Here is a 56,877-nt window from a genome sequence, read left to right on the forward strand (position 1 = left end):
GTCTGCGGCGTCCTGGAGCACGCTGGTGAGGGTGGTGCCGTCGATGGAGGCGACGATCAGGGCCTTGGCGCCCTTGGTGATCATGTTCTCGATCTGCGAAACCTGCATGGGGATGTCGTCCTCTGCGTACTGCAGGTCGACGGTGAAGCCCTCGGCTTCGAGCTGTTCCTTGACGGCGTTACCGTCGTTGATCCAGCGCTCGGAGGACTTCGTGGGCATTGCGACGCCGACGAGTCCGCCGTCGCCCTCGCCGGAGTCTCCTCCGCTGGAGCAGGCTGCCAGGGAAACGAGCATGGCTCCGGCTGCCAGTGTCGCGAGAAAAGCTTTCTTCTTCACTGTGGTTCCTTTCATATTTTCAATCGACTTTGATGTCAAATGGGTCAAGTGAGTGGTGCGTGTGTGATTTACAAGCCTTGCGCCAGACGGTAGTACGCCTGGTTCCAACGCACCTCGCGGGAGAAGTCCCGCAGGGTGGTGGTCTCATCGATCACGAGAAGCTCGGTGTGAGCGATCTCGGCGAAATCCTGGAACACCTCGATGCCGACGGCTGTCGACATGACGGTGTGGTGGGCGGCGCCGGCGGTGAGCCAGGCGGCGGCTGAGGTGGCGAAGTCCGGTGCGGGCTTCCAGACGGCACGGCCGACGGGCAGCTTGGGCAGGGCCTCGGTGGGTTCGACGACCTCGACGACGTTCGCGGTGAGGCGGAACCTGTCGCGCATGTCGCTCATCGCGACGACGACGGCGGGGCCGGGGGCGGCGTTGAAGACCAGGCGCACCGGGTCCTCCTTGCCGCCGATGCCCAGCGGGTGGATCTCCAGGGTCGGCTTCTCGGTGGCCAGGGACGGGCTGACCTCGAGCATGTGGGCGCCGAGGATGAGTTCGGCGCCGGGGGTGAGGTCGTAGGTGTAGTCCTCCATCAGGCTGGCGCCGCCGGGCAGGCCGGAGCCCATCACGTTGGCCACCCGGACCAGGATCGCGGTCTTCCAGTCGCCTTCGGCGCCGAAGCCGTAGCCCTGGGCCATCAGGCGTTGCACGGCCAGGCCGGGCAGCTGCTTGAGGGTGCCGAGGTCTTCGAAGTTGGTGGTGAAGGCGCTGAAGCCGCCGGCTTCGAGGAAGGACTTCAGGCCGATTTCGATCGCGGCGCCGTAGCGGAGCGACTCGTGCCGGTCGCCACCCACGCGCAGTTCGGGGGCGACGTCGTAGAGGGTCTCGTATTCGGCCACGAGCGCGTCGATGTCGGCATCCGTGGCGGCGTGCACGACGTCGGCGAGTTCGTTGACCGACCAGGTGTTCACCTGCACGCCGAAACGCAGTTCGGCTTCGGTCTTGTCACCCTCGGTGACGGCGACGTAGCGCATGTTGTCGCCGAACCGGGCCAGTTTCATGCTGTTGGACGCGGCCCAGCCGGCGGCGGCGCGGGTCCAGGTGCCGATGGAGGCGCTGACGACGGGGTTGGAGACGTGGCCGACGACGGTCTTGCGGGACACCCCGAGGCGGGTCTGGATGTAGCCGAACTCGCGGTCGCCGTGGGCGGCCTGGTTCAGGTTCATGAAGTCGAAGTCGATCTCGGCCCAGGGCAGTTCGACGTTGGCCTGGGTGTGCAGGTGCAGCAGCGGCTTGGTCAGCGCGTTCAGGCCGCCGATCCACATCTTCGCCGGCGAGAACGTGTGCATCCAGGCGATCAGGCCGATCACCGTGTCGTCACTGTTCGCGTCGAGGGCGGCGCGACGGATGGACTCGGCGTCCTTGAGCACCGGCTTCCAGACGACCTTCACCGGAACATCGCTGGAGGCGTTGAGGGCGTCGGCGATCGTCTGGGACTGCTCGGCGACCTGGCGCAGGGTCTCTTCGCCGTAGAGGTTCTGGCTGCCGGTGAGGAACCAGACTTCGTAGGAGTCGAGGGAGCTGGAGAGAACTGGCATTACTTGAGTGCTCCTTGCGGTGCTTGTCCGTAGACGTTCTGGTAGCGGTTGAAGAGGGAATCGATCGCTTCTTGCGGAATCGGGATGAGGGGGCCGCCCTGGCGGGCCAGGTGCACGGTGCGGGCGACGTCTTCGACCATCACGGCGGCCTTGACCGCGTCGCGGGCATCCTTACCGATCGTGAACGGGCCGTGGTTCTGCATCAGCACCGCCCGGGAGCGGTGCCCGGCCAGAGCCTCGACGATGCCCTGACCGATGGTGTCATCGCCGATGATCGCGAACCGGCCCACCGGAATCGGCCCACCGAACTCATCCGCCATCGCCGTGATCACGCAGGGGATCTCTTCGCCACGTGCGGCCCAGGCGGTGGCATAGGTCGAGTGCGTGTGCACCACACCGCCGACCTCGGGCATGTTCCGGTACACATAGGCGTGCGCGGCCGTGTCACTGGACGGCGACCGGTCCGAGCCGGGCGTCTCCGGGACGACGGCGCCGTCCAGATCGCAGAGAATCATGTTCTCCGGCGCCAGATCGGCGTAATCCACACCGCTCGGCTTGATCACGAACAGGTCAGCGCCGGGCACCCGACCCGACACGTTGCCGCCGGTCCACACCACCAGGCCGTTGCTGGTCAGCTCACCGTGCAGACGAGCGATGTCCGCGCGGACACGGGCGATGGCCACCTCGATCTGCGGGCCGAAGGTGCTCACGCCGGCACCGCTGCGATCTCGACAGCGGCCCGGTAGTCGATTCCGATGACGTAGGCGGGAGCGGCCTGTGCGGCGCGCTGCGCGGTGGACATGCTCACAGAATCGACTCCCTTGTCTGAGGTGGTGCGGGTGATGCTCCAGATGTGAACGGTCACATTGTTGACCTCATGTTAGCCGCATCTGGGAATCCTGTGTCAAGTTCGGTTTGTCACTATTGGGTAACAGCAGTGATCGGGGCCCGACCGGACTCCCGACGGACGCAGGTCAGAACGCGGGCGGGCCCGTGGATGCGCGCACGACGAGCTCGGGAATGATGGCTTCGCGGTGCTCTCCGGGTCCGGGGCTGATGTCATCGAGCAGCAGCGCCATGCAGCGGCGGCCGAGTTCGGGGAAGTCCTGCCGCACCGTCGTGAGTGGTGGCCAGAAATGTGCCGCTTCCGGAATATCATCGAAGCCGACCACACTGACGTCGCCGGGGATGCTCAGTCCGGCGTCCCTGATGGCGTGCATCAGGCCCAGCGCCATCTGGTCGTTCGACGAGAAGATGGCGGTGAAGTCACGCACCCGTAACAGCTCGCGGCCGGCGTGGTAGCCGAAGTCGGCGGTCCAGTCGCCCAGGATGGGCGCGGTTGTCGGCACATCCATCGCCCCCATCTCGTCGAGGAAGCCGCGCATGCGCGCCTCGGCCTCGATCCAGTCCTGCGGGCCGGCCAGATGGTAGATGTTGCGATGACCCAGGTCGATGAGGTGCCGCGTCGCCGCCCGGGCGCCGGAGATCTGGTCGAAGGACAGGCCGTGTTCGTTCAGGCTCCCGGTGGACTGCAGGGTCACATAGGGCACGGCGATGGAGAGCTGTTCGAGAACGTCGAAGACCCGCATCTGCGGGGCGATCACGACGATGCCCTCCACGGACTGCAGCATCAGGTGGTCGAGAGCCGCCTCAATGGTTTCGGGGTCGACGGAGGTGAGATTGGCGGTGTTGACGTAGTAGCCGGCTTCGCGGGCGGCATCCTGGATGGCGGCGATGCTGCTGGCCGGACCGTACTGGGAGCTAGACGCCGAAAGCACCCCGATGGTGCGGGAGGTGCCGCGGGACAGCGCGCGGGCGGCCCGGTTGGGGCGGTACTGCAGGTCGTCCATGACCTGCTGCACGCGGGCCTTGGTCGAATCGCGGATGCTCGGATGGTTGTTGAGCACCCGGGAGACCGTCTGGTGCGATACCCCGGCAAGGCGCGCGACATCCCGGATGCTGGGTGCGCGACTCTTGGGCAGATCAGCTGGCACGGGAGGAGGCCTCGTTCGAATGTGCACGGTCACAATTGTGGACGCATCCCAATTATGCATGCGACGCACCCCGAGGGAATGCACGATGTGACCGTCACATGCCCCGATTCGGGCGTATGTGACAGTCACAACGGCCGGCCGACGCGGGAGAGCCCGGGCTCAGGCGCTGTGGCGCACCACCAGATCGGTGGGCAGCACAATGGCGGCGGGCCGTTCACCGTCGATGACGCGCAGCAGCAGGCGCACCATTTCCTCGCTGATCCTCTCGAACGGCTGGTGCATCGTGGTCAGACCCGGTGTGGTCAGTGTCGCCACCGGGGCATCGTCGAACCCGCCGACGGCGACGTCTTCAGGCACCCGGCGACCGGAGGCCAGCAACACGTCGACGGCGCCCGCGGCCATCATGTCGTTCGCCGCGAACACGGCGTCGAGGTCGGGCTGGCGTTCCAGGAGCGCCGTCATCGCCTGCGACCCGCTGATCCTGCTGTAGTCGCCGCGGGCCACGTAGCTCGTGTCGAAGTCCGTGCCGAGCTCGTCGGCATATGCCTCGAACCGACGCATGCCTCCAGAGGTATCTTCCGGTCCGGCGATGGTCGCGATGCGGGAGCGACCGAGTCCGCGCAGGTACCGGACCATCTCCCTGGCCCCCTCGTAGTCGTCCGCGGCGACGTAGCCCATCTTCTTTTCAAAGCCCAGCGGCACGCCACAGGCGATGGCCGGCACGTTCGCGGCGATGATCTCGGAGATCAGGCCGCGCCGGCCGCTGTGCGAGGAGACGAGCAGCACGCCGTCGACGTGACCGGCGGTGATGAACTCGGTCGCCCGGCGCTGTTCGTCCTCGTTGCCCGCCATGATCAGCACCAGGGAGATGTCGTGCTCGGAGAGCGCCTTCGACGCCCCGCGCATCAGAACGGCGAAGTTCGGGTCCTCGAAGAGGCGGTCGTGTGATTCGGTGAGCAGGAACGCCACCGAGTTCGCCCGGCTCGTGGCGAGGCTCCGAGCGTGCGGGTTGACCCTGTAGCCGGTCTTCTTGATTGCGCCGTTGACCAGCGCCAGGGAATCCGGGCTCACCCAGTGGCCGCCGTTGAGCACTCGGGACACCGTGCCCCTGGACACGCCGGCAGCAGCGGCCACATCATCGATGGTCGGCCGGCGCTTCGCGGGGGGCGGGGTCACGAGTGAAGCCTAGCGACCGTCAGGCCTTGACCGCACCAGCGGCGAGGTCGACCTTCCAGTAGCGCTGTAGAACGAGGAACAGGATGATCAGCGGGATGATCGACAGCAGCGCGCCGGTGATCACGAGGGTGTACATCGACGGTGCGGATGCACCCTGGTTGAGCAGACCGCTCAGGCCGACGGTGACCGGGAAGAGCTGGTCGTCGCCGAGCATGATGTACGGCAGCATGAAGTTGTTCCAGACCGCGACGAACTGGAACAGGAAGATCGTCACCAGTCCAGGGCCCATCATCGGCAGGGCGATGCGGTTGAAGATGTACAGCTCGCCGGCGCCCTCGGTGCGGGAGGCTTCGATGACCTCGGTGGGCACGGAGGCCGCGGCGTAGATGCGGGCCAGGTAGATGCCGTACGGGCTGATGATCTGGGGCAGCAGCACCGACCACATGGTGTTGGTCAGGCCCACCTCGGCCAGCAGGAAGTACTGCGGGATGGCGAGGATGACGCCGGGTACCAGCACGCCCATCAGCAGGATCGAGAAGACGACCTTCTTGCCGGGGAACTCGAACTTGGCCAGGACGTAACCCGAGATCGCTGAGATCCAGGTGGAGGCCAGGGCGCCGACGCCCGCGTAGATCGCGGTGTTGAGCACCCAGCGCCAGAACAGGCCGTCGCGGTACTGGCTGAGCTGGACGATGTTGTCCCACAGGTGGGTGCTGGGCATCAGCGTGAAGGTGGAGAACAGCTCTGAGCTGTCCTTGCTCGACGCCATCAGGACCCAGAAGACCGGGAACAGGCAGTAGATCGCACCGATGATGAGGATGCCGGTGGACACCGGGCTGGCCTTCTGCCGGAACGCGCGGGCCGAGGCTCGCTCGGTCTTGCGCAGGTCGCGGTCGGGCCGGGTGCGGGTGAGTGTGGTGGTCATGGGTCAGTCCTCCTGGCCGAAGGCGCGTTTCTGCACAACGCGCAGGAACAGGAATGAGAAGGCGAAGGTCACCAGGGCGATGACGATCGAGGTGGCGGCAGCGGAGTAGATGTCGTCGCGGGTGAAGGCATCCCGGTAGACCAGCATCAGCGGCGACCAGCTGGTGGACAGCGAGTTGGTGAGCGGGCGGAGCGTGGTGGGCTCGGCGAACACCTGCAGGGTGGCGACCATCGAGAACAGCGCGGTCATCACGATCGCCGGGGCGATGATGGGGATCTTGATGCGCAGCGCGATCTGGATCTCGCTGGCGCCGTCCAGCTTGGCGGCCTCATAGATGTCGGAGGGCACCGACTTGAGGGAGGTGTACATCACGATCATGTTGAAGCCCACGCCACCCCAGAGGGCGATGTTGGCGATCGCGAAGGTGACTCCGCCGGAGGAGAGCAGCGACGGCACGTCCCATCCGAGCTTGTCGAAGACGAAGTAGAACGGGCTCACGGCGGGGAGGTACAGGAAACCCCAGAGCAGCGAGCTGATCACGGCGGGCACGGCGTACGGCAAGAAGATGGCCGTGCGGGAGAAGCCTGCGGCGCGGGTGCGGCGGGAGTCCAGCAGCAGGGCGAAGAGCAACGCGAGGCCCAGCATCAGCGGAATCAGGATGAAGCCGTAGACCAGCACTCGTCCCACACTGGCGCCGAACTCCGTGTTCGTGAGGGTCGTGACGTAATTGTCGATGCCGGCGAAGACCGTGCTGCGGGCACCGGACCCGAGGCCGAGGCCGGAGACCTTGGTCTTCTGGAAGCTCAGGAAGAGCGTGTAGAAGATGGGCGCGGCCATGAAGGCCACGAACAGGATGATGCCGGGTGCCAGCATGGCGTAGGGCACGAGCACCCTCGAACGGAAGGTGCCGCGTCCCCGGCGTACCGATGGGGTGCTGCTCCGGGTGGCCACGGGGGCCTCTGTCACTGTCACGAGTTGTCCTCAATCGACGCGATCTGGGTGGTGATGGATGGTGCGGGGAGGCCGCCGGCCGGTCGGCCGGCGGACTCCCCAGGGTGGCGCAGACGACGCGCCGGTTACCCGACCGTGTCTATTCGGCCGTGTCTATTCGGCCGTGCCTATTCGACCGTGAAGCCGCTCTTCTTCATGTCGGCGGTGGTGATCTTCTGCATTGCAGCGACGGCATCGAGGAAGGCGCTCTGGGTCTTGGCGTCGGCCGCCTTCGCGAACTCGTCGTTGTAGGCGCTGTATGCCACGTTCACGTTCGGGCCGTAGGTGAACGGGCTCACGGTGTCGGCCACCTCGGCGGCGACGTCGTAGAAGTCCGGCTGGTTGCTGAAGAACTCCGGCGGCGCGGTCAGCGCGGCCTTGGCCTGGGCGGCGTCGGCGGGGTAGATCCCGGCCGTGGTGACCAGGGCCTGGACGGCTTCGGCGTCGGTGTTCAGCCAGGTGGCGAACTTGGTGGCCGCCTCCGGGTGCTCAGACTGCGTGGTCACGGCCGTGGACGATCCGCCCCAGTTGCCGGTCGCGGGTGCGTCGACATCCCACTGCGGCATGGGAGCGGCCTTCCAGAGGCCGGCGGTGTCTGCGGCGTTGCCGCCGAGCACACCGGGAGCCCAGACGGCGCTCAGCCAGCCCACCTGTTCGCCGTTGTTCAGGCCGGCGTTCCACTCGGGCGTGTACATGGGCTTGTTGTCGATGACGCCCTCTTCGACGAGGCCGCCCCAGTAGCCGGCAACGGTCTCGGTGGGGGTTTCGGCGATGTCGACGCTCCAGGCGTCACCGTCGATGCCCCACCAGGAGGCACCGGCCTGCTGAGCCATGCCGGTGAACCAGCCGGCGTCGTTGGACGAGAAGGTGCCCAGGTACTTGGCCGGGTCGGAGGCGTGCACGGCGCGGGCGACCTCGGCGTATTCGTCCCAGGTGGTGGGCACGGCCAGGCCGAGCTGCTCGAGGATGTCGGCCCGGTAGAAGAACATCATGGGTCCGCTGTCCTGAGGGACCGCGTAGATTGCGTCGGAGCCGAGGGTGACGGAGTCCCAGACGCCGTCGGCGAAGGAATCTTCGATGTCGCCGGCGCCGTATTCGGTCAGGTCGGCCAACGCGTCGGACGAGACCAGGGTGGGGATCTTCTGGTACTCGGCCTGGATCAGGTCGGGCGCACCGCTGCCGGCCTTGATGGCCGTGAGCAGCTTGGTGATCGCGGGGTCGCCGCCGTCCTGCTTCTGCACGGTGACCTGGATGTCGGGGTTCTCCGCGTTCCAGATGTCGACGACCTCTTCGAGGTTCGGGGCCCAGGCCCAGTAGTTCAGTTCGACCGGGCCGTCACTACCTCCGCCCGTGTTTGCTGAACAACCTGACATGAGCAGTGTGGCGGCCGTGGCCATGGCCACTGCCCCTACCCGAATTGACGTGCGCATTCGTCCTCCTTGATGAAAGCTGGGTGCTGTGTGGTGGCGCCCCGCTGCCGTATCGAGAAAACTCGGTGCTGACTGGGAGCGGTACTAGTAATCCATAGATTTACAGCGTTGTCAACATGCGGAATTGACATGGACTCTGGCGATTGGCTGTGCTAGAACTGGGAGCGCACACAGTTGAAGGAGCCCTAGACCAATGTCGATCCACACCCCATTCCCCGCCAGAGAGCCCACGACAGACCGGTGGGTGAAGGGCACGACCGGGCTTCGCTACGGTGGCGATTACAACCCGGAGCAGTGGCCACGCGAGACCTGGCTGGAAGACATCGAGCTGATGAAACAGGCCGGTATCAACCTGGTCAGCATCGCGATCTTCGCCTGGGGCATCCTGGAGCCGCGCGAGGGCGAATACGACTTCAGCAAGCTCGATGACATCTTCGGCCTGCTGCACGAGGCCGGCATCGACATCGACCTGGCCACGCCCACCGCGGCGCCGCCGGCCTGGTTCTGGAAGAAGTACCCGGACTCCCGGCCGGTCACCCGCGACGGCATCACCCTGGGCAACGGTTCCCGCGGCATGGTCAGCCCGTCGAGCCCCGACTACCGCCGGGCCGCCGCCGCGATCACCGAGCAGCTCGCCCGCCGGTACGCGAACCACCCGGCCCTCGTGCTCTGGCACGTGCACAACGAGTACGGCGCGCCGATCAGCGACTCCTACGACGACTACTCGGTCGCCGCCTTCAGGATCTGGCTGCAGAAGCGTTACGGCACCCTCGACACCCTCAACGAGAAGTGGGGCACCACCTTCTGGGGCCAGGTCTACGGCGAGTGGGACGAGATCGACGCACCCCGCCAGTCGGCCTCGGTGACCAACCAGGCGCAGCGCCTGGACTTCCACCGGTTCACCTCCGACGCTCTGCTCGAGTGCTACATCAACGAGCGTGACGTCATCCGCCGGTTCACCCCGGACATCCCCGTGACCACCAACTTCATGGCCACCAACTGCCTCTCCCCGGACTACTGGAAGTGGGCCAGGGAAGTGGACATCGTCGCCAACGACCACTATCTGGTGGCCGAACGCGCCGACAACCACGTGCTGCTGGCGATGGATGCCGACCTCTCCAGGTCACTGGCCGGCGGGGCCCCGTGGATCCTGATGGAGCACTCCACCGGCGCCGTCAACTGGCAGCCGCGCAACATCGCCAAGCGTGCCGGCGAGATGGCCCGTAATTCGCTTTCCCACCTGGCCCGCGGCGCCGACGGCATCCTGTTCTTCCAGTTCCGGGCCTCCAGGTTCGGCGTCGAGAAGTTCCACTCCGCGATGCTGCCGCATGCCGGAGCCGAGACCCGGGTCTGGCGCGAGGTCGTTGCACTGGGCGAAAGCCTCGGGTCACTCGAGGCCGTGCGTGGATCCCGCGTGCAGGCTCGCGTGGCGCTGCTCTGGGACACCGAGTCGTTCTGGGCCCAGGACTTCGAATGGCGTCCGAGTGCCGAACTGGGCCACCGTGAACGCCTCGAGGCCTTCTACACGGCACTCTGGAACCGCAACGTCTCGGTGGACTTCGCACATCCCACTGCCGACCTCACCGGCTACGACCTCGTCATCGCACCCAGCCTCTACCTCGCCGGACCGGCGGCGTCGGCGAACCTCACCGGCTACGTGCGGGACGGCGGCCACCTGGTGGTCTCCTACTTCTCTGGAATCGTCGATGAAAACGACACCGTCTACCCCGGAGCCGCGCCCGGCGCGCTGCGCGAGGTGCTCGGCCTGACCATCCCCGAGTTCCTCCCCCTGCACGAGAGCGAGACCGTCACCCTCAGCGATTCCCGCACCGGAACCGCCTGGACCGACGACATCGAGGTCTCCACCGCCGAGGTGCTGGCCCGGTACGTGGACGGCCCCGCCGCCGGCGGACCGGCCCTCACCCGCAACGCCTTCGGTGCGGGGTCCGCCTGGTACATCTCGACCAAGCTCACCGGCACCGACCTGGACTCCCTGCTGCTCGACGTGCTCAACACGGCCGGCATCGAGGCGGCCCGCGGCATCGATGGTGTCGAGACCATCATCCGGTCCACCGACACCGACGAGTTCCTGTTCCTGATCAACCACACGGATGCCGACCAGTCCTGGCCGGCCACCGGAACCGAGCTGCTCACGAACGACGCGGTCGACGGCACCGTCCTGGTTCCGGCCGGGCTCACCCGGGTGGTGCATCGCACCCTGTAGCCCGCGCTGCACCCTCGCCGGGGTGCGGGTTCGCCCGCACCCCGGCCCTGCTACGCACCACACGCACCACAACGCTGCATCCCGCTGTACCTGTCAAGGAGGACACATGAAAGCACACTGGCACAACGTCGCCTCGCGACGTTCCAGACTCATCACCGTCGTGGGAGGTGCAGCGGCCGTCCTGATCGGATCGGGTGTCGGTTTGACCCCCCTCGGTGCTGCCCCAGCGGTGGCCGCACCGGCGCCGACGGTCGGCAACGCGGGCTTCGAATCCGGCCTCGACGGCTGGACCAGCACCGGAGTTGTCGGCTCCGCCACCGTCGCGGCGGCCGGCCAGGACTCCGACCACAGGCTCAACCAGTGGCTGGACGTCGACGGCACGGTCACGACCAGCCAGAGCGTCTCGGGGCTGACCCCGGGCTGGTGGACCTTCAGCGCAGCGGTGAAGTCCGGCGGTCCGGTCGGCTCCTCCCAGCTGGTCACGTCGGGGTGCGCCGTGGACGGCGCCACGACAGTGCCATCCACCGAGACCGATGATCGCTGGCTGCAGCTCTCGGTGAGCGCTTACGTGACCGACGACTCGTGCACCGTCGGTCTCACGACCAGCGGCGCCGGCGCCTGGGCGAGCCTGGACTCGGTGACGCTGGCCGCCGGCCAGGTCACCAGGGACATCCGCGGCGCCGACCTCTCCGGCTTGCCCCGCAACGAAGACCACGGCGCGGCCTACTTCGCGGCCGACGGCTCAGCGGTCGATCCGGTGGAGGCCTTCGCCGACGCCGGCTCCAATCTCGTGCGCCTCAAAGTCTGGGTCGATCCGGCCGACGGCTACAACGACACCGCCGACGTCGTCGCGATGGCACTGCGGGCGAAGGCCGCCGGCATGCAGGTCCTCGTGGACTTCCACTACTCCGACCGGTGGACCGATCCGGGTGCCCAGGGCGTTCCCGCCGCGTGGGTGGGAATGAGTGCCGCGGAGATGACCGTGGCCCTCACCGACTACACCACCACGGTGATGACCGCTCTGGTGGATGCGGGCGTCACCCCGTATGCCGCCCAGGTGGGCAACGAAATCAACCCGGGAATGCTCTGGCCGCTCGGCCAGACGTGGGACGTCGACACGACGGACACCGTGACCGGGGCCCAGTGGGACACCCTGGCCGGGTTCCTCACGGCCGGCTCCACAGCCGTCACCGCGGTCAGTCCGTCGACCAAGGTGATGCTGCACCTCACCAATATCAACAACGGCATCGGCGGCCTCACCTGGTGGTTCGACGAGGTCACCGCCAGATCCGTGCCCTTCGACCTCATCGGGCTGTCCTACTACGGCTTCTGGCACGGCACTCTCGCCGACATGCAGGAGGCGGTGACCGTGCTCTCGGAGCGCTATGACCGCGATGTGATTGTCGTGGAGACGTCGTACCCGTTCACCCTCGACGACAACCCGAACCCGGCGTGGGAGAACGTCATCGACCTGCCCGCCGAACTCGTGACCGGTTATCCGGCCACTCCCGCCGGACAGGCCGCCAACTTCCGGGCGGTGCAGGATGTCGTCGCGGCGGCCCCCGGCGGCCGCGGCCTGGGCGTCGTGTACTGGGAGCCGGCCTGGACCTCGGTTCCCGGCGCCGGCTGGGACCCGGCCGACCCGGCCTCCGGCAACGCCTGGGAGAACCAGGCCGTCTTCGACTTCGACGGCCGGGCGCTGCCCGCGCTGCTCGAATTCGCGGCGGACCCGATCACCCCCGTGACACCGCCCGTCGTCGTGCCGGAGCCGCCCGTCGTGGTCGTGCCCGATCCCCCGGTCGTCGTCGTTCCCGACCCGCCGGTCGTCGTCGTTCCCGACCCGCCGGTCGCGGTCGTGCCCGATCCCCCGGCGCAGAATCCTGTCGGCACGATCCCCGGCGCTCCGACTCCCGCGGTTCAGACGCCGCCATCGTCGACACCTGTTGCCGCTGCGGCCTCCGGCGCGCGCACCCTGGCCGTGACGGGTTCGGAACCGGTCCCGATCGGATCGATCGCGCTGGCCAGCCTGCTCCTCGGCCTGGGCGGCCTGGTGCTGGCCCGCCGGTCACGCCGGCAGGAAACCGTGGCACGCGACCCGCGGGCCTGATCGGACCGGCCTCAGGACAGAAGCGCGAACGCCCGAACCGGAAAGGTGCCGAAGTCCCGCACACGCGGCGGCACGGCGAAGAAGCGGGCTCCCCGGTCGGGGAGCCCGCTGAGCCCGGTGAGGTGCTCCACCACGGGGATCCCCGCGGCCAGCAACAGCGAGTGCGCCGGCCGCTCGCCGCCGGACTCAGTGTCGTCGATGTTGAGAGAATCGATTCCCACCAGGGCCACACCTGCGGCCACGAGCGCCCTGGCGCCGTCGCCGGTGAGGAACGGCGCCCCATTCGCGTAGGCCGCCGTGGCAAAGCGGCGGTCCCACCCGGTGTGCAGCAGCACGGCGGTTCCGTTCAGATCCCGGCCGTCGAAGGCGGACGCCGGGATTCCCCGTCCCGACGCCTGCTCGCTGCGGAAAACGTGTGCGGGCAGGTCGGCGAGGGCCTCGAGCGGCAGTCCGGCCAGGTCGACCCCGCCGTCATACCTGTAGAACGGGCTGTCGAGGTAGGTGCCGGTGTTACCGATCATCGTGATGGTGTCCATGGCGAACTCGGTGCCCTCCGAGTAATGGCTGCGCGAGTCCGCCCTGGTCAGATGCGGTGTGATCACCGGCGCCGGCAACCCGGGGTAGGTCACCAGCCCTGCGCTGATCTCCTGGCTGAGGTCGACGAAGCGGGAGGCGGGAGCCTGCATGGGGAGTTCTCTCTGCTCGGTGAAGAGGCCGGGAAGAAAGCCCGGGTGGGAGGCGAAAACCGCCCCCGTAAACCCACTCTGCCCGACTCGGGCACCCCTACCAATGGCAGAACCGACATGGTTCGTCGAATTCCTGCCCCGTGCCGTCAGGCGCTGGGCAGCGCCTGTGCGAGGTCGGCCAGCAGGTCGTCGATGTCTTCGATGCCCACCGACAGGCGCACGATGTTGGTGGCCACCTCGAGTTCGGTGCCGCGCACGGAGGCATGCGTCATCTCGGACGGGTAGTTCACCAGCGATTCGACGCCGCCGAGCGATTCGGCCAGCTGGAACAGGTGCATCGACTCGGCGAAACGCCGGGCCGCGCTTTCGCCGCCACGGAACGCCAGGGAGAGCATGCCACCGAACGCGCTCATCTGAGCCGCGGCCAACTCGTGGCCCGGGTGGCTCTCCAACCCCGGGTAGTAAACCTTCTCGATGGCCGGGTGGTTCTGGAGGTACCGGGCGATGGCGAGCGCGTTGCTGCTGTGCCGTTCCATCCGCACCGCGAGGGTCTTGATGCCGCGCACGGTGAGCCAGGCATCCAGCGGCGCGGACACCGGGCCGGCCGCGAACTGGATGAACTTCACCTTCTCGGCGAGTTCGTCGTCGTTGATGACCAGGCCGCCGCCGATGACGTCGGAGTGACCACCGAGGTACTTGGTGGTGGAGTGCACGACCACGTCGGCGCCGAGGGCGAGGGGCTGCTGCAGGGCGGGCGATGCGAAGGTGTTGTCCACGACCACGAGCACGCCGTGCCGGTGCCCGATCTCGACGAGGCCGGCGATGTCGCTGATCTTCATCAGCGGGTTGCTCGGCGTCTCCACCCAGAGGATCTTGGTCTCGCCGGGGATGATGGCGGCCTCGACGGCGGCCAGGTCGCTCATCTCCACGGTGCTGTTGCGCACGCCCCAGGCGCCGTGCACCCGGTTGATCAGGCGGTGCGTTCCGCCGTAGACGTCGTTGCCGAGCACCACGTGGTCACCCGGAACGAGGACCGCGCGCAGCAGGCTGTCCTCGGCGGCGAGGCCGCTGGCGAACGACAGGCCGTGCCTGCCGCCCTCGAGCGCGGCGAGCATGGTTTCCAGCGACGTGCGGGTGGGGTTGCCGCCGCGGCTGTACTCGTAGCCGCCGCGCAGTCCCCCGATGCCGTCCTGCACGTAGGTGGAGGTCTGGTAGATCGGCGGGATGACGGCGCCGGTGGTCGGGTCGAACTCCTGACCGGCGTGGATGGCGATGGTGTTGAACTTCTGGTTCTCGGACTGGCTCATGGTGTGGTCGCTTTCGAAAGAGTCGGGGTGCGTCGGGCCGGGCGCAGCAGCTGCGCGGGCGGGAGTTAGACGCTGAGGTAGGTGAGGAGGTCGTGCCGGGTGATCACGCCGAGCGGTTTGCCGCCGTCGGTGACCAGCAGCGCGTCGTGTTCGGCGAATGCGGCGCGGGCCGAACCGACGGGCTCGTTCACGCCGATCAGCGGCAGGGCATCGCCCACGATCGAGCCGACCTTGTCGGTGAGCTTGGCTTCGCCGGAGAACACCCGGCCCATCAGGCTGCGTTCATCGAGCGCGCCGACGACCTCGCCCATCACGACGGGCGGCTTGGCCGCGAGCACCAGCAGCTGTGACACGCTCGCCGAGGTCATCGTCTCGATGGCGTCGCGCACGGTGTCGTTCGGGTGCACGTAGACGAATGCCGGGAGGGTTCCGGTCTTGGAGTGCAGCAGGTCGGCCACGGTGTGGCCGGCGGGCGCATTCGAGAAGCCGTAACTCCGCATCCAGCCGTCGTTGAAGATCTTGCCCAGGTAACCGCGGCCACCGTCGGGCAGCAGCACGACCACAACGGCGTCGGCGGGCAGGTCCTTGGCGGCCTGCAGGGCCGCGACGACAGCCATCCCGCTCGAGCCGCCCACCAGGATGCCCTCTTCGAGGGCGAGACGGCGGGTCATGGCGAACGAGTCCGCGTCGGAGACCGCGATGATCTCGTGCGGCACGGCCGGGTCGTACGCGCCAGGCCAGAAGTCCTCGCCGACACCCTCGACGAGGTAGGGCCGGCCGCTGCCGCCCGAGTAGACCGATCCCTCGGGGTCGGCGCCGATGATGCGCACGGCGTCGTTCGACACCTCCCGCAGGTAGCGGCCGGTTCCGGTGATGGTGCCACCGGTGCCGACGCCGGCGACGAAGTGGGTGACCGTTCCGTCGGTGTCGCTCCAGATCTCCGGGCCGGTGGACTCGTAGTGGCTGAGCGGGCCGTTCGGGTTGGCGTACTGGTTGGGCTTGAAGGCGCCGGGGATCTCCCGGGCGAGGCGGTCGGACACGCTGTAGTACGACTCGGGGTCGTCGGGGGCGACGGAGGTCGGAGTCACCACGATCTCGGCGCCGTAGGCAGTGAGAACATTGCGCTTGTCCTCGCCCACCTTGTCCGGCAGCACGAAGACGCACTTGTAACCGCGCTGCTGGGCCACCAGGGCCAGGCCGACGCCGGTGTTGCCGGAGGTCGGCTCGACGATGGTGCCGCCGGGCTTGAGGAGTCCGTCGCGTTCGGCGGCATCGATGATGCGGATGGCGATGCGGTCCTTCGCGGACCCGCCGGGGTTGAGGTATTCGAGCTTGACCAGCACGGTGGCGGAGATGCCCTCCGTGACCTTGTGCAGCTTGACCAGCGGCGTGTTGCCGATGAGGTCGAGGATGGTGTCAGCGATTTTCATAGTGGGATCCTTACGTCGATTGACGTGTCGCGGGACGATGCAGGCGTGGCCGCTGGCCTGGGTGGGCGGTCCTGGAACCGAGAGTGTGAGTGTGCGGGTCGGCTAGCGAAAGCGGCAACAGGGACACGACGTCAGGGTGATCACTCCTTCACTCTAGTCGCCGCCCGGGATTACCGGCCAGCCTGTGAACCATCTGTGAGATCGTCGGCCGAGGAAGGCTGGGCCCCGGTCCATGCGTTCGAATAAGTGCACAGCAAAACGAAAGAGGCCCCTCGTGACCCCTGCCCAGCCCACCGGCACATCCGGATCGTCGTCGCCCAAGCCCGGCGTCAAGCAGCAACGGGCTGCGCAGCGCGCCCAGAAGCTCGAGCAGTACCACCGCGAGCAGAAGCGCACCGCCCGCAACCGGCGCATCGGGCTGATCAGCGGGATCACCGTGGCCGTCGCGGTCATCGGCCTGCTGATCACCTCGATCGTGCTCACCCCGCAGAGCGCGAGCTACTCTGCGGGCGGCGATGGCGCCGACATCGACGGCGTGGAGACCTTCGAGAACGCGTCGTTGCACGTGGAGACCCCGGTCTCGTACCCGCAGACCCCGCCCGCCGGCGGCGACCACAACCCCACCTGGCTCAACTGCGGCGTCTATACCGAACCCGTGCCGAACGAGAACGCCGTGCACTCCCTCGAGCACGGTGCCCTCTGGGTGACCTACGACCCGTCCATCTCCGATGACGAGCTGGCCACGCTCAAGCAGGCGCTCCCGTCCACCTACGTGATCCTCTCGCCGTTCGACGGCCTCCCCGCCCCCATCGTGGTGAGCGGCTGGAACGTGCAGCTCCAGGTCGACTCCGCCGACGACGAGCGCATCACCGCCTTCTTCGAGGAGCACTGGAAGAGCAACAACGTTCCCGAACCCGGCGCACTCTGCACCGGTGCCTACGATGCCCCCGGAAAGGCGTAGCTCCATCCGGCGCACCGCTCTGGTCGTCACGGCCGCGATCGTGGCCGTCGCGATCGGCCTGGTCGGCTTCTCGGTCGGTCGCCTGAGCACCATCGACAATCCCACCCCGACGTCGACCAGCGCCGAGGCCGGGTTCGCCCGCGACATGCAGGTGCATCACCTGCAGGGGGTCGAACTGGCCATGATCATCCGCGACCGGACCAGCGACACGGATGTGCGCCTGCTCGGGTACGACATCGCCACGACCCAGGCACAGCAGGCCGGCCAGCTCTACGGCTGGCTCACCGAATGGGACCTGTCCCAGGCCGGCCCCGAGCCGTCGATGACCTGGATGACCCGGCCCGGCCGGTCGGACACGTCGCACGCGCACACCGACGGCGCCCACGTCCCGGGCGACCCGATGCCCGGGCTCGCCACCGATGAGCAGATCGCCGACCTCACCGCGGCGACCGGTGTCGACGCGGAGCGCCGGTTCCTCACCCTGATGATCGCGCACCATCTTGGCGCCGTGGAGATGGCCGAGTCCGTGCAGGACCGTGCCAACAACACCTCGGTCCTCGGGTTCGCGAACTCGGTGATCATCTCCCAGAAGGCCGAGATCACCCTCATGGAATCCATGCTCGCCGCCCGCTGACCCGTTTCTTCGCAGCCCGTCCCGCGAGCCGCCCCTCCCGCGTGCCGCCCATCCCGCGAGAGCGGAGTTGTGGCGACCTCAGCGCTCCCCAAGCAACCACACGACCGCTCTCGCGAGCTCGTCAGGCGTCGGGGAGGCGAGCGGGAGCCTGTTCGGCGTAGAGCTCGGCGTAGGTGCCGCCCGCGGCGAGCAACTGTGAGTGGGTGCCGCTTTCCACCAGGCGACCGTGGTCGACCACGAAGATCACGTCCGCGGTCACAATCGTCGACAAGCGGTGGGCGATGGCGATGGTCGTGCGCCCGCGGGACGCGGTGTCGAGGGCGGCCTGCACCACGCGCTCGGAGATGGCGTCGAGCGCGCTGGTGGCCTCGTCGAGGATCAGCACCTCCGGGTCCTTCAGCAGCACTCGGGCGATCGCCACCCGCTGCTTCTCGCCGCCGGAGAGCCGGTAGCCCCGTTCACCGACCACGGTGTCATAGCCGGCCGGGAACGAGGCGATGGTGTTGTGGATGTTCGCGGCGCGCGCGGCGATCTCGAGTTCGGCATCCGTGGCTTCGGGTTTGGCGTACCGGAGGTTCTCGGCGATGGACGCGTGGAAAAGGTAGGTCTCCTGGCTGACGATGCCGATGTGGGAGACCAGCGACTCCTGTTCGAGGTCGCGCACGTCGACCCCGGAGAACAGCACCCGGCCGCCGGTCGCCTCGTAGAAGCGCGGGATCAGGTACGACACCGTGGTCTTGCCCGCGCCGCTGGGCCCGACGAACGCGGCGAACGCACCGGGTTCGATCGTGAACGAGACCGCGTCGAGGGTCGGCCGGGCGTCGGCGTCGGCATCCGGATAGGCGAAGGTGACGGCGTCGAACTGCACCCGGCCGGTGACAGCGGGCACCGGGCGCGCACCGGGAGCGTCGCTGATGGCCGGGATGAGGTCGAGGTACTGGAAGATGCGCGCGAAGAGGGCGCTGGAGGTCTGCAGGTCCAGGGCCACCCGCATCAGTCCCAGCAGCGGGAAGAGCAGCCGCGCCTGAACGGTGGTGAAGGCCACCACGGTGCCCGCGGTGATGTCGGTGGCACCGTTCGCCAGCAGCAGACCCGCGACCAGGTAGACGATGGCCGGGATACTGGACAGGAAGATGCTGACCATGGCGAAGAACCACTGGCCACTCATCTGTTGGCTGACCTGCAGGTGCACCTGGTTGTCGTTCTCAAGTGAGTACCGGGCGATCTCGGCCTTCTGCCGGGTGAAGCTCTTGGACAGCAGGATGCCTGACACGCTCAGGGTCTCCTGCGTGATCGCGGTCATGTCGGAGAGGGACTCCTGGGTCTTACCCGCGATGCGGGCCCGAACCCGGCCCACCCGGCGTTGGGCGAAGACCAGGATCGGCATCAGGATCACGGCCACGATCGTCAGCTGCCAGTTGAGTAGCAGCATCGCCACGAACGCGGCGATCACCGTGACGGCGTTGCCGAGCACGCTGGAGACGGTGTTGGTGAGCACGCTCGCCACCCCGCCGACATCGTTCTGCAGCCTGGACTGGATCACACCGGTTTTGGTGCGGGTGAAGAAGCTCAGCTCCATCGCCTGCAGGTGGGTGAACAGCCGCACCCGCAGCTCGCCCATCACCGAGTTGCCCACGGTGGCGGTGAGCCAGGTCTGCCAGACGCCCAGCAGCGCGGTGGTGAGATAGGCCGCGATCATCAGCGCCACCAGCACGGTCAGCCGCTGCAGGTTGGGGCCGCCGGAGGGCGGGAACAGGCCCTCGTCGAACGCCCGCTGGATGAGCAGCGGCGGCAGCACCGACAGCGCCGCGGAGATCAGCACCAGGATGACGGTGACCGTGAGCTTGCGAACGTGCGGGGCGAAGAGGGCCCGGATGCGGCCGAGCAGGTTGGGGATCTCGGGCGCTTCGGCGTTCTGCGCCTTCTGGGCGGCCGGGTCGTCGCCGCTGACCCGGTTGCGGCGCCCCCGGAACTCTTCAGGGGGACGTGCGCCCCCGCCGTGCGATCCGCTCATGGTCTCACTCTAAGACAGCGGACCGACCCCGAAAATCCGGGGCCGGTCCGTCGCGGCCGAGGCCAGTGCCTGCCTGGCCGTGGAGGTGCGTTACCCCTTCGTGGAACCGGCCAGCAGGCCGCGAACGAAGTAGCGCTGCAGGCTGAAGAACACGATCAACGGAACGATCAGCGACACGAACGCGGCCGCCGTCAGGCGTTGCCAGTCCTGGCCCCTGGTGCCGGTGAGCTCCGCCAGTCTCTGGGTGAGCGGTGCCACATCCTGCGTGCCGCCCGAGAAGATCAACGCCACGAGGAGGTCGTTCCAGACCCAGAGGAACTGGAAGATCGCGAACGATGCCAGCGCCGGAACCGCCAGCGGCAGCACGATCCTGAAGAAGACCTGGCCGTGGCTGGCGCCATCCACCCTGGCCGCCTCGATGACCTCACCGGGAATCTCGGAGATGAAGTTGTGCAGCAGGAAGATCGCCAGCGGCAGCGCGAAGATCGTGTGCGCGATCCAGACCGGCAGGTAACCCTGCTCGGGGATCATCGGGATCATGTCGTGCACCCAGGCCTGGCCGGGGCGCAGGAATTGGGTGAACATCTGCAGCAGCGGGATCAGGGCGAGCTGCAGCGGCACGATCTGCAGGGCGAAGATCAGCACGAACAGGGCGCCGCTCCACTTGAACTTGATCCAGGCGAAGGCGTATGCGGCCATCGCGGCGATCACCAGCGGGAACAGCGTGGCCGGGATGGCGATGGCCAGCGAGTTCACGAAGTACGCGCCCAGCTGCGGCGACGACTGCGAGGTGCTGAACAGCACCTCCTGGTAGTTGGCCAGGGTGAAGCCCGGGTTCTGGAAGATCGTCCACCAACCGGTGGTGCTGATCAGGCCGGCCGGCCGGAACGACGAGATGAACAGCCCGAAGGTGGGCAGGGTCCACAGCACGGCGATGACGAGGGCGACCGCGGTCGCCGTGCGCGAGGTGAGACGTCGTTTCACCCGGGTGGCCTTGCCGACCACCTCGGCGGTCGTGTCGGCCGTGCCCTTGGCGGTGCCCGTAATGGGCAGGTCGACTACGTTGTCGCTCATCGGATCTCCCTCTGCTGACGCAGGACTCGTACGTTGTAGATGACGATCGGCAGCACCAGCAGGAACAGCACGATCGCGAGCGCGGCGCCACGGCCCTGCTCGCCGGCCCTGAAGGCCTGGGTGTACATCTCGTTGGCGATGACGCTGGTGTCGAAGTTGCCGGCGGTCATGGTGCGCACGATGTCGAACACCTTGAGGGTGGCGATCGAGATGGTGGTGATCACCACGACCAGCGAACCGCGGATGCCCGGCAGGGTCACGTTGGTGAACCGCTGCCACGGGTTGGTGCCGTCCAGCTGGGCGGCCTCGATCTGCTCGGTCGGGACACCCTTGATCGCGGCGGAGCAGATGACCATGGCGAATCCGGTCTGGATCCAGATCATCACGACGATGAGGAGGAACGTGTTGATCGGCGAGGTCTGCAGCCACTGCACGGGTTCGGCGCCGAACCAGACCAGGATCTGGTTGAGCAGGCCGATCTGCGCGTTGTCGCCGGACTTGTAGTCGTAGACGAAACGCCAGATGATGCCGGCGCCCACGAACGAGATCGCCATGGGCATGAAGACCAGGGCCTTGAAGTACTTCTCGCCCCGGGACTTGTCGATGAACATCGCGTAGGCCAGGCCGATGGCGGTGGAGAGGATCGGCACGACGACGACCCAGATCACGGTGTTGCCGAGGGTGATGAGTGCGGCCGGCTGGGTGAACATCCAGACGAAGTTCTCGGCTCCCACCCATTCGCCGGAGCTGTTGCTGAACGCCAGCAGCGAGGTTCGGAAGGCGGGGTAGATGAGTCCGACTGCCAGCAGGATCAGGGCGGGGAGCAGGAAGAAGGCGAGTTGCCAGTAGTCGCGCCCACGTTTGGGCGCCTTGTCGATAAGGAACAGCACGAGCCCGATAACGAGCGAGAAGGCGGCGAGGGCCGCTACCACCTGAATTATCTTGCCGAGCAGATCTGCGGTCGTCATTGGCCGGACCCTTCTATGGTCTCGAGGAGGGGTGGTGAAAAGTGTGGGGGGTCATGCGGGGGTGGGCCCGCCTCGCGGCGGACCCACCCCGGAAAAGCTGAACTAGCTCTTGGGCCAGCTCGACTCGATGGTGTCGACGACCTTCTGGGTGTCGTCGCCGCTCAGCCAGGACACGATGCCCTTCCAGAAGGAGTCGGTGCCAACGGCGCCCGGCATCAGGTCAGAGCCGTCGAAACGGAAGACCGTGTTCGGGTCCTGCAGGATCTCAACGCTCTGCTTCAGGATGTCGCTGGACGCGTTCGCCGGGTCGAGGCCGGTGTTGGCGCTGATGACGCCCTTGAGCGCTACGCGGTTGTTCGCCCAGGTGTCACTGGAGAGGTAGCTGAGCACTGCAGTGATCTCGTCGCTCTCCTGGAACGCTCCGACCAGCTCGCCACCACCGGTGACGGCCTGCTCTCCGCCGGATTCCGCCGGGGGCAGCAGGAACGCGTAGACGTCGCCGTCAGGAGCAACAGTGGCGTCGGTCCCATCGGCGTTCTTCCAGAAGCCCTCGTAGAACGAGGCCTGGTGGTGCAGCGCGCAGGTGCCGTCGAGGACCGGGAGGCCGGCGTCGCCGAACTCCGTGGAGATGATCGACGAGACGTCGCCGAGTCCGGCGTTGACGTACTCCGGGTTCTTCAGGATGTCGCCGACCGAGTTGAACGCGGTGACGATGGCGGGGTCGTTGAACGGGATCTCGTGGGTGACCCACTTGTCGTAGGTTTCCGCGCCGGCCTGGCGGAGGACGTAGTCCTCAACCCAGTCCGTTCCCGGCCAACCGGTGGCGTCGCCCGAGCCGACACCAGCACACCACGGCACGGTGCCGTCAGCGGCGATCTGGGCGGTGAGGGTCATCATCTCGTCGAGCGAGGTGGGGATTTCGTAGCCCTTCTCCTCGAATGCGGCGGGCGAGTACCAGACATAGCCCTTGACGCTGGCCATCAGCGGCGCGGCGTAGAAGGTGCCGTCGGACGCGGTGCCGTAGCCCTTCCAGTCAGCGGACCACCACTCGTCGACGTTGGCCTCGACTGCGGCGGGGGCGGCCTTGAGGAAGCCGGCATCCGCGAGCTTGTTGAACAGACCCGGCTGCGGGATGATGCCGATGTCCGGGGCGGAGCCGCCCTCGGCGAGAACGGCGATCTGAGCCTCGAACTCCTTGGTGCCGGTGTAGTTCACGGCGATGCCGGTGCACGCCTGGAAGTCGGCCCAGGACTGCACGAGGCGGTCTGCTTCGTCATCCTGGATGGTGCCGCCGATGGTGACCTCGGGGCTCCCCTCGAAGGTGCCGTAGTCGGTGTACGCGGAGCAGTCGGTGTCTTCCGCGGTCTGGGCGGCGATGTCGCCGGTACAGCCGGTCAGGGCGAGTCCCATCACTGCGGCTGCAGCGACCGGGACAAAGAGCCGGCGATGCTGTTTCACGCTCATGCAAATCCTCCTCGTTGAGTAATGCTGGTGGCCGTGCCGGTGTGCCCGGTCGTGCCGAATGTGTGGTGCGGGTGCTCTGGGTAACAATACTGGAAACGGTTGCATAAGGAACCGGTTCCACACCACAAAGTACGGCACAGAATAGTTCGACACAAGACCGAATTGGTTACAGATTGACAAAGATCGCGCTCTCATAGCAGCAGTGCTTCGAACCGGTCACACTTCGGTGTCGAATTTCTGGAACCGATTCCACCCCCGCGGCCGAGCGGCTAGGGTGTGCACAGCGGTTCCAACGACGGGGAGGCTGACATGAGCGCGATCGCGGATGTCGCACGCCTGGCCGGCGTCGCCAAGGCCACAGCCTCCAGGGCCCTCAGCGGCCGGGGCTACGTGTCGGATGAAACCCGCCGGAAGGTGGTCGCCGCCGCCGCCATGATCGGTTACGTCGCCTCCCCCAATGCGGCCAGCCTGGTGACCGGGCGCACCCAGAGCATCGGTGTGATCATTCCGTTCATCAGCCGGTGGTTCTTCTCCGAGATCCTGGAGAGCCTCGAGCAGTCCCTGCTTGCCGAGGGCTATGACATGACGCTGTACAACCTCCCGGCGCACTCGGCCGAACGGGAGCGGGTCTTCGATTTTTTCCTCGCCCGCAAGCGGTTCGACGGCGTCATCTCCGTCGGCGTCGAACTCAGCGACTCCGAGGTCGAGCTCCTGCACCGGTTGGGGCGCCCGCTGGTCGGCATCGGCGGGGAGATCCCCGGCGTGCACACCATTGCGATCGACGACACCGCGGCCGCGCGGTTGGCCACCGAGCACCTGCTCAGCCTCGGCCACACCGACATCCGCCACGTCGGCGGCGACCAGGTCGACCAGATGGACTTCGCCGTACACACCAAGCGGCTCACCGGCTTCAACACGGCCATGCGCGCCGCCGGGCAGTCCACGGATGGCTGCTTCACTCCCTGTGCCTTCACGGTTCCGGGCGGGTACGACGCCGGTCTCGCCCTGTTCGGCGACCCGCACCGACGGCCGACGGCGGTGTTCGCGGCCAGCGACGAGATCGCGTTCGGCCTCATCGTCGCGGCCAGGGAACTCGGCATCCTGGTTCCCTCCGAGCTCTCGGTGATCGGCATCGACGGGCATCCGTACGCCGAGATGTTCCGGCTCACCACCATCGAACAGCACCCGCGCAACCAGGCCAGGATGGCCGTGGAGTCCCTGCTGCACGCACTCGAGCAGCCCTCGGCGCCGACCGCCCCCGGGCTCACGAGGGCGCCGACCAACCTGGTGATGCGCTCGAGCACGAGTGCGCCACGATGACCCGCCACGCAACTGTTACCCGTGCGGACAATTGCGCCCGGCACACCGGGTGCAATTGTCCGCAGCGGCAACAGTTGGGTTGATCGCCCCAGACCGTCAGCGGCGCGGGCTAACCTCGAGGGGATGAACTTCGATCCAGGCGCCGTGACTCCGGCGGTCGCCACGCTGTACACGCCCCGGCGTCCGGTCGACCTGGTGGCCACCATGGCCCCGCACCGCCGCGGCCGCGGCGACCCCACCGCCCGCGCCGATTCGGCCGGACTCTGGCGCACCCAGCGCACCCCGCTCGGACCGGCGACCCTGCTGCTGCGGCAGGGCGCCGATGGTGTCGTGGATGCCCGCGCCTGGGGACCGGGCGCCGAGTGGTGCATCGCCCGGGTGCCCGCCCTGCTGGGCGATGGTGACGACTGGACCGGGCTCGACCTCGGCGGCCACACCGCCCTGGCCGAGGTGCGCCGCCGCAATCCCGGTGTCTGGCTGGGCAGCTCCGGGCTGGTCTTCGAGGCGCTGATTCCCGCCATCATCGAACAGAAGGTCACCGTCCTCGAGGCCCACCGGGCGTGGTACCGGCTCATCCGCCAGCACGGCGACGCGGCCCCCGGCCCCGCGCCGGAGGGAATGATGGTCTCCCCCGGACCGGAGCGCTGGCGGCTGGTGCCGTCGTGGGACTGGCACCGGGCAGGCGTCGATCCGCGGCGCTCGCGCACGGCGGTTACTGTCGCGGTCGTGGCCGCGTCACTTGATCGCCCCGTGGACGCCGTCACCGCCTCACGCCGGCTGCAGTCCCTGCCCGGCGTCGGCCGCTGGACCGCCGCGGAGGTGACCCAGCGCTCGCACGGTGACCCCGATTCGGTGAGCGTGGGCGACTACCACCTTGCCGCCCAGGTGGGCTGGGCCCTGACCGGCTCCCCCGTCGACGACGACGGCATGCTCGAACTGCTCGAACCCTTCGCGGGCCACCGCCAACGCGTGGTGCGGCTCATCCTGGGCAGCGGCTACCGTGCCCCGCGCCGCGGCCCGCGCATGACCGTCCAGGACCACCGCTCGCACTAGCCGGCGGGCGTGCGTCGCCGTGCGGCCCTCGTGGGCGCCGGCCCGAACTCAGCTGTCGCCGAGGGCGATCGCCTCGGCCTCTTCGAGCGAATCCTCGACGGCGCCGTCGGCCCTGGCCAGGTGCGAGCGGCCCAGCACAATCACCAGCAGGGCCACCAACACGGATGCCGCGGCGGCGTAGAACGGGGTCGCGGAACCGAACTGGCCGGCGAGCACCGTGGCCGCGGGCGGGGCGATGGCCCCACCGAGGAACCGCACGCCGGAGTACGAGGACGACGCGACGCTGCGCGGCAGGTCGGTGGCCTCCATGACGCTTTCGGTGAGCACGGTGTTCAGCACGCCGAGCAGCAGCCCGCCCACGATGACGCAGCCGACCAGGCCCACCGCGGAACCCACGAACAGTCCCGCCGCGGCGAGGTCGAGGGCGAGCAGGGGCAGCACGAGCCAGAGCACCCGGCTGCGGCGCATCCGCCGGGTGAGCAGTGGTGCCAGCCAGACCGAGGTCACGGCCAGCGATAGCCCCCAGCCGAAGAAGACCAGGCCGAGGCTCACGGCGCTGCCCAGGCCCAGCGGCACGAGCGCGAACGGGGTGTAGGCCAACAGCACGAAGAAGCCGATGTTGTAGAACAGCGCGGCAGCGGCCAGGACGCCCAGTCCCGGCCGGGCGAGGGCCCGGAACGGAGCCGAAACCCGGGTGGGCACCGGCTTGGGCCCGTCGGTCTTGAGCAACACCACGATGGCGATGAACCCGACGGCCATGAGGGTGGCGCTGCCGAAGAACGGTCCGCGCCAGCTGATGCTGCCCAGCAGCCCGCCCAGCAGCGGGCCGATCGCGATGCCGAGGCCGAGCGCGGCCTCGTAGAGGATGATCGCCGACGAGGTGCCACCGGCCGCGGCGCCCACGATGGTGGCCAGGGCGGTGGAGATGAGGAGGGCGTTGCCCAGGCCCCAGCCGGCCCGGAAGCCGATGATCGATTCGACATCCTGCGACAGCCCGGCGGCGAGGGCGAACACCACGATCAGGGCCAGGCCGATCAGCAGGGTGCGCTTGGCGCCGATGCGGCTGGACAGCCAGCTGGTGAAGAACATCGCGATTCCCGTGACGAGCAGGTAGCTCGTAAAGAGCATCTCGGTCTCGGTGGGCGTCGCGGCCAGGTCGGCGGCGATGGCCGGCAGGATCGGGTCGACCAGGCCGATGCCCATGAACGCGATCACGCAGGCGAAGGCGACGGCCCACACCGCCGTGGGCTGGTGCAGGATGCTGGCGGCCGGCGCTGCGCCGGGCAGTCCCGCGGGCGCGGCAGACACTGGAGTCAAGGCGGCGCCCCGGCTCATCGGGCGGACACCGTGGGCTCGGCGGCCAGGCCGTGCGGCGCCGCCGTCCGTTCGCTGGCCTCAACCCTGTCGCGCAGGATGGCGACCGCGCGTTCGAGGGTCTCGACGTCGCCGGCGGGAAGGCCGGCGAAGTACGGCAGCAGGGCGGCGGCCAGTTCGGTGCGCCAGGCCGCGAGAGCGGCCTCTCCCGCCGGGGTGCCGGCGATGAGGCTGACGCGGGCGTCGTCGGGGTCGCTGGTGCGCTCGATCCAGCCGCGCGCGACGAGGCCGCCGACGAGCTTGGTGGCCGTGGGCTGCGAGACGCGGCTCAGGTCGGCCAGCTCACCCAGGCGGATCGGGCCCGTGGAGCGCAGCACGCTGAGGGTGCGCCACAAGGCGGGAGACTCGGTGCCGCGCGCGGCGCGGGCGGCCACGCGGGTGAGGCGGTGGTTGACGGAGACCAGGTCCCCGAGGATGACATGAAGATCTGCGGACATCTCCCCACTATATACATAGCCAAGCTATACATCCACACCCCCGCCCCTCGCGAACTGTGAGAAAAGCCCCTAAAACTCGAGGTTTTGGGTGCTTTTCTCACAGTTCGCGGAACGTGGCGGGGGTTAACGGCAGCGGGCGCCGCATCCAATGGATGCGACGCCCGTGCGAGCAACTAACCCCTTGCGGGGCGAGATTACTTGAGGGTGACGGTTGCGCCAGCGGCCTCGAGGGAAGCCTTTGCCTTCTCGGCAGCTTCCTTCGCAACGCCCTCGAGGACGGCCTTCGGCGCGCCATCGACAACGGCCTTGGCCTCGCCGAGGCCCAGGCTGGTGAGCTCGCGCACAACCTTGATGACCTGGATCTTCTTGTCGCCAACGGCGTCGAGGATGACGTCGAACGCGCTCTGCTCTTCGACCTCTTCGGCAGCGGCGGCGGGGCCAGCGGCTCCGGCGACGGCGACGGGTGCAGCCGCGGTGACCTCGAAGGTCTCCTCGAATGCCTTGACGAACTCGGAGAGCTCGATGAGGGTGAGGCCCTTGAACTGCTCGAGCAGCTCTTCAGTGGAAAGCTTTGCCATGATTTTTCTCCTATTAGTTTCTTAGTTACTCACCGCGGTACAGGCAGATGCCTAGTTCGCGGACTCCTGCTTTTCACGCAGCGCGTCGATGGTGCGAACAGCCTTCGACAGCGGTGCGTTGAACAGATATGCGGCTCCGAACAGCGAGGCCTTGAAGGCGCCGGCAAGCTTGCCGAGCAGAACTTCACGGGACTCGAGGTCGGCGAGCTTGCCTACCTCTGCGGCGGTCAGGGGGTTACCGTCGAAGTAACCGCCCTTGACAACCAGGAGAGGGTTTGCCTTGGTAAAGGCACGCAGAGCCTTCGCAACGGCGACAGGGTCACCGTGCACGAAAGCGATAGCGGACGGACCAACGAGCTCCTCGTCAAAAGACGTGATGCCGGCGTTGTTTGCCGCGATCTTGGTGAGCGTGTTCTTTACCACGGCGTACGTGGCGTCCTCACTGATGGACGTGCGCAGCTCCTTGAGCTTCGCAACAGTGAGTCCGCGGTACTCGGTGAGCAGAACGGCGGTCGAGCTCTGGAATTTCTCCTGCAGCTCGGCGACCGTTGCTTCCTTGTTCGCCATGGCGCTCCTCTAAATATTCATGTGCCGGTAGCCCGGGGCGCAGACATGAAAAAAGCTCCAGCGCAAGCGCCGGAGCTGAGGCCAGTTGGACTGGCTAACTTCGAACACCTGCGCGGGCCGTTCACGTGAATGAACCTTCGATCGCTTTTCCATTTCTGGGCAGCGACAACCGGCGGTCTTTGGCTGTTCCCCACCCTACGGGATCCCCCCGGCGGCGCGCAAATCGGGCCAGCGCCCACCGGGCAGGACGAACTAGTTGACAAAAGTCCACTATGTATTTATAGTTGACATCTGTCAATCATCTAGCTGGAGAACCATGTCACGCCGCACCCGCACCACCACTCCCCCGAACCGGGCCGTCTCGGCCGACGGTTCGATGACCAAGCGCCAGGTCCTCGAGGCCCTGTCCGGCCTGCTGCTGGGCATGTTCGTGTCGATCCTGGCCGGAACCGTGGTCAGCACCTCGCTGCCGATCATCATCTCCGACCTGAAGGGTGACCAGTCCGCGTACACGTGGGTCATCACCGCCACCCTGCTCGCCACGACGGTGTCCACGCCCATCTGGGGCAAGTTCGCCGACCTCTTCAACCGCAAGCTGCTCATCCAGCTCGCCCTGGCCACCTTCGTGATCGGCTCGGCACTGGCCGGCTTCTCGCAGGACACCGGAACCCTCATCGGCTTCCGCGTGCTGCAGGGCCTCGGCGCCGGCGGTCTCGCCGCGCTCAGCCAGATCATCATGGCCGACATCATCAGCCCCCGTGACCGCGGCAAGTACGCCGGCCTGTTCGGCGGCGTCATGGCCCTCGGCACCGTCGGCGGCCCGCTGCTCGGCGGCGTGGTGACGGATGCCTTCGGCTGGCGCTGGAACTTCTTCATCGCCCTGCCCATCGCCATCGTCGCCATCGTGCTCCTGCAGCGCACCCTGCACCTGCCCCCGCGGGTGAAGCGCGTGGTGAAGATCGACTACCTCGGTGCCGCACTGATCGCCGGCGGCGTCTCGCTGCTGATGATCTGGGTCACCCTGGCCGGCAACGACTTCGAGTGGGCCTCCATCACCTCGTTCGTCATGGTCGCCGCCGCCGCGCTGTTGCTCATCGCCGCTGTGATCGTCGAATTCAAGGCTCCCGAGCCGATCATCCCGCTGACGCTGTTCAAGAACCGCACCTTCACTCTCGCCACCGTCGCCAGCATCTCGGTGGGCGTGTCGATGTTCGGCACCTCCGTCTTCCTCAGCCAGTACATGCAGCTGGCCCGCGGCGCCACGCCCACCCAGTCCGGGCTCCTGACCATCCCGATGATGGGCGGCCTGTTGATCTCGTCGACCCTGTTCGGCACCCTGATCAGCCGCACCGGCAAGTGGAAGTCGATCATGGTCTCCGGTGCGGTCCTCGTGGTCGCCGGGCTCCTGCTCCTGGGCACCCTGCAGTACGACACCAACCTGATCCTGGTCGGCATCTTCATGTTCGTCCTCGGCGCGGGCCTGGGCATGGTCATGCAGAACCTGGTCCTGGTGGTGCAGAACTCGATCGAGGTCAAGAACCTCGGCGTGGCCACCAGCGCCGTCACGTTCTTCCGCAGCCTCGGCGGCACTGTCGGCGTCTCGGTGCTCGGTTCCGTGCTCGGCACCGTCGTCGCCCAGCACATCAAGGACGGCATCAGCACGCTCGCCCCGGCCGACCAGGCCGTCGCCCTGAAGACCCTGGGCTCCGGCGTCATCCCCCACGTCAGCTCACTGCCTGACGCGATCCGCGTCGTCGTCGAGTCGGCCTACGGCACCGGCGTCGGCACGGTCTTCCTGCTCGGTGTGCCGCTGGCCGTGATCACCCTGGTGATGGTCGCGCTGATGCCCAACGCATCGCTCGGCACCCAGACCGCCATCGCCCTGACCAAGGCCGAGGCGGCCCAGACCCGGGCGGCGACGCCCGAGAACCTCGAGGACAACGACCAGCGCGAACTCGAAGATGCCGAGGACATGCTGATCGAGGTGGGCGCGGCCTCCGCCGGCCTCACCCCGGTGGGCCTGGCCCACCCGACGGGCTCGATCCGCGTGCAGCGCGACACCGACCCGTCAGAAAACCCGAGCACCGGTCGATAGTGTGATGGTCATGACCGAGAACGGCGAGCTCCCCCCGGTCGCCGAGCCCGGCGACACGGCCCCGCCGGCCGCTGCCGCCGAGGCTCTGGCCGAGGTCGAGGAACAGATGATGGAGCTGGCCGCCTATGTGCGCGGCGCCCTGCGCGACGCGGCCCTGCGCATCGATCCGGCGCTCCAGCCGTTCGGTCTCAAGATCCTGCGCACGCTGCGGCGCTGCGGCCCCACACACGCGAGCGCCCTGGCCGAGCTGCTCGAGGTGGACCGCAGCGTGATCAGCCGCCAGGCCCGACTGCTCGAGGAGCTCGGCCTGCTCGAGCTGGCTGCGGACCCGGCCGACGGGCGCGCCAAGTTCCTCGCGGCGACCCCGCTGGCGATGCAGAAGATGGCGGCGGTGCCCGGTGGCGACAAAAGCCTCCTGCACAGCAGGCTGGCCGCCTGGCCCGAAGCCGACCTGCACCAGTTCGCCCTGCTGCTCAAGCGGCTGAACTCCCCCGACGGCGCCTCCTAGCCGGTCAGGCCAGGGGCAGCACCACGCGGAAGCTGGTGCGCCCCGGCCGACTGTCGACCGAGACCTCGCCCTGGTGGGCGAGGACGACGGCCTGCACGATCGCCAGACCGAGACCGGTACTGCCGCCGGTGCCGCGGAACCGAGAGCTGTCGCCGCGGGCGAACCTCTCGAACAGCGTCTCCTGCAGGTTCTCCGGGATGCCGGGGCCGTCGTCGGTCACGGTGACCACGGCGGTGGCGCCCTCAACGGTCAGCGCCACCTGCACCCGGGTGCCCGCGTCGGTGTGCACCCGGGCGTTGGCCAGCAGGTTCGCGAAAACCTGGTGCAGGCGCGGCCCGTCGCCCGCCGCCAGCACGGGTTCTTCGGGCAGGTCGAGGTCCCAGCTGTGGTCCCGGCCGGCCGCATGGGCGTCGCTGACCACGTCGACGAGCAGCCTGGTGAGGTCGACGGGCTCCCGTTCCAGCTCGCGGCCCTCGTCCAGGCGGGCGAGCAGCAGCAGGTCCTCGACGAGACCGGTCATCCGCACCGACTCCGACTCGATACGACCGAGGGCGTGGATGGCGTCCGGCGGCAGTTCCTGGCCGCTGCGCCGGGTGAGCTCGGAGTAGCCGCGGATCGACGCGAGGGGGGTGCGCAGCTCGTGGCTGGCATCCGCCACGAACTGGCGCACCTTGTTCTCGCTGGCCTGCCGGGTTTCCAAGGCGATGTCGACGTGGTCGAGCATGCGGTTGAGCGCGGAGCCCACCCGGCCGACCTCGGTGCGGGGATCGGTGTCGGCGGCCGGAACCCGCTCGACGAGCGACACCTCGCCGCGGTCCAGCGGCAGTTCGGAGACCCGGGTGGCCGTTGCGGTCACCCGCTGCAGCGGCCGCAGGGCCAGGCGCACGATCGCGGTGGCGAGGAACGCCACCAGCACGATGCCCGCCAGCGACACGATGGCGATGATCAGCGCCAGCTGGGTGGCCGTGCCGGTCACCGTGGACACGGGCAGGCCGACCAGGTAGAGGGCGCCGGTGCGCGCGGCCTGGGCGAGGACCCGGTACTCACCGACGTCGCCGCCGAGGTCCACACTGAACGGGACCGAGGTGGTCCCCTCCTGCACCGCGGAATCGAGTTCGGTGAGGAGCAGGGTGACCTGGTCGTTACTCAGGTCCACGACGGCACCGGTGTCGTCGGTGTAGCCGGCCGTGACGGCGCTGCCGTCGTAGACCAGCGCGAGGGTGCCCGGTGGTTGGGATGGGCCGTTCAGCACATCGTTGGCCGTTGGCGTGGGGATGCTGAAGTCGCCGCTCGGCCGGCCGCCGCCGAAGAACACGCTGGAGCGTTCGGCGGCGCTCTTGACCTGCTGGTCGAGGCCGTCCATCAGGCTGGCGCTGAGGATGGCCACGCTCACCACCCCGATCACCAGGCTGACGAGGGCGAGCAGGCCCACCACGGCCACAACCAGTCGGCGGCGCAGGGTCCAGGGCGCCCGGCCGCTGCGGGTCGGGATGATGGGGGCGTCGCCGAAGGGTGCTCCGGGGGCCATCAGGCGATCTTCAGCATGTATCCGGCGCCGCGCACGGTGTGGATCATCGGATCGCGACCGGCATCCACCTTCTTGCGCAGATAGGAGATGTAGATCTCCACCACCGAGGACTTGCCGCCGAAGTCATAGCTCCAGACCCTGTCGAGGATCTGGGCCTTGCTGAGCACCCGGCGCGGGTTGCGCATCAGGAAGCGCAGCAGTTCGAACTCGGTGGCGGTCAGCTCGATCTGTTCGCCCGCGCGGAACACCTCGTAGCTGTCTTCGTCGAGGGTGAGGTCGCCCACGGTGATCCGCGGGTCGCTGGAGTCGGAGACGGCCATCGTGGAGCGGCGGATGAGGCCGCGCAGCCTGGCGACGACCTCTTCCAGGCTGAACGGTTTGGTGACGTAGTCGTCGCCCCCGGCCGTGAGGCCGGCGATGCGGTCGTCGAGCGAGTCCTTGGCGGTGAGGAAGAGCACCGGCGTTTGGTAGCCATCCGCCCGCAACCGCTGGAGCACCTGCAGGCCGTCGATGTCGGGCAGCATGATGTCCAGCACGATGGCATCCGGCCGGAACTCTCGCGCCAGGGTGAGCGCCGCCCGGCCCTCGCCGGCCGTGCGCACCTCCCAGCCCTCGTAGCGGAGGGCCATCGAGAGCAGGTCGGTGAGGGTGGGTTCGTCGTCGACGACGAGCACCCGGATCGGGGAGCCGTCGGCCTTGCGAAGGCGGGGTCCGTGGGCCGGCTGCTCGTTGGTTCTGGTGCTCATGATGTGAAGTATCCCCGCCTTTTCTATGAACCGGCTATGCGTCTTCCACGACGATCCTGAGAGAACGGGCGTCGCAGCCTTCTGGGCGAATTCATAAGCAGGCCATAGTGCGGCCATAACCGCGCTCCTTAGCTTCGAAGGCAACGGCGGGAACCTCCCTGCCGCCGGACTGGAGAATCGATGTTTGTCACGTATCTGCGACGAGAGCTGGCAGGTCGCCGTAAGCAGACCGCCATCGTCGCCATCGGCATGGCCCTCGCCATTGCCCTGGTCATTATCGTCAACGCCGTGTCGAGCGGAGTGCAGCTGGCACAGTCCACCGTGCTGGCCTCGGTCTACGGCGTCGGCACCGACATCACCGTCAGCCAGACCCCGGCCGCGCCCACCGAGGGCGAAGCAGGCGCCGGCGGCCCGGCGAACTTCGATTTCGGGGCGGATGCCGGCGCCACCGCCGACGGGACCACCACCGTCAGCCAGTCCAGGCTCTCGGTCGACCGCGGCACCACCGCCTTCGATGTCACCGCGCTGGACACCGTCAGCGGCGTTGACAATGTCTCCGCCGCCGCCGCGACCCTGTCGCTGAGCAACACCACCTTCGATGGCGCCCTGCCCGACTTCTCGGCCGGCACCCCGCCGACCGGGGACGACACCGCGACCGGCGGAACCCCGCCCAGCGGCGGACCCGATGGCGCCGGCGGCAGTTCGTTCAGCGTCGATTCCTTCACCGTGCTGGGCCTGGACCCGGCCGATGAGGCTGTCGGACCGCTCTCGGCCGTGAGCCTCACCGACGGACGCAGCCTGGAGAGCACCGACGCCGGCACCAACGTCGCCGTCCTCGACGCCGGCTACGCCACCACCGCCGAACTCGTCGTGGGCGACACCGTCGCCATCGCGGGCACCGACTTCACCGTCGTCGGTCTGGTGACGGCCTCCTCGGCGGACGCCACCACGGCCTCCAACGTCTACATTCCTCTCGACGTCGCCCAGACCCTGTCCGGCCTGACCGATCAGGTCACCGACATCTACGTGCAGGCCGCGTCATCCACCGACATCGAGCAGATCCAGACCGACGTCGAGACCGCCCTGCCCGATGCCACCGTGCAGACCCAGTCCGACCTCGCCTCGAGCGTGTCCGGCTCGCTCTCCAGCGCCTCCGACCTGGTCACGAACCTCGGTCTCTGGCTGTCACTCATTGTGCTCGCGGCGGCGTTCCTGATCGCCATCCTGTTCACGATCTCCGGCGTCACCCGCCGCACCCGCGAGTTCGGCACCCTCAAGGCGATCGGCTGGTCGAACGGCCGGATTGTGCGCCAGGTGGCCGGCGAATCCCTGGTTCAGGGCCTGATCGGCGGCATCGTCGGCATTGCGGTCGGCCTGGCCGGCATCCTGGTGATCAACCTCGTGGCGCCCACTCTCACCGCGGGCGCTGCCACGACCGACCCTGCATCCGCCCTGGGCGGCACCGGCGGTCCCGGCGGCGGTGGATTCGGTCAGGCAATGGTGGAGGCCACCACCTCCGACATCGTTCTGCAGGTGCCGGTGACCGTGTCGGTCATCCTCATCGCCGTCGGTCTCGCCGTGCTCGGCGGTCTGCTCGCCGGCGCGATCGGCGGCTGGCGCGCCTCGCGCCTGAGCCCCTCCGAAGCACTGCGCAGCATCGCGTGATCCCTCCGTCAATTTCATCCCCAGAAGTGAGCTCCCATGTATGAACTGACCGATGTCACCAAGAAATACGACCAGGGCAAGCGCTCGGTCACGGCCCTGAACAAGGTCACCCTGTCTATCCCGGATGGCCAGATGGTCGCCATCCAGGGACCGACCGGCGGTGGCAAGTCCACCCTGCTGCAGATGCTCGGCGCGCTCGACCGCCCCACCGACGGCACCATCGAGCTGGGCAGGTCCGATCTGTCAAAGCTCGGTCAGGGGCCGTTGGGCGAAATCCGGGCGCGCGAGATCGGCTTCGTGTTCCAGGGCTTCAACCTGATTCCCACCCTCACCGCTCAGGAGAACGTGGAGACGGCGCTCGCGCCTCTGGGGGTCCCCACGGCGGAACGCGTCTCGCGGGCCACGGCGGCGCTCGAATCCGTCGGGCTCGGCGAGCGCGGCAGCCACCTGCCGGCCGAACTCTCCGGCGGCCAACAGCAGCGCGTGGCGATCGCCCGCGCCCTCGTCAAGGAGCCGGCCGTATTGCTGGCCGACGAACCGACCGGGAACCTCGACGAGCACACCCGTGACGAGATCATGGACCTGCTCGAGGGGCTGTGGCGGGCGAAGGGTCTCACCCTGATCGTGGTCACCCACGACTCGGCCGTCGCCAGACGCGCCCAGCGACGCCTGGTGATCCGGAACGGGGTCGTGCGCGACGTCGCCTGATCCCCGTCGCTGCTGGCGGACCGCGCAGGGAAACACCCCGGACGACTACTCGTCCGGGGTGTTCCTCTATACCGTGGTGCCGCTGCTACGCCCGACGCACCCGGCGGGCCAACAGCAGTCCGGTGCCGAGGAGCATCGCGAGGAACCCGGCTCCCGACACGATGGCCGTCGAGCTGGACACACCGGTCGAGGCGAGCTCCTGGGTGTTCGGCTTTGTCGTCGTTGTCGGGGTCGGGGTCGGTGTCGGTGTCGGAGTCGACGAGGTTGTCGTCGGCGGGGTCACAGCCGTCGGCGGGGTCACGGACGTCGTGGTGCTGGGCGGGGTCGTCTCGGCCGGCGGCTCCACCGGAGGCGTCGTCTCGGCCGGCGGCTCCACCGGAGGGGTCGTCTCGGCCGGAGGGGTCGTCTCGGCCGGAGGGGTCGTCTCGGCCGGCGGGGTCGTCTCGGCCGGAGGGGTTGTCTCCGTCGGCGGCTCCACCGGAGGCGTGGTCTCGGCCGGCGGCTCCACCGGAGGCGTGGTCTCGGTCGGCGGCTCCACCGGAGGGGTCGGCTCCGCCGGCGGCTCCACCGGTGGCGTGATCGATTCCTCAACGACGCACTCGGTTGTCGCACCCCTGAATGTCCTGTCGTAGGCATCCTCCCGGGCGTCAACCTCGATGGAGTAGGCGTGCGGCTCCAACTCGTCCAGCGGGATGGTCCTCGAATAGGAGCGTCCGAAGTCCACCTTGTCGATTTCCTCATCATCGATGGTGATCGTGACGGTGTTGGGGGTGTCGTCCGCGGCGACCGCGGAGTAGTTGGTCAACTTCATGCTGAGCGATTCGCAGGTGGAAGCGACCTGGGGAGTGTGCGCAGACGCCGGGGCGGCCACACCTCCGAGGGTGAGGCCGCCGACGACGAGGATCGAGCCGACTACGGATACAGCAATTTTGGGTGACGTGTTCATATTGAGCCTTTCGGGCGGCACAGTTTTCACTGGCAGGCCGCACCTCAGCTGAGGCGCGGCGATATCTGGGATTTCCCAGGCGCGTCATCACGCTTCGGTAGGCACGCCGCAAACAGCTCTGGCGTAGAGCTCGGATGGGCGGAGGGCACGGCAAAGAGTCCGGCACATGGCCAGATTCGGTTGCCTCGCCACTGTCGAGTGGCTGGTGCGCGGGCCGCGTACGGCCGTCTTGATCTCGGCCGAATTCCGATCGGCCGGTCCCCCTTTATGAGGACAAGCCTACGGAAGACACCGCGCCCTCGCATCCCTCAAACGGGTCCCTGGGGACCGCGTTTACCCCCACAACGGGTCATTTGTCCCGCGTTCGGGGGTCACCTTTCCGCACAATTGAGACGGTCTCAGCCACTAACGGGCGTATCCGCAGGGTTCGGTGTCGCCCGGCGGGGTGTCGGCCGAGGCCGTCGACAGAGAGCAGAATGGACTCTGTGCCCCACTCCCTGCTGTCCCTCTTCCAGTTGGATGAGCAGATCCCCCTCTCCCCGGCGGCCGCCGTCACGACTCCGCCGCTGGCGCCGGTGATGGCGCACCTCGGTCGCATCGTCGCCGACTCCACCGACAGGGTCGCCTGGCTGCGCGCCCGGAGCCAGGGCATCACCGCCACGGATGTCGCCAAGCTCGCCACCGAGAAATCCGTGCACAACGCGGCCAGGGAGAAGATCAACGGCAGCGGCTTCGGCGGCAACCCGTACACCGACCACGGTCGGGCCAGGGAACCCGAGATCGCCGCCTGGGTGCTGGCGAACTACGGCATCGAACCGAGCACCAACCTGTTCCACGCCGCGGGCCAGCCCCGCCACCTGGCCACTCCCGACGGCCTGGGCCTGGCAAGAAACGGGGTCTTCGAACTCGCCGAGATCAAGACCACCAGCAAGCCCTGGCGCAGCATCCCCCGCTCCTACCTGCGGCAGATCTGGTGGCAACAGTATGTACTCGGCGCCGACCGCACCCTGCTGGTGTGGGAGGAGCACGACAACTTCGTGCCCCGCAACGCCGTGCCCGAGTGCCGGTGGATCGAACGGGACGACGACCAGATCAGGATCCTGGTGGGCTTCGCCGACCAACTGATCGACCTGCTCAACCACCAACGCGAGCGCGAGCGCGCCGACGGCCCGCCACCCTACGACTACGGCCGCTGAGCCGGCCAGCCGATCATTTGATTCTGTTCGACGGAAATAAGTCGAATGGTGTGATTTGATGGTGCAATGATCGACATAAGTCGTGGAGATGGGCTCGGCTCCTCCGGCACGAGTGATCTCTTCCAGATCCTTCGCGACGGCCACTCACGCACGCGCACCGAACTGGCCGCTCTCACCGGGCTGGCCCGTTCGACCATAGCCCTGCGCATCGACTCCCTCGTCAAGCTCGGCCTCGTCGGTCCCAGCTCCGACGCGCCGTCCACCGGCGGCCGGCCGTCCTCCCAGGTGGCGCTGGCCACCGGCACAAAAATCGTACTCGGCGTGGACATCGGCGCCTCGCACGTGCGGATCGCGCTCAGCGATCTGACCGGACGCCCGCTGCACGAGACCAGCGCCGTCATCGCCGTCGCGGACGGGCCCGACTCGGTGCTCGGCTGGGTGATCGAGGCCGGTGCCAGCCTCTTGCGCGCGTCCGGGCGACCCGCGGATGACCTTCTCGCCATCGGGGTGGGCTTGCCCGGCCCGGTCGAATACAGCAGCGGGCGGCCGATCAACCCGCCGATCATGCCCGGCTGGGACCGGTTCGACGTGCGCGGCACCCTGCAAGCGCATTTCCACGTTCCGGTGCTGGTGGACAACGACGTGAACATCATGGCGCTCGGCGAACGCGAGACCGCCTGGCCGGAGGTAGACCATCTCATCTTCGTCAAGGTGGCCACCGGCATCGGCTCCGGCGTGATCTCCGGCGGCATCCTGCAGCGCGGCGCCCAGGGCATCGCCGGCGACATCGGCCACGTGCAGGTACCGCGCGGGGCCGAGGTCCCCTGCCACTGCGGCAACCGGGGCTGCCTCGAGGCGTTGGCGTCCGGTCCCGCGCTGGCCGCGCAGTTGCGCGGGCAGGGCCTGCACGTCGACAGCAACCAGGATGTGGTCGATCTGGTCAAACGCGGCAACCTCGAGGCCATCCAGGCCGTGCGGCAGGCCGGCCGGGATCTCGGCGAGGTGCTCACAGCCTGCGTCAGCCTGGTCAACCCGTCGGTCATCGTGATCGGCGGCTCAATGGCACAGGCCGGCGAGCACCTGATCGCCGGTGTACGCGAGGTGGTCTACACCCGGTCGATGCCCCTGGCCACCCAGCACCTGCAGATCACCCAGTCCGGCGCGGGTCCGAACGCCGCCGTGATCGGCGCCAGCATGCTGGCCATCCATCACGCACTCTCGCCGGCCCGGGTGGACGCCATGGTGCTGGAACTGATGGAGACCGCTGCCCTGGCGAAATAGGACCGTCAGCGGCTGCTGAATGCCGCGTCGAACGAGGCGGTCGGCGCCTCGAACGCCAACCTGCGCACGAACTCCAGCGCCTCCGGGGCGCCCACGAGACGGTCCATGCCGGCGTCCTCCCATTCCACCGAGATCGGGCCGTCGTAGCCGATGGTGTTGAGCATCCGGAAACTGTCCTCCCAGGGCACGTCACCGTGGCCCGTGGAAATGAAATCCCAGCCCCGGCGCGGGTCCGCCCAGGCCAGGTGCGAGCCCAGCCGGCCGTTGCGCCCGTTCACCATGCGCTTCTTGGTGTCCTTGCAGTCCACGTGATAGATCCGGTCCTTGAAGTCCCAGAGGAACCCGACCGGGTCGAGGTCCTGCCAGACGAAGTGGCTCGGGTCCCAGTTGAGCCCGAACGCCTCCCGGTGGCCGATGGCCTCGAGGGTGCGCACCGTGGTCCAGTAGTCGTAGGCGATCTCACTGGGGTGCACCTCGTGCGCGAACCGCACGCCCACCTCGTCGAAGACGTCCAGGATCGGGTTCCACCTGTCGGCGAAGTCCTGGTAGCCCGCGTCGATGGCCTCCTGAGACACCGGAGGGAACATCGCGATGTACTTCCAGATCGATGAACCCGTGAATCCGATCACGGTTTTCACCCCCAGCTTCGCGGCGAGCCGGGCGGTGTGCTTCATCTCCTCGGCCGCTCGCTGCCGCACCCCCTCCGGGTCGCCGTCTCCCCACACCACATCCGGAAGGATGTCCCGGTGCCGCTGGTCGATCGGGTCGTCACACACGGCCTGTCCCTTGAGGTGGTTCGAGATCGCGTAGACCTTGAGGTTGTACTTCGCCAGAATCGCCAGCCGATCGGCCACATAGGCGTCGTCGTCCCAGCGCCACGGGTCCAGGTGGTCGCCCCGGCAGGCGATCTCCAGCCCGTCGTAGCCCCAGCCGGACGCAAGCCTGGCCACTTCTTCGAAGGGCAGGTCGGCCCATTGGCCGGTGAACAGGGTGACGGGACGGGGCATCGTATTCTCCTGTGACTAGGTGGAACCGTGCTGGATAAAGAAATGGTCAGGCGTTCTCGAGGGTCGGCGTCCAGGCGCTGCCGGTCGCGGCACTGCGTTCGACGGCCGTGAGCACCTGTTGAACGTGCAGGCCGTCCGCAAACGACGGTTTCGGCTGACGACCGGCCATGATCGCCTCGACGAAATCCCGGGCCTGGTGGGTGAACCCGTGTTCGTACCCGAGCAGGTGACCCGCCGGCCACCACGCCGAAATATACGGATGCTCGGGCTCGGTGACCTGCACGCGGGTGAAACCCTGCCGGTCAGCGGGCGCGGCCCTGTCGTAGTAGCCCAGTGCGTTGAGGTCTTCCAGATCGAACGACACCGCGCCCAGCGAACCGGCGACCTCGATCCGCAGAGCATTCTTGCGGCCCGTCGACATGCGGCTGGCCTCGAACGATCCGAGCGCGCCGCCGTCGAAGCGGCCGGTGAACAGGGCCACGTCGTCGACGGTCACCGCGCCGCGCTCGGCAGATGCGGTGCCGGAGAGACCAGACGAGCTGGCCAGCAGAGGACGCTCCGTCACGAAGGTCTCCATCACCCCGCTCACCGAGGTGAGCCGCTGACCGGTGATGAATTCGGCCAGGTCGATGGCGTGCGCACCGATGTCACCGAGGGCACCCGAGCCGGCCAGGTCCTTCTGCAGCCGCCAGGCCAACGGCACAGAGGGGTCGACCAGCCAGTCCTGCAGGTAGGCGGCGCGCACCTGGCGAATCTCGCCGATGGTTCCGGCAGCCACGAGGTCTCGGGCGAAGGTGGCGGCGGGCACCCTCCGGTAGGTGAAGCCCACCATGGCGAAAACGCCGTTCGCGGCCGCGCGGGCCGCGGCGGCCGCCATCCGTTCGGCCTCTTCTGCCGTATTGGCCAGGGGTTTTTCACAGAGCACATGCTTGCCGGCGTCGAGGGCGGCTATGGCGATCTCGACGTGGCTGTGGCCAGGGGTGACAATGTCGACGACGTCGATGTCGTCACGGGTGACCGCCGTCCGCCAGTCGGTGCTGGTCTGGTCCCAGCCCCACTTCTCGGCGGCGGCGGCGACGGAGTCGGGATTCCGGCCCACGAGCAGGGCCATCTCGGGCCGGGCCGGCAAGTCGAAGAATCGGGGCGCCACCCGCCAGCCCTGGGAGTGTGCCGCCCCCATGAATCCGTGGCCGACCATGGCAATCCTCAACGGGAGCGTGTCCAACGTGTCCTCTTTTCCGGCATTGCATGAATGGCGTGGTTGGCGGGACGCCCGCGAGATCCGCGGGCGTCCCGACGGGTCAGGACTCGAACGCGGTCGGCAGGTACTTGTCGACGTTCTCGCTCGTGACAACCGGGGCGTTCAGCACGATGCGGCTGGGCACTTCAACCTCGACGAGGTCGCTCATCGCCTTGTCCTGCACCAGCAGCCTGGCGAGCCGGATGCCGTCGGCGGCCTGGGTGGACGGGTAGATGACGGTGGCCTTCAGCACGCTGTCGCCGGACTGGATCTCCCGCATCGCGTTGGCCGAACCTGCACCGCCGACCATGATGAACTCATCCCGGCCGGCCGCGTCGATGGCCGCGAGCACACCGACGCCCTGGTCGTCGTCGTGGTTCCAGAGGGCGTCGATCTTCGGGGCCGCTGACAGCAGCTGGGACGCTGCCGCCTCGCCGCCCTGCACCGTGAAGTCAGCCGCCACCCGGTTCTCGACCGACAGACCACAGTCGTCCAGGGCGTCAGCGAAGCCTCGGCTGCGGTCCTGGGTCAGCGGCAGCGAGTCGATACCGGCGATCTCCGCGACGACGGCGTCAGGGTTGTCGCCGACCTCCTCACAGATGTACGTGCCCGCGCTCACCCCCATGCCGTAGTTGTCGCCGAGAACCGTGGTGCGGGCCGCGAAGGTGCTGGAGAATTCACGGTCGACGTTGATCACCGGAATCCCCGCCTCCATCGCCTGAATGGCGACCTCGGTCAGGGCGGCGCCGTCAGTGGGCAGCAGGACGATGGCGTCGACACCGTCGTTGATGAAGCCCTCCACCTGGCTGATCTGCAGGTTCGCGTCGTTGGTGCCCTCGGCGACCCTGAGGTCGATGTCCGGGTATTTCTCGGCTTCGGCGATGGCCGCCGAGTTGATGGCGCCCAGCCAGCCGTGGTCAGCGGCCGGGCCGGAGAAGCCGATCACGACGGTGTCCCCGGACTCGGCGTTGCCTTCAAGCGAGGCACTGGTGGGTTCGGTTTCGGTTTCGGTGGTGGTGCCGGGTGTGCACGCCGCCAGTAGTCCGACCATGGCGAGCGAGGTGCCGGCGGCCAGGAGCATCCTGTGGCGCCGGGGACGTAGTGCATGCATGTGGTCCTCCTTATTGGTGAATCGCAGTGTTCGCCAACGAAGAGGTGCGCAGCAAACCGGGCGAAGGGTGCATCCCGGTGGCCTGTCAACGCTGACGGACCACACAATAGCAGAAGTATCCCCAATATCGCCGACTTAATCTCGCCCATCGACATATGTGTGTTATGTTGCCTGCATGATCGACGACGACCATTCGGAACCCCTACTCAGGGTGCACGGAATCACGAAGGCTTTCGCCGGGGTGCAGGCGCTCAAGGGTGTCGACCTGGAGGTTCGTGCCGCCGAAGTGCACTGCCTTCTCGGGCAGAACGGCGCCGGCAAGTCCACACTGATCAAGGTGCTCTCCGGGGTATACCAACCCGACGGCGGCGTCATCCGGTGGCAAGGCGATGAGGTGTCCATCATCCATCCGGTCTTCGCCCTCGGCCTCGGCATCGCCACGATGTATCAGGAACTCGACGTCGTCGACGGCCTCACCATCGCCGAGAACATCTTCCTCGGGCACGAGCGCGCCTCGGGAGGCATGCTCAAGGTGAAAGAGGCCAACCGCGTCGCCCGCGCCCTGCTCGTGCGGCTCGGCCACGGCAACCTGTCACCGAGCACTGAGGTGGGCCGATTGTCTGCCGCCAATAAGCAGATCGTCAGCATGGCGCGAGCGCTGTCCCACGACGCGAAGCTGATCATCATGGACGAGCCCAGCGCGGTGCTCGACTCCGAGGAGGTGCGCAACCTGTTCAGGGTCATCCGCGAGCTCACCAGCCAGGGCGTTGCCGTCGTCTACATCTCGCACCGCCTCGAGGAGATCCGGCAGATCGGCGACCGGATCACCGTGATCAAGGACGGCAGCAGCATGGCCGTCGGCCTGGGCGTTGCGGACACCCCCACCGCCGACCTGATCACCCTGATGACGGGTCGGGCGGTCGCGAACGTCTTCCCCGACCGGGTTCCGGTGCCCGCTGACGCCCCCGTGCTGATCGACGTGGCGGGCCTCAGCCTGCGCGGACATTTCTCCGACGTCAGCCTGAGCGTGCGCGCGGGCGAGATCGTCGGCCTCGCCGGACTGGTCGGGTCCGGCCGGTCCGAGATCCTGGAGACCATCTACGGCGCGCGCAAGGCCTCGGCCGGACAGGTCACCGTGACCGGAGTACGGCTGACGAACGGCTCGGTGAGCAACGCCGTGAAGGCCGGCATCGGATTGGCTCCCGAAGAGCGCAAGAGCCAGGGCCTCATCCTGGACGAACAGGTGTACCGCAACGTCACGTTGTCGACCTTCGCGAGGTTCGCTCGCGGCGGCTTCCTCGACGAGCGCCGCGAACGGCAGCTGGCACTCGAGCAGATGCAGGCACTCGAACTGCGGCCGGCCGACCCCGACCGGGCCACCCGCACGCTGTCCGGCGGCAACCAGCAGAAGGTGCTCCTCGCCCGCTGGCTGCTGCACGGCACCAAGGTGCTGTTGCTGGACGAACCGACCCGGGGCGTCGACGTGGGCGCCCGCGCCGAAATCTACGCCCTCATCCGCCGGTTGGCCGCCGCCGGCACCGCCATCATCCTGGTGTCGAGTGAGATCGAAGAAGTCATCGGACTGGCCGACCGGGTGCTCGTCATCGGCGACGGCGAGGTGCTGACCACCACCGACGCACACGCCATCGACGAGGCCGGCGTGCTCGATCTGGTCATGAAAGGAGCAGCAGCGTGAGCGAACAGAACGGCGCCATCGCCGCCCAGAACGACCCCCGAACCGAAGGCGAGAACCGTCCAAGTGCACTCCGGCGGATCATGAGCGGATCGGTCGGCCGCAACCTCGGGCTGGTGATCGCGCTCGTGGTGCTGGTGATCGCAGGAACCATCACGGCCGGCGACAGATTCGCCAGCTACGACAACTTCCTCACCATCATCCGCTTCGCCTCGATCATCGGAGTGATCAGCATCGGCCTGACCTTTGTGATCACCGCGGGCGGCATCGACCTCTCCGTCGGGTCGGTGATGGGCCTGGCCACCGTGGTCGCCAGCCTCACGGCAGTGCAAGTGGCCGCGACCCAGAGCTCCTGGATATTGATGATCCTGATCCCGCTCGGTGTGGGAATCGCGGCCGGTCTGGTGAACGGGATCGTGATCGCGTACGGCAATGTCGTAGCGTTCATGGCCACGCTGGCCATGCTCGTCGCCGCCCGCGGACTCGCCGAGCTGATCTCCGGCCGGCGCACCCAGATCGTCATCGAGACCGGGTTCCTGCAGTTCACCCGGTCGAGCATCATCGGCGTTCCCCTGCTGATCTGGATCTTCCTCATCGTCGCCATCGTGGCCTGGTTCCTGCTGAACCGCACGACCTTCGGCCGCCGCACGGTGGCCATCGGCGGCAACCGGGAGGCATCCAGACTGGCCGGCATCCGGGTGAAGCGACACCTGGTCTACGTCTACGTGCTCAGCGGCCTGACCGCCGGGATCGCGGGGATCATGATGCTCGGCCGCACCACCGCCGGCACCTCCACCCACGGCACCCTGTATGAGCTCGACGCTATCGCGGCCGTGGTGGTCGGCGGCACCCTGCTCATCGGCGGCCGCGGCACCATCGTGGGCACGGTTCTGGGCGTGCTGATCTTCAGCACCCTCACCAATGTGTTCACCCAGAACAACCTGGACACCTCGGTGCAGGCCATTACGAAGGGCCTCATCATCGTGGTCGCGGTGTTGCTGCAGCAACGATTCGCCAGTCGCGGCCCGTCAGGCACCTAGCCGTCCAGGGGCGCCGCGTCGGGAAGGGTGCCAGGATCGTGGCGCAGAATAGGCACATGCCTCTTTCTCCGGTCCTGCCCACCTCCATGCGCGCCCTGGTCATCGACCGTACGGGTGGCCCCGACGAATTGCACGTGGCCGAACTGCCGCTGCCCGTCGCGGTCGGTGACGAGCTCCTGGTGCGCGTGGTGGCCGCGGGTATCAACCCCATCGACGCGAAGACCCGGGCCGGGTCCGGCGCCGCGGCCGCGATCGCCGGCTACCCCACGGTGCTCGGCAACGACTTCAGCGGCATCGTCGTGCGCGCTCCCTACGACAGCTTTCCGTTGCAACCCGGCGACGCCGTGTACGGCATGGCCCGGCCGCCGCGGATCGCGGGCAGCTACGCCGAGTACCTGGCGGTGTCGAGCATGTCCGTCGCGCGCAAGCCCGCCGCGGTGAGTCACATCGAAGCCGCCGGCATCCCGCTGGCCGCGATGACCGCCTGGGGCATGGTGACCCTCGCGAAGGCCGGCCCCGGCCAGCGGATGCTCATCCACGCCGGCAGCGGCGGCGTCGGCCACTTCGCCGTGCAGTTCGCCCGGCACCTGGGCGCCCACGTCACCACGACGGGCTCCACCGCCTCGGTCGAATTCCTGCACCGCCTCGGCGCGCACGAGGTGATCGACTACAGCACCACCCGGTTCGAGGAGCAGCTATCTGGCCTCGACAGCGTCATCGACCTGATCGGCAACGTGCACGATGACACCGGCACCCGCTCGCTCGCGGTGCTGCGGCCGGACGGCCTGCTCGTGAACGCGCCCACCGGCAGCTGGCCCACCATGCAGGCCGACGCCGCCGCCGCGGGGGTGCGCGCCACCGGGTACAAGGTCGCCGCCGATGCCCGGGTGCTCGACACCATCACGACGCTGATCGACAACGGCAGCGTGCGGGTGAACATCCACTCGGTCTTCGACCTCGACGAGGGACCCGCCGCGCACCGGGCGATCGAGGGCGGCCACACCCGCGGCAAGATCGTGCTGCGGGTTTCCGACGCCGACGAGAGCGCCGCGTGACTGACAACCCGAGCGACGTCGCCGCCTCGGTGATTCGACCCGACGGGCCCTCGCTGGTCTGGCTGCGCGACGACCTGCGGCTGGGTGATAACCCGGCCCTCACCGCCGCGGTCGAACGCGGCCGGCCGCTCGCGTTGGTCTACGTTCTCGACGAGGTCTCCCCCGGCATCCGCCCGCTCGGCGGCGCCGCCCGCTGGTGGCTGCACCAGAGCCTCAGCTCCCTCGCCGCCGATACTGCGGCCCTCGGCGGCCGTCTGGTGCTGCGCCGCGGCGCCGCGGCCACCGTGCTCGGCGAACTCGTCGACGAGCTCGGCGCTGGCGCGGTGTTCTGGAACCGTCGGTACGGCGCCGCCGAACGCGACGTGGACACCCACATCAAGGCGAGCCTCACCGACGCGGGCGTGGTGGCGCACAGCTTCGCCGGCTCGCTGCTCTTCGAACCGTGGACCATCCGCACCGGCGGCGGCACCCCGTACACGGTATTCACCCCGTTCTGGCGGGCCTGCACCGCCGGGCCGCCGCCGCGGGCACCCTACCCGGCGCCGGCGACGCTCGATCTGCCCGGTGACACCGCCCCGGACCTGGCCGGCGACGATCTCGCCTCGTGGGAGTTGGAACCGCGCCATCCGGACTGGGCCGACGGGCTGCGCGAGGCCTGGACACCCGGGGAGGACGCCGCCCAGCAACTCCTCGCGGCCTTCCTCGACGAGGCCCTGCCTCAGTACGGCACCGAACGCGACCTGCCGGCCCAGCAGGCCACCTCGAGGCTCTCGCCATACCTGCGCTGGGGCGAAATCAGTCCGCACCAGATCTGGCACGCCACCGACGTCGCCCGCCGCGGCCTCACCGGTGCGGCCGCCACCAGCGCCACCCGGTTCCTCACCGAGGTCGGCTGGCGCGAGTTCGCCTACCACGTGCTCTTCCACGCGCCCGATCTGGCCACGGCCAACCTGCGCCCCGGCTTCGACGACTTCCCCTGGCCGCCCCTGGACGACGCCGCGCTCACGGCCTGGCAGCAGGGACGCACGGGCTTCCGCCTGGTGGATGCCGGCATGCGGGAGTTGTGGCGCACCGGCAGCATGCACAACCGGGTGCGCATGGTCACGGCGTCGTTCCTGATCAAGAACCTGCTCATCGACTGGCGGCTGGGCGAACAGTGGTTCTGGGACACCCTCGTCGACGCCGACCCGGCCAGCAACCCGTTCGGCTGGCAGTGGGTGGCCGGCTCAGGTGCGGATGCCGCACCGTACTTCCGGGTGTTCAACCCCGAGCTGCAGGCGGCCAAGTTCGACCCCGCCAACGAGTACGTGCGCCAGAACGTGCCCGAATGGGGCACGGCGGCCTACCCGCAGCCCATCGTCGACCTCGGCGAGACCCGCCGGGCCGCCCTGGCCGCCTACGAGCACGTCAAGGCCTCGCGAACTGTGAGCTAAGCCCCAGGATTTCGCGATTTTTGGGGCTTTTCTCACGGTACGCGAGCTCAGAGGGCGCGCTCGAGGACGTAGTCGTCTTCGTAGCGTTCACCCACGAGGAAGCGTTTGAGGCCCACCCGCTCGAACCCGTGCTTGCCGTAGAAGCGCAGGGCCCGCACGTTCTCCTGGTTCACCCCGAGCCAGGACCCCGCGGCCCCACGCTCCCGGGCGGCCTCGAGCGTGGCCGCCATCAGGGCCGCGGCCGTGCCGCTGCCGTGGGCCTCGGCGAGCACGTAGCATTTGCTCAGTTCGGCGGTGGGGCGGATGCGGATCGCGGCGGCGGCATCCGCGTCGTGCGGTTCACCGAACACGAGCATGGTGTAGCCGGTGAGGGTGCCCGCGGTGGTTTCGGCGACAAGCAGGAGCCGATCCGGGTCGGCGAGGAAGGCCTCGAAGTTCGCCGGGGCGAGCACATCGCGAATGAACGCGGCGACAGCGTCGGCGCTGGTGTGCGGCGGGCAAGCCAGCGCGAAGGTGGCGGCGGCCAGCTCGGCGAGCGCCGCGGCCTCGTCGGGCCGGGCCGGACGAATCCGCACCTCGGCGGAAGGTCGGTGCGGGGCAGGGGATGTCGGTGTGGGTTCGGTCACGCTCCCAGCCTTGCAGTCCGGCCCCGGGCGCGCAAACGGCCCCGTCGGGGTGCCGGCGGGGCCGTTTGCGTGCGGCTCTGCGTGCCGGGTTGGCATGCAGTCTGCCGTGAGCCGGACGCCTACAGGTAGCGGGCGTAGGCGGCGACGGTGAGGAAGGTCGGGAACTCGGGTTCCAGAGCCGAGGACCTGAACACCTCGAGGGCGTCGTCGAACCTGTCGCCGATCATGCGGGGCAGGCCCGCCATTTCCTCGGCGACCAGCCCGGCCACCCAGTCTGCGTCGATCCGGCGGCCGTCGTCGAGGGCCGAGTTGTCGTGGATCCACTGCCAGATCTGCGAGCGGGAGATCTCCGCGGTGGCGGCGTCCTCCATCAGGTTGTCGATCGCCGCCGCGCCGACGCCGCGCAGCCAGGATTCGATGTATCGCAGGGCGATGCGCACGTTGTCGCGCACCCCGGCCTCGGTGATCTGGCCGCCGGCCGACGCCACATCCAGAAGCTCGGCCGCGGTGACCCGCACGTCGTCCCGGGTGCGCTCGAGCTGGTTGGGACGGTCACCAAGCACAGCGTCGAACTCGGCCCTGGCTGTGGCAATGAGGTCAGGATGCGCCACCCAGGTACCGTCGAAGCCGTCACCGGCCTCCCGGCGTTTGTCGGCGGCCACCTGTTCCAGCGCCCGCTCGGTCACGGCGGGGTCCCGCCGGTTGGGGATGAAGGCGCTCATCCCGCCGATCGCGTACGCACCCCGCCGGTGGCAGGTGGCCACCAGCAGCTCGGTGTACGACCGCATGAACGGCACCGTCATGGTGATCTCCTTGCGGTCCGGCAGCACGAACCGGCGACCCCTGGCGCGGAAGGTCTTGATGATGCTGAAGATGTAGTCCCAGCGCCCGGCGTTCAGGCCCGCGCAGTGGTCGCGCAGCTCGTAGAGGATCTCGTCCATTTCGAAGGCGGCCTGGATGGTCTCGATCAGCACCGTGGCGCGGATGGTGCCGTGCCCGAGGTTCAGATGACCTTCGCTGTGGCTGAAGATGTCGTTCCAGAGCCGGGCCTCGAGGTGGCTCTCGAGCTTGGGCAGGTAGAAGTAGGGCCCGCTGCCGTTCTCGATCAACCGGTGCGCGTTGTGGAAAGCGTAGAGGCCGAAGTCCACCAGGCTGCCGGAGGCCGGCATCCGTCGGTTGGCCCGGTCGACGAAGGTGAGGTTCTTCTCCACCAGGTGCCAGCCGCGCGGCCGCATGACGATGGTCGGGGTGGACCCTGAGGCCCCGCCATCCTGTCGGTCGGAGGGGGCGCCGGTGACCCGGTACGCCTTGCCGTCGGGGCCGTCGTACGACAGGGTGCCGCGCACGGCGTCGAACAGGGTGAGCTGGCCCTCGATCACATTCGCCCAGGTGGGGCTGGTCGCGTCTTCCTGGTCGGCCAGCCAGACGGCAGCGCCGGAGTTGAGCGCGTTGATGGCCATCTTGCGGTCGGTCGGTCCGGTGATCTCCACCCGGCGGTTCTCCAAGCCGGGGCCCGGGCCGGCCACCCGCCAGGTCGGGTCATCGCGGATGTGCGCGGTCTCGGGCAGGAACCGCGGGTCGCGCCCGTTCGCGGCATCCACCCGGGTCTGCAGCCGGGCGGCCAGCAGGTCGTGCCGGGTGCCGGCGAACCTGTCGTGCAGTTCGGCCAGGAACTCGAGGGCCGCCGGGGTGAGGATCTCGTCGTAGCGCTCACCGAGGGACCCGGTCACCTCGAGGTGCGGGTGGATGGTGGCGAAGCTGCCGGTGCTGGTCTCACCGAAGGCGCGCCCGGTGCTGGGCGGTGTCGGCCGTTCGGCCGTCGCCTGGGATGTCGTGGTCATGATCGTGTTCTCCTTCGAATCGATGCGGATGTCTGGCTGGTGCCTGGGGCGAGACCGGCTAGAACTGCTCGGCCTCGGTGGATCCGGCCAGGGCGAGGGTGGCGCTGGTCGGGTTGAGCGCGGTGGCGATCCGGTCGAAGTAGCCGGTGCCCACCTCCCGCTGGTGGCGGGTGGCGGTGTAACCGTCGGCCTCGGAGGCGAACTCGGCCTCCTGCAGGTCGACGTACGCGCTCATCTGACGCTCGGAGTAGTCCTTGGCCAGGGTGAACATGGAGTGGTTGAGGGCGTGGAAACCGGCCAGCGTGATGAACTGGAAGGCGTAACCGCAGGCCGCGAGTTCGCGCTGGAACGCGGCGATCTGCTCGTCGTTGAGGTGGGACTTCCAGTTGAACGACGGTGAGCAGTTGTACGCGAGCTTCTTACCGGGGAATTGCGCGTGGATCTCCTTCGCGAAGCGCTGGGCGAGCTCGAGGTCGGGCTCGCTGCTCTCCACCCAGAGCAGGTCGGCATACGGCGCGTAGGCCAGGCCCCGCATGATCACCACATCGGGTCCGTTCGCGGTGTCGTAGAACCCCTCGGCGGTGCGGCCGCCGGTGAGGAATTCCTGGTCACGCTCGTCGATGTCGCTGGTGATGAGGCTGGCCGCGAGGGAGTCGGTGCGGGCGATGATGATGGTGGGCACGCCCGCGACGTCCGCCGCCAGCCGGGCCGCATTGAGGGTGCGGATGTGCTGCCCGGTGGGCACGAGCACCTTGCCGCCCATGTGGCCGCACTTCTTCTCGCTGGCCAGCTGATCCTCCCAGTGCACACCGGCCGCACCGGCCTCGATCATCGAGGCCATCAGCTCGTAGGCATTCAGCGGACCGCCGAAGCCGGCCTCGGCGTCGGCGACGATAGGTGCCATCCAGTCGATGCCGGCCCCGTTGCCGGTGGCGTCGGATGCGGCCGCCTCGGCGCCCTCGATCTGGCCGGCCCGCAGCAGCGCGTTGTTGATGCGCCGAACCACGGCCGGCACCGAGTTGGCCGGGTAGAGCGACTGGTCGGGGTAGGTCTGGCCGGACAGGTTCGCGTCGGCGGCGACCTGCCAGCCGGACAGGTAGATCGCCTTGAGCCCGGCGCGCACCTGCTGCACGGCCTGGTTGCCGGTGAGGGCGCCGAGCGCGGCGACCCACTCGGGGTTCTCCGGGGTGCCGTTCTCGTGGATGAGCTCCCAGAGCTTCTCGGCGCCGCGGCGGGCCAGGGTGCGCTCCTCACGAACGGCGCCGCGCAGGGCGATCACGTCCTCGGCGGTGTAGTCGCGGCGCACGCCCTCCCAGCGGGGGTCGGCCGCCCATTCCAGGGCGAGCTCCGCGGCCGTCTGGGTCTGGTCGCCGGGGCGGCCGGCGGGGCTGCCGGATGCAGCGGGGCCGGATGCGGTGGGATTCGTCATGGTGTTCTCCTCGGTCAGCGTCATTGCGGAACTGGTGCGTGCACCCACTCTGCTGCGCGCCGTCGACCGCGCCCCGGGCCCAAACCGAAGAAGAAATCCTGTTCTTCCGGTTGTGTGAACAATCGCCGCATGTGAGCATGAGCAGATGGTCACCGTCGATCCCACCCTCCCGCCCATAGCGCCAACCCCGAGGCCGGCCGCCGCCGGGTCGCCCGCGCCGGGCGATGCCGATCCGGGCGCGGCGGGCATCGACGCGCTCACCCTGGGTCGCCGCATCCGGGACCGGCGGCATCGGCTCGGTCTCACCCTGGACACCCTCGCCGCGGCCGTGGACCGGGCGCCCTCGCAGATCTCGATGATCGAGAACGGCAAGCGCGAACCGCGCCTGTCGATGCTGCGCCTGATCGCCTCGGCCCTGGAGACCACGGTCGACGAACTCCTGCGCACCGATGCGCCCACTCCCCGTGCGGGGTTGGAGATCGCCGTCGAACGCGCCCAGCGCGGGCCTGTGTTCACGGCGCTCGGGCTGCCGCGGTTCCGGGTCGGCCCCGGCCAGCCCGACGAGACCCTGCAGACCATCCTCACCCTGCACAACGAGATCGAACGGCTGCACCGGGAACGGGCCGCCACCCCGGAGGAGGCCAGGCGGGCCAACGCACAACTGCGGGCCGAGATGCGCGCCCGCGACAACTACTTCCCCGAACTCGAGGCGCAGGCGCTCGAACTCCTCACGGCCGTCGGGCACTCCGGCGGCCCCGTCTCACATCAGGTGGTGGCCGATATGGCCGCCCACCTCGGCTTCTCGCTGCACTACGTCGGCGACCTGCCGCACTCCACCCGGTCGGTCACCGACAAGCGCCACGGCAGAATTTATCTGCCCACGGAGCAGGCCGCGTCGCGTGATAGCCGCTCACCGATCCTCCAGGCCTTCGCCAGTCACCTCTGCGGGCACTCCGAGTCGGGAAATTACGCCGATTTTCTGCGACAGCGGGTGGAGACCAATTACCTCACCGCCGCCATCCTGCTGCCCGAGACCGACACCCTGCGACTGCTGAACGACGCCAAGGCTGCCCGTCGCATCTCGCTCGAAGACCTGCGGGATGCGTTCTCGGTCTCCTATGAGACCGCCGCGCACCGGTTCACCAACCTCGCCACCGCGCGGCTGGGCATTCCGGTGCACTTCATGAAGGTGCACGAGTCCGGCACCATCATCAAGGCGTACGAGAACGACGACGTGCAGTTCCCCAGCGATGCGCTCGGCGCAGTGGAGGGCAGCACGGTGTGCCGCAGCTGGACGGCGCGCACGGTCTTCGACGTGCCGGACCGGTTCAGCCCCTGGTACCAGTACACCGACACCCCGGCCGGGACCTTCTGGTGCACCTCCCGCATCGAGAAGGCCAAGGAGGGCGACTACTCGGTCAGCGTCGGGGTGCCGTTCGCCCACGTCAACTGGTTCCGCGGCCGGGAGACCCCGAACCGGGCCGTGTCCCGCTGCCCGGACGAATCCTGCTGCCGCCGGGCACCCGACGAGCTCTCCGGTCGCTGGGCGGGCCAGGCCTGGCCGGTCGCCCGCACCCCCACGAGCCTGCTCGCGGCGCTGCCGACGGGCACCTTCCCCGGCGTCGACCCCACCGAGGTCTACCAATTCCTCGAGGCGCACGCCCCCGCCTAGTCACGCCGAGTTGCCGGAAAGTGCCCCTCCAACGCACCCGAAGGGGCTCATTCCGGCAACTCGCGGCAGCTCTCCGGCGAGCGGGTGCTCCGAGTTGCCACTTCGGGCCCCTTTAGGGCGCTCAAACGGGCCCCAACTGCCGTCTCGCGAACTCTCCCGGTCAGACGGCGGCGCGGGCCAGGTCGGGCAGGCGGTGCAGGGCGTCGACCAGCGGGCCGAGTTCGGGTTCCTCTTCGGCGGCGGCCAGCGCGCCGGCCAGGGCCTCGTCGTAGACCGGCCGGGCGCGTGCCAGCAGGGCCTTGCCGGCCTCGGTGAGCTCGGTGTAGATGCCTCGGCGGTCGTCGGCGCAGAGGATGCGGGTGAGCAGCGCCCGGTCTTCCAGCCGGTTCACCAGGCGGGTCGTCGCGCTGCTCGAGAGGGCGGCGGCCCTGGCGAGCTGCTGCATCCGCATGTGCCAGCCGTGCTGGCGGCTGAGGGCGTCGAGCACGGTGAACTCCACCACCGACAGGTCGAAGCCGGCCTGCAGGGCCCGCTCCAGCACGGTCTCGATACGGCCGTGCAGGGCGGCCAGGGTGCGCCAGCCCTGCGCCCGAACCTCGACGGCGTCGTCTTCGATGCTCATTCGTGCTGCTCCCTCGACCCGACCCAGACTAAAAACGCAAGTACAACGCGCTTGCAACTACCAGTCTATGCAACGGCACGCGCCGGGCCCAGCGCCCGGCTAGGACTCCCGGGTGATCTCCACCTTCACGAACAGCTCTGACCCGCTCGACCCGGCGTAGACGCCGCGCAATGGGGCGATGTCGTTGTAGTCGCGGCCGCGGCCCACGCCCACATGCCGGTCGCCGATGTCGATCAGGTTGGTGGGGTCATAGCCGCGCCACTGCCCGCAGAACCACTCCACCCAGGCGTGTGATTCCCCCGTGACGGTCTCGCCGATCAGGGCCTCCGGCCTCGGGTGCAGGTAGCCGGACACGTAGCGGGCCGGGATGCCCACCGACCGCAGCGCGCCGAGCGCCACGTGGGTGATGTCCTGACAGACGCCGCGCTTGTCGGCCCAGGCCTCGCGGGCGTTGGTTTTGACCCCGGTGACACCCTGCACGTAGGCCATGTTCTCGCCCACGAACCGGCAGATCGCCAGAGCCGCGTCACACGGGTCCAGCCGGCCGGCGAACTCGGCGGCGGCGGCCACCACATCCGTCGGCGGCTCGGTGAGCGAGGTCTGCCAGGACTGCTCGACCGAGGCGGTCGAGCAGGCCACCAGGGCCGCCAGGTCCGCCCAGGGCATCGGATGCTGCGCGTGCTCCCGCGGCGACACCTCCACGAGGCTGTTGGCCGTGAGGGTGAGCTCGGCGTGCGGGGTGAGCACCTCGAACGACGACACCCTGGTGCCCCAGTAGTCCACGTAGTTGTGGTTGCTCGAGACCGGGCTGATGTCCAGGTTGGAGTACAGCACGAACTGGTCTGGCGAGGTGACGGGCAGCATCCGGGCCTCGTTGTACGAGGTGGCCACCTCGCCCTGGTACCGGTAGCCGGTGGTGTGGCGAATCCGCAGGCGCTTCACGAGGCCTCCCCCGTCCAGGTCGGCACCGCGCTGGTCGGGAAGTACCGGTGCCCGATCGACTCCGACGCGGTGCTGGTGGCGTCCAGCACCATGTCCATGTGGCCAGGCAGGTCGTTCAGGATCTCCATGATCGGGCGGTATTCCAACTGGCTGCGGATCTGGCCGAGCACCCGCTGCGAGGACTCGGAGACGCCGAGCCGGTCGGTGCGCGGTTCCAGTTCCTGCAGGCACTGCTCGGCCCGGGAGATCGAGAACACTATCGACCGAGGGAAGAGCCGGTCCAGCAGCAGGAACTCGGCGGCGTTCCGCGCGGACGGCACCCCGCGGTAGGTGCGCAGGTACGACTCGTACGCCCCGCAGGAGCGCAGGATCGTGGTCCAGGACGGTCCGCTGTTCTCGGTCAACGACCGGGTGGCGAGCAGCCGCGCGGTCATATCGGCCTGTTCGAGGCTGCGGCCCAGGGTGAAGAAGTGCCAGGCGTCGTCCCGGCTGGCGCTGGACTCGACGATGCCGACGGCCAGGGCCGCACGTTCGCGCACCCAGCCGAAGAAGTCGTGCGTCTTGGCGCTGGCGATGTTCTTCGGCATCTTCGTATAGGTCGTGTTCAGGCATTCCCAGAGCTCGGTGGAGACGATCTCCCTGGCCCGGCGGGCGTTCTCCCGAGCGGCGCCGAGCGAGTACGCGATCGAGGCAGGATGTGTGCGGTCGGCCGCCAGGGTCGCCAGCACGTCCTTGCGGGTGAGGTCGCGGTCCGGCGGCACGGGGCTGCCCATCAGGTGCAGCAGCGACCGGCAGGCCAGGTTCTCCTCGATCCACGGGTCTTCCAGCAGCAGCTGCAGGTGCACATCCAGGATGCGGGCGGTGCCGTCGCTGCGTTCGATGTAACGGCCGATCCAGAACAGGCTCTCGGCGATGCGGCTCAGCATTCGAGGGTCCCCTCTGCGGTGGTGACCGCGGTAACGATGCGCTGTTGCTGTTGCTGTTGTTCCTGGTCCTGGTCGCCGCCCGGCGGGGTGTCCTGCGGGGAGTGGTCGGCGACCCGGGGCGGGATGATGGAGATCGACTGGGTGTTCGCGGCCTGGTCGTTGACGAGGCCCTGGATGTTGCGGGCCGACCCGGTGGTATGGAAGTCGGGCTCGAGCCCGATCACCCAGGTGTCCTTCGAACCGCCGCCCTGGCTGGAGTTGACCACGAGTTCCCCCTCCGGCAGGGCCACCCGGGTGAGGCCGCCGGGCAGCACCCAGACATCCGACCCGTCGTTCACCGCGAACGGGCGGAGGTCCGCGTGCCGGGGCCGCATGCCGTCGTCGACCAGGGTGGGGATGGTGGACAGCTGCACCACGGGTTGGGCGATCCAGCCGCGCGGGTCCAGGAGCAGCTGTTTCCGCAGGGTCTCCAGCTCGGCCTTCGACGCGGCGGGGCCGACCACGAGGCCCTTGCCGCCGGAGCCGTCGACGGGCTTGACGACCAGCTCGTCGAGCCTGTCGAGCACCTCCTCGAGCGCGAGCGGGTCTTCGAGCCGCCAGGTGTCGACGTTGGGGATGATCGCGTCCTCGCCGAGGTAGTACTTGATCAGCTCGGGCAGGTAGGTGTACACCAGCTTGTCGTCGGCCACCCCGTTGCCCACAGCATTGGCGATGGTCACATTGCCCAGCCGCGCGGCCATCAGGATGCCCGGCGAGCCCAGTTGCGAGTCGGCGCGGAACTGCAGCGGGTCCAGGAACTCGTCGTCGACCCGGCGGTAGATCACGTCGACCCGGGTGGGGCCGGCCGTGGTGCGCATCCACACCCGGCCGCCGGAGCAGAACAGGTCCCGGCCCTCGACGAGCTCGACGCCCATCAGCCGGGCGAGCAGGGT

Annotated in this window: 50 protein-coding genes (2 of these 50 only partly in view); 17 read left to right on the forward strand and 33 right to left on the reverse strand. The window is 68.3% G+C overall.

Annotated features, from left to right (window positions below):
• The 9 genes from chvE to CXY76_RS08845 all read right to left on the reverse strand — a co-directional run.
• Positions 1-351, reverse strand: partial view of a multiple monosaccharide ABC transporter substrate-binding protein gene (gene chvE, locus CXY76_RS08810; RefSeq protein ID WP_104163857.1) — the 5' end (the start) only. The gene continues 777 nt to the left of window position 1, outside the view; the window shows 351 of its 1,128 coding nt (coding positions 1-351); the start codon lies at positions 349-351; its stop codon lies off the left edge, out of view.
• A 53-nt stretch (positions 352-404) separates the two neighbouring features.
• Positions 405-1,922: an L-arabinose isomerase gene (araA, locus tag CXY76_RS08815; RefSeq protein ID WP_104163858.1), complete on the reverse strand. Its 1,518-nt coding sequence runs from the start codon at positions 1,920-1,922 to the stop codon at positions 405-407.
• The gene (locus CXY76_RS08820; RefSeq protein WP_104163859.1) at positions 1,922-2,632 is read right to left on the reverse strand and encodes an L-ribulose-5-phosphate 4-epimerase; all 711 of its coding nucleotides are present in this window, start codon (positions 2,630-2,632) and stop codon (positions 1,922-1,924) included. The genes araA and CXY76_RS08820 overlap by 1 nt, the downstream gene beginning before the upstream one ends.
• A complete protein-coding gene (locus tag CXY76_RS19405) occupies positions 2,629-2,787 on the reverse strand; it encodes a hypothetical protein (protein WP_158253870.1) in 159 nt (52 codons plus the stop codon). Before CXY76_RS19405 ends, CXY76_RS08820 begins: the two co-directional genes overlap by 4 nt.
• A 109-nt stretch (positions 2,788-2,896) precedes the next feature.
• Entirely contained in the window at positions 2,897-3,916 is a 1,020-nt protein-coding gene (locus CXY76_RS08825; RefSeq protein ID WP_233199665.1) for a LacI family DNA-binding transcriptional regulator, read from the reverse strand.
• 159 nt (positions 3,917-4,075) lie between these two features.
• The gene (locus CXY76_RS08830) at positions 4,076-5,092 is read right to left on the reverse strand and encodes a LacI family DNA-binding transcriptional regulator (RefSeq protein ID WP_104163861.1); all 1,017 of its coding nucleotides are present in this window, start codon (positions 5,090-5,092) and stop codon (positions 4,076-4,078) included.
• 19 nt (positions 5,093-5,111) lie between these two features.
• The gene (locus tag CXY76_RS08835) at positions 5,112-6,017 is read right to left on the reverse strand and encodes a carbohydrate ABC transporter permease (RefSeq protein ID WP_104163862.1); all 906 of its coding nucleotides are present in this window, start codon (positions 6,015-6,017) and stop codon (positions 5,112-5,114) included.
• Between the two features lie 3 nt (positions 6,018-6,020).
• Positions 6,021-6,890, reverse strand: coding sequence for a carbohydrate ABC transporter permease (locus CXY76_RS08840; protein ID WP_104163927.1), 870 nt, complete (start codon positions 6,888-6,890; stop codon positions 6,021-6,023).
• Positions 6,891-7,135: 245 nt separating this feature from the next.
• On the reverse strand, positions 7,136-8,437 hold the full coding sequence (locus CXY76_RS08845; RefSeq protein ID WP_104163863.1) for an ABC transporter substrate-binding protein: 1,302 nt from the start codon (positions 8,435-8,437) through the stop codon (positions 7,136-7,138).
• Between the two features lie 193 nt (positions 8,438-8,630).
• Between CXY76_RS08845 and CXY76_RS08850 the strand changes: the two genes are divergently transcribed.
• The gene (locus tag CXY76_RS08850; RefSeq protein WP_104163864.1) at positions 8,631-10,661 is read left to right on the forward strand and encodes a beta-galactosidase; all 2,031 of its coding nucleotides are present in this window, start codon (positions 8,631-8,633) and stop codon (positions 10,659-10,661) included.
• Positions 10,662-10,767: 106 nt separating this feature from the next.
• Positions 10,768-12,768, forward strand: coding sequence for a glycosyl hydrolase 53 family protein (locus CXY76_RS08855; protein ID WP_104163865.1), 2,001 nt, complete (start codon positions 10,768-10,770; stop codon positions 12,766-12,768).
• An 11-nt stretch (positions 12,769-12,779) separates the two neighbouring features.
• Here CXY76_RS08855 and CXY76_RS08860 read toward each other — a convergent pair whose 3' ends face one another.
• The 3 genes from CXY76_RS08860 to CXY76_RS08870 all read right to left on the reverse strand — a co-directional run bounded on the left by CXY76_RS08860 (position 12,780) and on the right by CXY76_RS08870 (position 16,191).
• Positions 12,780-13,454 carry a cyclase family protein gene (locus tag CXY76_RS08860; RefSeq protein WP_104163866.1) on the reverse strand — a complete coding sequence of 225 codons (675 nt, stop codon included), beginning with the start codon at positions 13,452-13,454 and terminating at the stop codon, positions 12,780-12,782.
• Positions 13,455-13,600: 146 nt separating this feature from the next.
• Entirely contained in the window at positions 13,601-14,761 is a 1,161-nt protein-coding gene (locus CXY76_RS08865; RefSeq protein ID WP_104163867.1) for a cystathionine gamma-synthase, read from the reverse strand.
• Positions 14,762-14,826: 65 nt separating this feature from the next.
• Complete coding sequence (locus CXY76_RS08870; RefSeq protein WP_104163868.1) at positions 14,827-16,191, reverse strand: cystathionine beta-synthase; 1,365 nt, start codon at positions 16,189-16,191, stop codon at positions 14,827-14,829.
• A 274-nt stretch (positions 16,192-16,465) separates the two neighbouring features.
• On the opposite strand from CXY76_RS08870, the gene CXY76_RS08875 reads away from it, so the two are divergent.
• Both CXY76_RS08875 and CXY76_RS08880 read left to right on the forward strand, forming a co-directional pair.
• Positions 16,466-17,152, forward strand: a complete 687-nt coding sequence (locus tag CXY76_RS08875; protein ID WP_233199666.1) for a DUF3105 domain-containing protein — start codon at positions 16,466-16,468, stop codon at positions 17,150-17,152.
• The gene (locus tag CXY76_RS08880) at positions 17,133-17,786 is read left to right on the forward strand and encodes a DUF305 domain-containing protein (RefSeq protein ID WP_104163870.1); all 654 of its coding nucleotides are present in this window, start codon (positions 17,133-17,135) and stop codon (positions 17,784-17,786) included. Before CXY76_RS08875 ends, CXY76_RS08880 begins: the two co-directional genes overlap by 20 nt.
• A 121-nt stretch (positions 17,787-17,907) precedes the next feature.
• Here the strand turns inward: CXY76_RS08880 and CXY76_RS08885 are convergent, their stop codons facing one another.
• The 4 genes from CXY76_RS08885 to CXY76_RS08900 all read right to left on the reverse strand — a co-directional run bounded on the left by CXY76_RS08885 (position 17,908) and on the right by CXY76_RS08900 (position 23,306).
• Positions 17,908-19,800 (reverse strand): ABC transporter ATP-binding protein, encoded by a 1,893-nt coding sequence (locus CXY76_RS08885; protein WP_104163871.1) that lies wholly within the window; start codon positions 19,798-19,800, stop codon positions 17,908-17,910.
• 90 nt (positions 19,801-19,890) lie between these two features.
• On the reverse strand, positions 19,891-20,874 hold the full coding sequence (locus CXY76_RS08890; protein ID WP_104163872.1) for a carbohydrate ABC transporter permease: 984 nt from the start codon (positions 20,872-20,874) through the stop codon (positions 19,891-19,893).
• Positions 20,871-21,842: a carbohydrate ABC transporter permease gene (locus tag CXY76_RS08895; RefSeq protein WP_104163873.1), complete on the reverse strand. Its 972-nt coding sequence runs from the start codon at positions 21,840-21,842 to the stop codon at positions 20,871-20,873. The genes CXY76_RS08890 and CXY76_RS08895 overlap by 4 nt, the downstream gene beginning before the upstream one ends.
• Positions 21,843-21,944: 102 nt before the next feature.
• Positions 21,945-23,306 (reverse strand): ABC transporter substrate-binding protein, encoded by a 1,362-nt coding sequence (locus CXY76_RS08900; protein WP_104163874.1) that lies wholly within the window; start codon positions 23,304-23,306, stop codon positions 21,945-21,947.
• 309 nt (positions 23,307-23,615) lie between these two features.
• On the opposite strand from CXY76_RS08900, the gene CXY76_RS08905 reads away from it, so the two are divergent.
• The gene (locus tag CXY76_RS08905; protein WP_104163928.1) at positions 23,616-24,626 is read left to right on the forward strand and encodes a LacI family DNA-binding transcriptional regulator; all 1,011 of its coding nucleotides are present in this window, start codon (positions 23,616-23,618) and stop codon (positions 24,624-24,626) included.
• Positions 24,627-24,749: 123 nt separating this feature from the next.
• Entirely contained in the window at positions 24,750-25,679 is a 930-nt protein-coding gene (locus CXY76_RS08910) for a DNA-3-methyladenine glycosylase (protein WP_104163875.1), read from the forward strand.
• Positions 25,680-25,727: 48 nt separating this feature from the next.
• On the opposite strand, the gene CXY76_RS08915 is transcribed toward CXY76_RS08910, so the two are convergent.
• The 4 genes from CXY76_RS08915 to rplJ all read right to left on the reverse strand — a co-directional run bounded on the left by CXY76_RS08915 (position 25,728) and on the right by rplJ (position 28,635).
• Positions 25,728-27,014 carry an MFS transporter gene (locus tag CXY76_RS08915; RefSeq protein ID WP_104163876.1) on the reverse strand — a complete coding sequence of 429 codons (1,287 nt, stop codon included), beginning with the start codon at positions 27,012-27,014 and terminating at the stop codon, positions 25,728-25,730.
• On the reverse strand, positions 27,011-27,490 hold the full coding sequence (locus CXY76_RS08920; protein ID WP_104163877.1) for a MarR family winged helix-turn-helix transcriptional regulator: 480 nt from the start codon (positions 27,488-27,490) through the stop codon (positions 27,011-27,013). Before CXY76_RS08920 ends, CXY76_RS08915 begins: the two co-directional genes overlap by 4 nt.
• Positions 27,491-27,684: 194 nt before the next feature.
• Complete coding sequence (gene rplL, locus CXY76_RS08925; protein ID WP_066592329.1) at positions 27,685-28,068, reverse strand: 50S ribosomal protein L7/L12; 384 nt, start codon at positions 28,066-28,068, stop codon at positions 27,685-27,687.
• Positions 28,069-28,119: 51 nt separating this feature from the next.
• Complete coding sequence (gene rplJ / locus CXY76_RS08930) at positions 28,120-28,635, reverse strand: 50S ribosomal protein L10 (protein ID WP_104163878.1); 516 nt, start codon at positions 28,633-28,635, stop codon at positions 28,120-28,122.
• A gap of 316 nt (positions 28,636-28,951) precedes the next feature.
• Here rplJ and CXY76_RS08935 point away from each other — a divergent pair, with 316 nt between their 5' ends.
• Positions 28,952-30,730 (forward strand): MDR family MFS transporter, encoded by a 1,779-nt coding sequence (locus tag CXY76_RS08935; RefSeq protein WP_369826114.1) that lies wholly within the window; start codon positions 28,952-28,954, stop codon positions 30,728-30,730.
• A gap of 10 nt (positions 30,731-30,740) precedes the next feature.
• Positions 30,741-31,238 (forward strand): MarR family winged helix-turn-helix transcriptional regulator, encoded by a 498-nt coding sequence (locus tag CXY76_RS08940; RefSeq protein ID WP_146073415.1) that lies wholly within the window; start codon positions 30,741-30,743, stop codon positions 31,236-31,238.
• A 4-nt stretch (positions 31,239-31,242) separates the two neighbouring features.
• On the opposite strand, the gene CXY76_RS08945 is transcribed toward CXY76_RS08940, so the two are convergent.
• Positions 31,243-32,766, reverse strand: a complete 1,524-nt coding sequence (locus tag CXY76_RS08945; RefSeq protein WP_104163880.1) for a cell wall metabolism sensor histidine kinase WalK — start codon at positions 32,764-32,766, stop codon at positions 31,243-31,245.
• Positions 32,766-33,512 (reverse strand): response regulator transcription factor, encoded by a 747-nt coding sequence (locus CXY76_RS08950; RefSeq protein WP_104163881.1) that lies wholly within the window; start codon positions 33,510-33,512, stop codon positions 32,766-32,768. Before CXY76_RS08950 ends, CXY76_RS08945 begins: the two co-directional genes overlap by 1 nt.
• A gap of 180 nt (positions 33,513-33,692) precedes the next feature.
• On the opposite strand from CXY76_RS08950, the gene CXY76_RS08955 reads away from it, so the two are divergent.
• Both CXY76_RS08955 and CXY76_RS08960 read left to right on the forward strand, forming a co-directional pair.
• Positions 33,693-35,177, forward strand: coding sequence for an ABC transporter permease (locus CXY76_RS08955; protein WP_104163882.1), 1,485 nt, complete (start codon positions 33,693-33,695; stop codon positions 35,175-35,177).
• Between the two features lie 36 nt (positions 35,178-35,213).
• Entirely contained in the window at positions 35,214-35,885 is a 672-nt protein-coding gene (locus CXY76_RS08960; protein WP_104163883.1) for an ABC transporter ATP-binding protein, read from the forward strand.
• Between the two features lie 85 nt (positions 35,886-35,970).
• Here CXY76_RS08960 and CXY76_RS19235 read toward each other — a convergent pair whose 3' ends face one another.
• Positions 35,971-36,831 carry an LPXTG cell wall anchor domain-containing protein gene (locus tag CXY76_RS19235; RefSeq protein WP_146073416.1) on the reverse strand — a complete coding sequence of 287 codons (861 nt, stop codon included), beginning with the start codon at positions 36,829-36,831 and terminating at the stop codon, positions 35,971-35,973.
• Positions 36,832-37,409: 578 nt separating this feature from the next.
• Here CXY76_RS19235 and CXY76_RS08970 point away from each other — a divergent pair.
• Together CXY76_RS08970 and CXY76_RS08975 are read left to right on the forward strand one after the other, a co-directional pair.
• Positions 37,410-38,027 (forward strand): YqaJ viral recombinase family protein, encoded by a 618-nt coding sequence (locus tag CXY76_RS08970; RefSeq protein ID WP_104163930.1) that lies wholly within the window; start codon positions 37,410-37,412, stop codon positions 38,025-38,027.
• Between the two features lie 66 nt (positions 38,028-38,093).
• A complete protein-coding gene (locus CXY76_RS08975; RefSeq protein WP_104163885.1) occupies positions 38,094-39,308 on the forward strand; it encodes an ROK family transcriptional regulator in 1,215 nt (404 codons plus the stop codon).
• 5 nt (positions 39,309-39,313) lie between these two features.
• Here the strand turns inward: CXY76_RS08975 and CXY76_RS08980 are convergent, their stop codons facing one another.
• From CXY76_RS08980 to CXY76_RS08990, 3 genes are all read right to left on the reverse strand, one after another.
• A complete protein-coding gene (locus tag CXY76_RS08980) occupies positions 39,314-40,315 on the reverse strand; it encodes a sugar phosphate isomerase/epimerase (RefSeq protein WP_104163886.1) in 1,002 nt (333 codons plus the stop codon).
• Between the two features lie 46 nt (positions 40,316-40,361).
• Positions 40,362-41,513 (reverse strand): Gfo/Idh/MocA family protein, encoded by a 1,152-nt coding sequence (locus tag CXY76_RS08985; RefSeq protein ID WP_104163887.1) that lies wholly within the window; start codon positions 41,511-41,513, stop codon positions 40,362-40,364.
• 103 nt (positions 41,514-41,616) lie between these two features.
• Positions 41,617-42,666 carry a substrate-binding domain-containing protein gene (locus CXY76_RS08990; protein ID WP_104163888.1) on the reverse strand — a complete coding sequence of 350 codons (1,050 nt, stop codon included), beginning with the start codon at positions 42,664-42,666 and terminating at the stop codon, positions 41,617-41,619.
• A gap of 175 nt (positions 42,667-42,841) precedes the next feature.
• Between CXY76_RS08990 and CXY76_RS08995 the strand changes: the two genes are divergently transcribed.
• Genes CXY76_RS08995 through CXY76_RS09010 form a run of 4 tightly spaced genes read left to right on the forward strand, consistent with a single transcriptional unit; the run spans position 42,842 to position 47,887 of the window.
• Positions 42,842-44,362, forward strand: coding sequence for a sugar ABC transporter ATP-binding protein (locus CXY76_RS08995; protein ID WP_104163889.1), 1,521 nt, complete (start codon positions 42,842-42,844; stop codon positions 44,360-44,362).
• The gene (locus tag CXY76_RS09000; RefSeq protein ID WP_369826115.1) at positions 44,359-45,399 is read left to right on the forward strand and encodes an ABC transporter permease; all 1,041 of its coding nucleotides are present in this window, start codon (positions 44,359-44,361) and stop codon (positions 45,397-45,399) included. The genes CXY76_RS08995 and CXY76_RS09000 overlap by 4 nt, the downstream gene beginning before the upstream one ends.
• A gap of 56 nt (positions 45,400-45,455) precedes the next feature.
• Positions 45,456-46,454 carry an NADP-dependent oxidoreductase gene (locus CXY76_RS09005; RefSeq protein ID WP_233199667.1) on the forward strand — a complete coding sequence of 333 codons (999 nt, stop codon included), beginning with the start codon at positions 45,456-45,458 and terminating at the stop codon, positions 46,452-46,454.
• Positions 46,451-47,887: a deoxyribodipyrimidine photo-lyase gene (locus tag CXY76_RS09010; protein WP_233199668.1), complete on the forward strand. Its 1,437-nt coding sequence runs from the start codon at positions 46,451-46,453 to the stop codon at positions 47,885-47,887. Before CXY76_RS09005 ends, CXY76_RS09010 begins: the two co-directional genes overlap by 4 nt.
• 47 nt (positions 47,888-47,934) lie before the next feature.
• On the opposite strand, the gene CXY76_RS09015 is transcribed toward CXY76_RS09010, so the two are convergent.
• The 3 genes from CXY76_RS09015 to aceA all read right to left on the reverse strand — a co-directional run bounded on the left by CXY76_RS09015 (position 47,935) and on the right by aceA (position 51,783).
• Positions 47,935-48,513 (reverse strand): GNAT family N-acetyltransferase, encoded by a 579-nt coding sequence (locus tag CXY76_RS09015; RefSeq protein ID WP_233199669.1) that lies wholly within the window; start codon positions 48,511-48,513, stop codon positions 47,935-47,937.
• 119 nt (positions 48,514-48,632) lie between these two features.
• Entirely contained in the window at positions 48,633-50,354 is a 1,722-nt protein-coding gene (gene aceB, locus CXY76_RS09020) for a malate synthase A (RefSeq protein WP_104163891.1), read from the reverse strand.
• Between the two features lie 58 nt (positions 50,355-50,412).
• Entirely contained in the window at positions 50,413-51,783 is a 1,371-nt protein-coding gene (gene aceA / locus CXY76_RS09025) for an isocitrate lyase (protein ID WP_104163934.1), read from the reverse strand.
• A gap of 145 nt (positions 51,784-51,928) precedes the next feature.
• Here aceA and CXY76_RS09030 point away from each other — a divergent pair, with 145 nt between their 5' ends.
• Positions 51,929-53,455 carry a helix-turn-helix transcriptional regulator gene (locus CXY76_RS09030; RefSeq protein WP_104163892.1) on the forward strand — a complete coding sequence of 509 codons (1,527 nt, stop codon included), beginning with the start codon at positions 51,929-51,931 and terminating at the stop codon, positions 53,453-53,455.
• A gap of 160 nt (positions 53,456-53,615) precedes the next feature.
• Here the strand turns inward: CXY76_RS09030 and CXY76_RS09035 are convergent, their stop codons facing one another.
• From CXY76_RS09035 to CXY76_RS09050, 4 genes are all read right to left on the reverse strand, one after another.
• On the reverse strand, positions 53,616-54,077 hold the full coding sequence (locus CXY76_RS09035) for a MarR family winged helix-turn-helix transcriptional regulator (RefSeq protein WP_104163893.1): 462 nt from the start codon (positions 54,075-54,077) through the stop codon (positions 53,616-53,618).
• A 99-nt stretch (positions 54,078-54,176) separates the two neighbouring features.
• Positions 54,177-55,019: a transglutaminase family protein gene (locus tag CXY76_RS09040; protein ID WP_104163894.1), complete on the reverse strand. Its 843-nt coding sequence runs from the start codon at positions 55,017-55,019 to the stop codon at positions 54,177-54,179.
• Positions 55,016-55,945, reverse strand: a complete 930-nt coding sequence (locus CXY76_RS09045; RefSeq protein ID WP_104163895.1) for an alpha-E domain-containing protein — start codon at positions 55,943-55,945, stop codon at positions 55,016-55,018. The genes CXY76_RS09040 and CXY76_RS09045 overlap by 4 nt, the downstream gene beginning before the upstream one ends.
• Positions 55,939-56,877, reverse strand: partial view of a circularly permuted type 2 ATP-grasp protein gene (locus tag CXY76_RS09050; RefSeq protein WP_104163896.1) — the 3' portion only. It continues 753 nt past the right edge of the window; the window shows 939 of its 1,692 coding nt (coding positions 754-1,692); the start codon falls outside the window, past its right edge; it ends in the stop codon at positions 55,939-55,941. The genes CXY76_RS09045 and CXY76_RS09050 overlap by 7 nt, the downstream gene beginning before the upstream one ends.

The sequence above is a fragment of the Cryobacterium sp. N22 genome, assembly GCF_002929555.1.
GTDB lineage: Bacteria > Actinomycetota > Actinomycetes > Actinomycetales > Microbacteriaceae > Cryobacterium.

Excerpts from the sequence above, each read along its gene's own strand:
- CXY76_RS08885 (WP_104163871.1), bottom strand. The coding sequence starts at position 19,800 with ATGAGCGGATCGCACGGCGGGGGCGCACGTCCCCCTGAAGAGTTCCGG.
- CXY76_RS09035 (WP_104163893.1), bottom strand. The coding sequence starts at position 54,077 with ATGAGCATCGAAGACGACGCCGTCGAGGTTCGGGCGCAGGGCTGGCGC.
- CXY76_RS08995 (WP_104163889.1), top strand. The coding sequence starts at position 42,842 with ATGATCGACGACGACCATTCGGAACCCCTACTCAGGGTGCACGGAATC.
- CXY76_RS08960 (WP_104163883.1), top strand. The coding sequence starts at position 35,214 with ATGTATGAACTGACCGATGTCACCAAGAAATACGACCAGGGCAAGCGC.
- CXY76_RS08870 (WP_104163868.1), bottom strand. The coding sequence starts at position 16,191 with ATGAAAATCGCTGACACCATCCTCGACCTCATCGGCAACACGCCGCTG.
- CXY76_RS08985 (WP_104163887.1), bottom strand. The coding sequence starts at position 41,513 with ATGGTCGGCCACGGATTCATGGGGGCGGCACACTCCCAGGGCTGGCGG.
- CXY76_RS08900 (WP_104163874.1), bottom strand. The coding sequence starts at position 23,306 with ATGAGCGTGAAACAGCATCGCCGGCTCTTTGTCCCGGTCGCTGCAGCC.
- aceB (WP_104163891.1), bottom strand. The coding sequence starts at position 50,354 with ATGACCACGACATCCCAGGCGACGGCCGAACGGCCGACACCGCCCAGC.
- CXY76_RS19235 (WP_146073416.1), bottom strand. The coding sequence starts at position 36,831 with ATGAACACGTCACCCAAAATTGCTGTATCCGTAGTCGGCTCGATCCTC.
- CXY76_RS08935 (WP_369826114.1), top strand. The coding sequence starts at position 28,952 with ATGTCACGCCGCACCCGCACCACCACTCCCCCGAACCGGGCCGTCTCG.
- CXY76_RS09045 (WP_104163895.1), bottom strand. The coding sequence starts at position 55,945 with ATGCTGAGCCGCATCGCCGAGAGCCTGTTCTGGATCGGCCGTTACATC.
- CXY76_RS08865 (WP_104163867.1), bottom strand. The coding sequence starts at position 14,761 with ATGAGCCAGTCCGAGAACCAGAAGTTCAACACCATCGCCATCCACGCC.
- CXY76_RS08860 (WP_104163866.1), bottom strand. The coding sequence starts at position 13,454 with ATGCAGGCTCCCGCCTCCCGCTTCGTCGACCTCAGCCAGGAGATCAGC.
- CXY76_RS09030 (WP_104163892.1), top strand. The coding sequence starts at position 51,929 with ATGGTCACCGTCGATCCCACCCTCCCGCCCATAGCGCCAACCCCGAGG.
- CXY76_RS08880 (WP_104163870.1), top strand. The coding sequence starts at position 17,133 with ATGCCCCCGGAAAGGCGTAGCTCCATCCGGCGCACCGCTCTGGTCGTC.
- CXY76_RS08835 (WP_104163862.1), bottom strand. The coding sequence starts at position 6,017 with ATGACCACCACACTCACCCGCACCCGGCCCGACCGCGACCTGCGCAAG.
- CXY76_RS08890 (WP_104163872.1), bottom strand. The coding sequence starts at position 20,874 with ATGAGCGACAACGTAGTCGACCTGCCCATTACGGGCACCGCCAAGGGC.
- CXY76_RS08970 (WP_104163930.1), top strand. The coding sequence starts at position 37,410 with ATGGCGCACCTCGGTCGCATCGTCGCCGACTCCACCGACAGGGTCGCC.
- CXY76_RS08975 (WP_104163885.1), top strand. The coding sequence starts at position 38,094 with ATGATCGACATAAGTCGTGGAGATGGGCTCGGCTCCTCCGGCACGAGT.
- CXY76_RS08955 (WP_104163882.1), top strand. The coding sequence starts at position 33,693 with ATGTTTGTCACGTATCTGCGACGAGAGCTGGCAGGTCGCCGTAAGCAG.
- CXY76_RS08840 (WP_104163927.1), bottom strand. The coding sequence starts at position 6,890 with ATGCTGGCACCCGGCATCATCCTGTTCGTGGCCTTCATGGCCGCGCCC.
- rplJ (WP_104163878.1), bottom strand. The coding sequence starts at position 28,635 with ATGGCGAACAAGGAAGCAACGGTCGCCGAGCTGCAGGAGAAATTCCAG.
- CXY76_RS08990 (WP_104163888.1), bottom strand. The coding sequence starts at position 42,666 with ATGCATGCACTACGTCCCCGGCGCCACAGGATGCTCCTGGCCGCCGGC.
- CXY76_RS08980 (WP_104163886.1), bottom strand. The coding sequence starts at position 40,315 with ATGCCCCGTCCCGTCACCCTGTTCACCGGCCAATGGGCCGACCTGCCC.
- CXY76_RS09005 (WP_233199667.1), top strand. The coding sequence starts at position 45,456 with ATGCCTCTTTCTCCGGTCCTGCCCACCTCCATGCGCGCCCTGGTCATC.
- aceA (WP_104163934.1), bottom strand. The coding sequence starts at position 51,783 with ATGACGAATCCCACCGCATCCGGCCCCGCTGCATCCGGCAGCCCCGCC.
- araA (WP_104163858.1), bottom strand. The coding sequence starts at position 1,922 with ATGCCAGTTCTCTCCAGCTCCCTCGACTCCTACGAAGTCTGGTTCCTC.
- CXY76_RS08905 (WP_104163928.1), top strand. The coding sequence starts at position 23,616 with ATGAGCGCGATCGCGGATGTCGCACGCCTGGCCGGCGTCGCCAAGGCC.
- rplL (WP_066592329.1), bottom strand. The coding sequence starts at position 28,068 with ATGGCAAAGCTTTCCACTGAAGAGCTGCTCGAGCAGTTCAAGGGCCTC.
- CXY76_RS08945 (WP_104163880.1), bottom strand. The coding sequence starts at position 32,766 with ATGGCCCCCGGAGCACCCTTCGGCGACGCCCCCATCATCCCGACCCGC.
- CXY76_RS08910 (WP_104163875.1), top strand. The coding sequence starts at position 24,750 with ATGAACTTCGATCCAGGCGCCGTGACTCCGGCGGTCGCCACGCTGTAC.
- CXY76_RS08920 (WP_104163877.1), bottom strand. The coding sequence starts at position 27,490 with ATGTCCGCAGATCTTCATGTCATCCTCGGGGACCTGGTCTCCGTCAAC.
- CXY76_RS08895 (WP_104163873.1), bottom strand. The coding sequence starts at position 21,842 with ATGACGACCGCAGATCTGCTCGGCAAGATAATTCAGGTGGTAGCGGCC.
- CXY76_RS08950 (WP_104163881.1), bottom strand. The coding sequence starts at position 33,512 with ATGAGCACCAGAACCAACGAGCAGCCGGCCCACGGACCCCGCCTTCGC.
- CXY76_RS08845 (WP_104163863.1), bottom strand. The coding sequence starts at position 8,437 with ATGCGCACGTCAATTCGGGTAGGGGCAGTGGCCATGGCCACGGCCGCC.
- CXY76_RS08855 (WP_104163865.1), top strand. The coding sequence starts at position 10,768 with ATGAAAGCACACTGGCACAACGTCGCCTCGCGACGTTCCAGACTCATC.
- CXY76_RS08915 (WP_104163876.1), bottom strand. The coding sequence starts at position 27,014 with ATGAGCCGGGGCGCCGCCTTGACTCCAGTGTCTGCCGCGCCCGCGGGA.
- CXY76_RS08850 (WP_104163864.1), top strand. The coding sequence starts at position 8,631 with ATGTCGATCCACACCCCATTCCCCGCCAGAGAGCCCACGACAGACCGG.
- CXY76_RS08940 (WP_146073415.1), top strand. The coding sequence starts at position 30,741 with ATGACCGAGAACGGCGAGCTCCCCCCGGTCGCCGAGCCCGGCGACACG.